Genomic DNA, 57,671 nt, shown 5'->3' on the forward strand with positions numbered 1-57,671 from the left:
ATGAAACAGTGTTTAACAAATAACATAACACGTCTGTAACTTAAATGTCATATCCGTAAAGTTGCAAAAATCAAATTGTAAAATAAAAATAATTCTACTATAATGACATCACGTCTTCTTGTTTTTTTAATCTATAACAAAAAAATAAATAAATATATTTGTTTCTGTTCCATCGATGAAAAAAACGTTTGGTACAGAAGGTGGAAGGAGCAATTATTGTTGGATACCTATGATTTATTAAAAACAGCTATGAACGTTTCTGCACAACGCGCAGAATTGATTTCGTCTAATATCGCCAATGTCAACACGGATGGGTACAAAGCAAAACGCATCGTGTTTGAAAGCGAATTAAAGCAGGCACTCGCTTCGTCAGGGACCGACGCTGTAACAGAAGCGTCAGTTTCTCAAGTAAAACCGAAAATCACTGAAAATGCAACTACCAGTATCAAAGACAACGGCAATAACGTGGATCTTGAGGTAGAGATGTTGGATCAAGCAGCCAATGGGTTGTATTACAGTGCATTGACCGCACAAGTCAACGGACGCTTGCAAATGATGAACCTTGTCTTGAGTAATTGATAGAAAGCGCAGGAAAAACAAATGGGTATATTTAACGGACTAACGATCAACGCGAGCGGTCTAGCATTGGAACGGTTAAAACTAGATACGATCTCCAGCAATATCGCAAATGTAAATACAAATCAAACACAAACAACCGCGGCTTATCAAAAAAAGAGTATTCTTTTTTCAGAAAATTTAAAAAATAGTCGTGAAGGAACACCGGCTACATACGGTGTCAAAGTGACGGGGATCGCTGCCGATGAGACGGAAAAACTGACCTATGATCCTACCAATCCCGCTGCCAACGCTGAGGGATATGTCGGTCAATCAAATGTGGATATTGCCGATGAAATGGTGGCAATGTTGCAAGCGGTTCGAACGTACGAAGCCAATGTTTCTGCTTCAGAAATGAATAAAACAATCTTGAAAAAAGCATTAGAAATATCAAAGGGGTAACGAGAAAATGGATGGACTTTTAACGACAGGATTAACAGACTACCAAAACGTTTTGCGGACACTAGGCACGGGGGCTACTTCAAAAGAGACTAGTGTTGTGGGCACCAAGGAAAACCAGTTTTCTTCCTACTTGATCAATGCGGTCGATCAGTTGAATCAAAAAACGGCGGTCATGGATCAAGATACTGTCAATTTGATCACCGGCGATGAAAGCGATCTAGGCAATGTGATGATTCGCATGACGGAGGCGCAATTGGCGCTACAAACAGCCGTTCAAGTACGAAACAAGTGTTTAGAAGCTTACAATGACGTGAAAAATATGCAGTTTTAGCAGTGGGTGAGGGAATAAGAATAAATGATGGATAAAGTGAAAGAATGGACAGAACAACTCAAAGACCGTTGGCAAATGCAAAGCTCTTTAAAGAAAATGATCGTTGTTCTTTCCGTTATCAGCGTTCTCGGAATCACAGCAGCTGTTTATTATTTAAATACGCGAATTGAATACGGTATCTTGTTTACGGATCTAAGCGATGCCGATGCGGGAACGATCAGCAAGGATTTGGATGAACAGCAGATCGCCTACAAATTAGCCGACAATGGGACGACTATTTTGATCGATAAGGACCAAGTCGATGAATACCGCATCAATCTTGCCGTGGACAATAAGTTACCAAATACCAGTACAGGCTTTGAATTATTTGATGATGCCAACATGATGACAACGGATGAAGACCGCAAAATCATGTATCAGCGGGCAGTAACGGGCGAACTACAGCGAGCAATCGAGTCGATCGATGCGGTCAAATCCGCCAAAGTTTTACTCGTGATGCCAGAAGAAAGTGTCTTTTCTTCGGAGGAAAGTGCGCCGACGGCCTCTATCGTGTTGTCCTTGAAAAATCAGCAAATCTCAGACGAGTCCGTGCAAGGGATCGTTACCTTGACTTCCGGCGCAGTGGAAAAGCTGAAGCCTGAAAATGTAAAAGTCGTTGATAGCGCGGGCAATACGTTGACTAGAACCGAAGATGAAGCCAGTCAATTAAGTGGCTTAAACAATAAATACATTGCCATCAAAGATTCCTATGAAAAAACGCTAGAAGAAAAAGTAGCGAAGTTGCTGACACCGATCTATGGTGCAGACAAATTCCAAGTGTCGATCAATTTAGACTTGAATTTTGATTCGATCGAGCGGAAGAAAGTCACTTATGATGACCCAGAGATCAAGAGTGAAACAGTGCAGGCTGCTGGTTCGCAAGGGACCGTCCAAGAAGCCCAAACAGGGACTGTGGATGACAATGTCTCCAATGTGACGGGCACGGACGGAGAGGGGAACAATTCCTACAGTCGCTCCGTTGAAAATGAATTGGATACCGAGACCACTACGACCATTACGGCTCCTGGCATGATCGAACGAATGACCAGCTCAATCGTGATCAATGCGAACCTTTCGCAAGCGGATCAAGCAGAATTGCAGCAGTTGATTGCTAGCGCCGTCGGCTATGACAATGATCGTGGCGATCAAATTGCGATCCAAGGGTTTGACTTTGCCCAAGCAGAGGTTGATCCAGCCGCTGATCCTCAAGGGAATGAACAGATTGCAGCTGCCAAAGGTTATGTCAAGTATGCCATCATCGGCGGTATCGTGTTGACCTTGTTCTTGGTGATCTTAATGATCGTTGGCGTGATCCGACGCCGACGCAAAGAAGACGAGTTGGAAGTGGATGTGACGGATGAAATGGTCACTTTTGCACAACCATCCGCTGCTAGCATCGGAGCGAGTAACCCGGTTGCACAAGAAGTCGTTTTTGGCGGTGTCGGTAACCGGTCTGCTGAAACGAAACCAGCGGTGCCAGAAGCATCCACACAAGAAGCCACAGCAGAACATACAGGAGAACCAACATTGGATCAAACGGCTAGAAATTATGCCGAAAGCAATCCTGAAGTAGCGGCGGAATTGATCAAAGCTTGGATGAAAGAAAAATAAGGGGGCAGCCATGGATACAATAGACGGGGTAAAAAAAGCAGCGATTCTTCTGATTTCTCTAGGATCAGATACCTCTGCAAAGATCATGAAGCTGCTGCCAGAATCATTTATACAAAAAGTGAGCTATGAGATCGCCAACATCGACTTTGTCAGTCCCGAAGAGCGGGATCAAGTGTTGGAGGAATTTTCTCATACCGCAACGGCCCGCAAATATGTCTTAGACGGCGGGATCGATTATGCCAAAAATTTGCTGAACCAAGCATTAGGCCCTCAAAAAGCCAAAGAAGTCATTGACGTATTGACTCAGATTCAGCTGCGGGAACGGCCCTTTAATATCGCTCGCAAAGCCGATGTTCAACAGTTGACCAATCTGTTGATCGGCGAACATCCACAAACGGTAGCGTTGATTTTGTGCTACATGCAGCCGGACAAAGCGGCCAGCGTCTTGTCACAGTTTCCCGATCATTTGCAAGTGGAGATCGCTGAACGGATCGGGACGATCTCCAGTACGTCGCCTTTGGTGATCGAACGGATTGAAAAAGTGATCGAGAACAAATTCTCGAATTACATTGAGAACGATACGGAAAATGTCGGTGGTGTGCATACACTGGTAGAAATCTTGAACTCAGTCAGCCGCAGTACTGAAAAGAACATTTTGAACGACTTGGAAAAGCGGCAACCGGAACTATCCAACGAAGTGAAATCAAGCTTGTTTACTTTCGAGGATATCGTGACCCTCGATCGCTTGGATGTTCAAAAAGTCTTGCGAGATGTTCAAAACGATGTCTTAGTCTTAGCGCTTAAAGGCACGACCGACGACATCAAGAACTTTATTTTCTCCAACCTCTCATCACGGGCGGTGGAAAATCTGCAAGAAGAAATTCAATTTATGGGTCCTACCCGCTTGTCTGCTGTAGAAGAAGCCCAACAAAGTGTGGTGGCTGTGATTCGACGGCTAGATGAAACCGGTGAGATCTACATCGGAAGGGGCGACCAAGATGCAGTGGTCAAATAGCAGTTTATTGAAGCAGCAGGCGGTCAAAACGACTGAAGCTGCTCGCAGTATTTTGACGGATACGACCATCAAAGCGCCGATTGAGAAACCGAGCTTAGACCCAGAACTGCAAGCGGCTAGACGTGCACGCCAGTTGGAGCAGGAACGGCATCTGCAGCAAATGGAAGCCTTGAAACAGCAAATCTTGACCGATGCACAAGCGCAAGCGACGCAAATTCTAGCAGAAGCGAGAACGGAAGGCTTTCAAGCAGGACAAGCAGACGGCTTTCAACAAGGCTATCAAGAAGGACTCAATGCCAGCAAAGAAGCCGCGCAAGCATTGATGACACAAGCCCAAGCCAATGTCGCTGAAGCCGTTTCTGAAATCAACACCTTTCGCTCAGAGAAAAAGCAAGAAATGATCGCTTACGGCACGGCAATCGCCGAAGCCTTGATCAATCAACGTTTTACAGACGAGCAAGCAGGCTTCCTGCCTTTTGTGGAGTCTGTGCTATGGCAATTTGAACAACCCGATCAATTTGTGACTATTCGCAGCCAAGAGCAGCATCTTGCAGGGTTGCGAGAATTGTTGGAAACCAAAAAACAGACGATCAGCGGGTTTCGCTATTTACTCATGGCAGATGACGGCTTGGCGGAACACGATTTTTGTATCGAATCTGAAAATGCCTTGGTGGTTTTTGAACTGAGGGAAGAAATCGCTCGCTTTTTGAGCCAATTTTTAGAAAGCAGTGTGAAGGAATGACGTTTGAATTACCGATCACAGCGCTGCGCAAAACAGCGCAAGCACAGCCGTTCTTTACCACTTACGGCAAAGTCAGCGAAGTCGTAGGTCTGCTGATCAAAGTCGAAGGGTTGTCGGTTTTCATAGGAGAAATCTGTGAAGTCGCACTGCAAAACAAGACACATACAGCTTTAGCCGAAGTCGTGGGCTTTGTGAAAAAAACCGTGCTCCTGATGCCCCTTGATCAGCTAGAAGGCATCGGACCGGGCTGTTTAGTGCGGCCAACTGGCAAATCGTTGACGGTAAAAATCGATGATACGCTGCTAGGGCACACCTTAGATGGACTAGGGCGACCGTTAGATATGGCGCTGGATCTGGAAACTGCGTCAGAATATCCAGTTAGTCAAGATTCTCCTGACCCCTTTCGTCGTCAAAAAATCGCTGAGATCATGCCGACAGGTGTCCGGGCGATCGATGGTCTCTTGACCGTCGGCCTTGGCCAACGGATCGGCATTTTTGCTGGCAGCGGGGTCGGTAAGAGTACCTTATTGGGGATGCTGGCTCGTTATTGCGAAGCAGATGTCATCGTGATCGGCTTGATCGGCGAGCGAGGACGAGAAGTCAAAGAATTTATTGAAAATGATCTAGGCCCAGAAGGCTACCGCAAGTCGGTCGTTGTCTGTGCTACCTCCGATATGCCACCCCTTGTACGACTAAAAGGGGCTCATGTGGCAACGGCGATCGCTGAGTATTACCGCGATCAAGGCAAGAAAGTCGTATTGATGATGGATTCGGTGACCCGTTTTGCGATGGCGCAGCGGGAGATCGGTTTATCAACAGGTGAACCACCGACGACCAAAGGCTATACCCCTTCTGTGTTTACAGCTTTACCGAAGTTGTTAGAGCGCAGTGGGATGTCTGACAAAGGCTCGATCACTGCCTTTTATACCGTCTTGGTAGAAGGTGATGACATGAATGAACCGATCGCTGATGCGGTGCGGGGGATTCTTGACGGTCATATTCTGTTGTCACGGAAAATCGCCGCTCAAAATCATTATCCTGCCATCGATATTCAAAACAGCCTCAGCCGTTTGATGAAGACCCTCGTTTCTGAGGAACAGCATGAACATGCGGGGGAACTAAAAGAAAACATGGCCGTTTATGCAGAGGCCAAGGATTTGATCGATATCGGTGCTTACAAAAGCGGCAGTAATGCGTTGACCGACCAAGCGATCGCGTTGCATCACCCCATCCTACGGTTTTTACAGCAAAAAGTGGATGAGCGGATCCCATTTGAACAAACGATTTTTGAATTGGCGCATTTGTTCAGTGAAGAAGCGCTGATCGAGCGCCAGCGTTCGACCATGTAAAACAGATCATAAAGGAGCAACCATGCAAGCATTTCACTTTTCCTTAGAAAAAGTATTGGATCACCGAAAAACCATTGAGCAAGAAGCCAAACGAGCGTACGCCCAAAAACAGCAATTGTTGATTCAGCAAGAACAGCACCTGAACACGCTGGCACAGGAAAAAGCCCAGCTTTTTGATGTCAATGAAATGACCATTGGGCGGATGCAAGTGCAGCAACGCTATTTGCTTGCTTTGAATGCCACCATCGATGAGGTTCAGAACAAAATGTTTCACGTGAAGCAAGAATTGGCAGAGTCTTTATCGGTAGTGGTAGAAGCGCAGCAGGAACGCAAGATCGTGGAAAAACTGCGAGAAAAACAATTTGCTGAATACACCTATGAACAGCAATTGGAAGAGCAAAAACAATTGGATGAGTTCGGCAATCGCGCCTTATTTTCTTAAAGAACTAATGTTTTAGTGATGAGATGACCTTGGTTTTAAAGCATCAGCTGAGAGGAGGTGAACAATGAAAGAGATCACAACAAGTGCCGCAACCGCTGTACCTGTCGGTAGCAAATCAAAAAAGATGGAGGCGTCACCAGAGGTCTTCAGTTTGATGATGCGACAGCTGACAGTTCAAGCAGGCAGCAACCTGCCAGCCCCTATCGAAACATCAGGGATGACGGAGCAAATCGCCGCCGCACCAGAAATGGGTACGGCCAGCAGTATGGAACATCTGCCGCAGGAGTCAGAAATCACTTCAGCAGCTGAACAATCTGCAACGACGCAAGCGCCAGAAATGAGCCAGATCAGCCAGACACCTTTTGCAGGCTTGGTTCAGGAAGCGGCACAGGCATCAATGGTAACGACGGAGCAGAACCAAACAAGCGCCACAGCAGCTTTAGCACCAATAGACGTAGCCACCACAGTCATCGACCCCTCCGAGTCTACGCTTGAAGGTCTGGATTTGATGACAAATGACAGAAGTGAAGCCGCAGCACCAACGCTTGAAACGCCTTTGCCAGAAGACTTAGTAGGCGAAGAGCAGTCCACGGCAAAAGGGATCGCGACTTTCAAGGAAATCGATTCAGTAACAAAAGCCGCGATTGCGCAGACGACAGAAGCACAGCTGAAACAGTCCACCGAAGGGACCGCTCAATTGGGCCAAACGGGACCATTGGATCAAGTGTCGCCAGTGACCCACCAAGCGACGGATACGACTAGCACCTTGCAAAGCACGAAGGAAACAGTCGCCAAAAATACGGAAGCTGTTTCTGCACAAGCCATTGCTTTTTCGGCAGTAACCGACAATGAAATGGCGACACCAGCACTGCAACTGCTTGATGTTTCTCCCCTTTTGAGCAAGCAAGGACTAGCGCCAACAAAAGCGAGTATGGAGCAAGCGGCTCTGCCCTTAGCAAAAGCGACTGCCCAACTCGTCCAAACGAGCAGCACGTCAAGCGAGAAAAAAATCACGTTGCAATTCGTTCCCGAGAAATTAGGCACGATCCAGCTTTCTCTAGAAACGAATGCCCAAGGCAGCCGCTTAGAACTGACCGTTCAGCAGCCGCAAGCCAAAGAATTATTGCTGTCCATCAAGCATGAGCTAGAGCAAGTTTTGCAAAAGCAAGAGCAGCCGATCCTAGCAATCAAAGAACCTACGTTAGCTTCTGTCCAGCAGGCTGGTCCGCTGTCAAATCAATCCTTTGCCGGCAGTATGATGGCAAGTGACAGTCAGTTAAACCAACAGCGTTTTTTACAGGCTCAAAAAGGACAAAGCAAAAAGCCATTTCATCAAAGCAATACGGTTGAAGAAGAGCAGCAATTAGCACCGATCGATCATGCGATCAGTATTTTAGTGTAAAGGAGGAGACCTATGGCAGATGAAATTACAGCAGCTGCGGCCGGTATTGCCAATACATCGGCATTAACGCAAACAAAAAAATCTTCAGATATCTCCATGGATGATTTTTTGAAGATCTTAGCAGCATCTATGAGCAACCCATCGATGGGAGGCAGCGATTCTTCTGGTGGTGGTAGCACCGACTATATCTCGCAACTGGTTCAATTTACGACCTTAGAGAGCTTGAATGAATTGAGCGAAACGTTGACGACCTCGGTGATTTTACAGCAACAGCAGCAAGCTTTTAGCTTGATCAATAAACAAGTCACTCTGATGGACGGCACAGAAACATTGTCAGGAACCATCGAAAAGGTCCGCTTTGCCAATGGCTACGCCACGATCGTCGTAAATGGCAAAGAATACAGTATGAGTGCGATCCAAGAGATTGGCGGCGAAGCAAAATGAGTTTGACGATTCAACAGGGGCTGCAAAAAGTTGCCGGGGAGCCTTATCAAAATCCCCGCAAAGCCGTGGACAAACAAGCCTTCTCTTCAATGCTTGAACAAAAACAAAACGACATCAAAGTCTCGCACCATGCGCAAAAGCGTTTGACCGCAAGGGAATTGACCTTACAAGACGATGATTACCAATCCCTTTCAACGGCGCTTAGCGAGCTAGCGGAAAAAGGCAGCAAAGAATCACTGCTTGTTTACAAAGATATGGGCTTGATCGCCGATGTCCATTCACGAACCATCATTACGGCGATGGGGATGAATGAGCTTCACACCGTCACCAATATTGACAGCGCCACATTTATCAAATAGCAGCTGGACTGAAAAGGGGCTGCAAGTATTTTCTGAATGACAGAGGAAAATACGTCAACCATAAGGAGGAAAATAAGCATGTTACGATCATTATATTCAGGTGTCAGTGGAATGAAAAATCTTCAAACGAAAATGGACGTGGTTTCAAATAATATCGCCAACGTCAATACGGTTGGGTTCAAATCAAGTCGAGTCCTTTTCCAAGACATGATGAGCCAAACGATGTCTAACGCAACTGCACCAGGCAACGGCTTAGGCGGGATCAATGCAACGCAGATCGGTTTAGGGGTTCAGACGGGCTCCATCGATACCATCAATACAGTCGGTGCCCCGCAATCGACTGGCCGCAGCATGGATTTTTATATCAGCGGACAAGGCTACTTTATGGTACAAGGACCAGGAGCAAATGGCGAAACCTATTACACACGAGATGGCGCATTTGTTCGCGACAGCAACGGAACCTTGACCAATAGTGATGGGATGCAAGTCTTAGGTCGTTCAGTCAATGGCGGTCAACCAGTTGTCTATGATGACAACTTTGATGAAAACACGGCATTGAGCGGACAAGGTGCGGTATCTCCCTTGTCGATCCCAAGCACACTGACCGTCAATGGGGAAACCTTGACCTATAACTCCATGGCAATCGATGCCAATGGCTTAGTGTTGGCAAAATACGGCAATCAAACCTTTGTGATGGGAAAAGTCGGTGTCGCAACCTTCAATAACCCAGAAGGCTTAGAAAAAGTCGGCGGCAACAACTATATCCAAACCAGCAACTCAGGAAATGCGATCGTTGCAGGCCCCGGCAATAATGGAGCGGGAACGCTGCAAGCAGGTGCCTTGGAAATGTCGAATGTCGATCTTTCGACAGAATTTACCGAAATGATCATTGCGAGCCGTGCCTATCAAGCAAATTCAAGAAGTATTACGACTTCTGATGAAATGCTGCAAGAATTATTGAATCTAAAACGTTAAGAACGTGACGCTTCATCATTGAGAGGAGTTTGACCATGATTCTAGTGACCGCATTGAATGGCAAGCCATTCTATTTAAATCCAACATTGATTTATCGGATCGAAGAAATGCCGGATACATTGATCACACTGACAGACGGCAAAACCTTAGTGGTGACGGAAGCTGCGCAAGAAGTTGCGCAGCGGGTGATCGAGTATCATACGGTGATCCATTCGAACCAAGTGAAAACGTAAGGGTGGGAAAGATGGCAAAAGAAGAAAAAGTACCAAAAGCAGAAAAAGAGAAAAAAGGCTTGAACATGGTTGTTTTACTGCCGATCCTCTTGATCGTGGTAGTCGGCGGCAGTATAGGCGGAACCTTAGTGACGAATCACTTTTTGACGGGGGAAAAAACAGCAGCTGCTGAAACAGCAAAAGACAGCAGCAAAATCTCCTCAGACGAAGCGATCGTGGCATTGGATGAATTTTTAGTCAATCTGGCAAAAGAAGACAACCAAGAGCAGCAATACATGAAGGTCAATTTATCGATTTTAGTGGCGGATGAGGAAAAAAGCGCGGAAGCCACGAAAAATGTGGCTGTCATTCGTGACAGCGTCGTAAACTTATTGCGCCAACAAAAGGCCAGCGGTATTTTGAGCTCCGCCGAAAGTGTACCGAATTTAAAAAAAGCATTGAAAGAAACAATTAATCAGGAATACGGATCAGAAATCGCCAAGGATGTTTATGTGACGGATTTAGTGATCCAATAGAAAGAGGCATGTTGATGGAAACATTTTTATCGCTGGTCAAAATGATTGGGTTTTTGCTGCTTATTCTTTATTTGATCAACATTAGTTTGAAATATTTGAATCGTTACACGAACCAGCACAATCACCAGTTGCGTATTTTGCAAAAAATCGCCGTCAGCAAGTCGTCTTCGATCGGGATCGTCCAAATCATGGACAAATGTTACGTCATGAGCTTTTCTGAACAGCAAAATCAGATCATCAAAGAGTTGACGCAAGAAGAAACGGCCGCTTTTTTACAGCAAAGCCTAGAAAGCACCCAAGTGCAAGCTGGCAAAGATTTTTCTGAATGGCTAAACAAAGCCAAGGCGGAAATTGCTGGAAAACGAGGCAAGCAAAAATGAAGATCAAAGGCAGAGATATCAAGATCATGGCTGCGGTCCTTTTCAGCAGTCTGATGCTTCCGCAGACGGCATTTGCGCTAGACACGGAAGACGTCAGTTCCACCATCAACAATTTATTGTCGAATGGGAATGGCTCAAGTGATACGATCAATACTTTCTTGTTGCTGACGCTGCTTTCCCTTTTACCAGTCTTGCTGATCATGATGACTTCTTTTACTCGTATCATCATGGTTTTGTCCTTTGTGCGCAGTTCGTTAGGTACACAGCAAAACCCGCCCAATCAAGTGTTGATCGGGTTGGCCTTATTCTTGACATTTTTTATTATGAAACCTGTGTATACCGACGTCTACCAGCAAGCGATCGAACCGTTTGATCGACAAGAGATCAGCCAAGCCGAAGCCTTTGACCGTTCAGAAAAACGGATCAAGGCCTTTATGATGGTACAGACACGGGAAAAAGACATTGCCTTGTTTGCGGAAGCTGATGGGGAGACCGAAAAGTATCATTCTTCTGACGATGTTCCTCTGACCGTTATGGTACCGGCGTTTATTATCAGTGAATTACGAACGGCTTTCAGTATCGGCTTTTTGATTTTTATTCCCTTTTTGATCATTGATCTGGTCGTCTCTAGTATCTTGATGTCGATGGGGATGATGATGCTGTCGCCGATCATGATCTCACTGCCCTTCAAGATCTTACTTTTTGTTTTAGTGGATGGCTGGTATCTGATCGTGGAGTCGCTGATCAAGAGCTTTCAATAGCCGCTAAGAAAGGAGCCAAGAGGAAATGACAGTAGAAATGGTACTTGATGTGCTAAGGGAAGCCTTTCTTCGAATTCTAGCGATATCTGGCCCCGCCTTATTGGTCGGCATGCTCGTTGGATTGGTGATCAGTATTTTTCAAGCCACTACCCAAATCCAAGAACAAACGTTGAGCTTTGTGCCGAAACTATTAGCGATTTTTTTGACTTTGATCTTAGCGGGAAATTTTATGCTGAATCTCTTGTTGAATTTTACCGAAATGATCTTCAAAATGATTGCGGCAATGTAAGGAGGAAACCTGATGGCGCCGATTCAAGCGACGGTGTTGATTTTTTGTCGAATATTGGCGTTTGTTGTCCTTTGTCCGATCTTCTCACAGCAAAATTTTCCGTCACTGGCAAAAATCGTGATCGGCATGGCGTTGACGGTCCTATGTCTGCCGACGGCACCTGCAATTCCCGAGCTTTCCCTCTTTATGCTGACGGTTTTCGTCATCAAAGAAGTACTGTTTGGGATGGCGATGGGCTATTTGAGCCAGCTGGTCTTTACCGGTGTGGAAATTGCGGGCCAATTGATCGACTTTCAAGTAGGCTTTTCGATGGCGCAAGCCTATGATCCGACGTTGCAAATCGCCTCTTCCCAGTATGGCAAAACGTACTATTGGCTGACGATCGCTGTGTTTTTTGGTCTTGATCTGCATCATCGACTGATCACAGCACTGCTGTTGTCTTTTCGGATCGTGCCCTTAGGCTCTGTGGTGATCCAAGGCACGACGGTTGAAGGCATCGTCAAACTTTTCAGCCAAATGATGGTGATGGCAGTCAATCTTGCGGCACCAATGATCATTGCACTACTGTTGGTGGACCTCGTGCTAGGTGTGATCTCTCGTTCGATCCCCCAGATCAATATTTTGATGATGAGTCTCTCGATGAAAACTGCCATCAGTTTTGTGGTGTTTCTCTTGCTATTACCCAATGTCCTTTCGTACTTAGGCAAACACTTGCCAGATACGGTCCGCTACTTGCAGGAGTTTATCGAGTCCTTTCAATAAAGTAACAGGCAACCAGCAGGAGGTGAGAAGATGGCAGAAAAAGATGGCAAAACCGAGCTACCCAGTGCCAAGCGGCTGCGGGATGCCCGCAAACGCGGGGAGGTACCTAAGACCCAGGAATTAGCAGCTGCTGTTTCGCTGCTGGTCTTCTCATTTTTGATCCTGTCTTTATGGCAGTTTTTCGCCGCTTCTTTTTTGCCTTATTTTTCCCAAAGTTTGGCGCAGCTGGCTGATTATCAAACCAGTTTGGCGGATCTGCCAAAACTGGGGGTGCAGAGTATCTTGCTGCTGCTTTTGTTGTGTGCGCCCGTCTTTCTGGTTGCGCTCGGAGTCGGGCTTATCACGAATTATGCCCAAGTCGGTCTGTTGTTTTCCGGCAAGGCCATTAAACCAGATTTTAAAAAGCTGAACCCCATCAGCGGGATCAAGCAGCAATTCAGTTTGCGCTCGTTGATGAATTTAGGCAAAACATTGGCGAAATTCGGCGTGATCGTCTACTTGTGCTATCAACAATTTTTAGCCGCCGTCCCTGTTTTACTGGGTTTGAGTGAAGTGGGGTTGGAAAAAACGATCCTGTTCATGCTGCTGCGGGCCAAAGAATTGTTTTTACAGATCTCGATTTTCTTGATCATTTTAGCCGTAGTCGACTACGGCTACCAGCGCTATAGCCATCGTAAGAACTTGATGATGAGCAAGCAGGAAGTCAAAGAAGAGTTCAAGCAAATGGAAGGTGATCCGCAAGTCAAAGCACAGCGCAAAGCGAAGTACCGTGCGATGACCCAAAATGCCATCGCCAACGTCAAAGAAGCGACGGTTTTGATCACCAATCCGACCCACTTCGCCATTGCGATTCGTTACGATGCCAGCAGTGAAGGGGTGCCTCGGGTCTTGGCCAAAGGGGCAGATCAGCTGGCGCAGCGGATGAAAGCAGAAGCCCTGAAAGAAAATATCCCACAGATCGAAAACCGTGAAGTGGCACGGGCCCTTTATCGTCAAGTAGAACCCGGGGATCTGATCCCTGTTGAAATGTATGAAGCCATTGCCGAAATCATCGCTTTGGTCTATCAGTTAGAAGAAAGCCAACGCGGCAAGATTTAAGGAAACAGGAGGAACAAAAATGAATGAGGCTGCCTCAAAACCGAAAAAAGGCATTGGTCTGGCGGATATCTTAATCTCGGTGATCGTCCTAGCTATTATTGGTTTGATTATTATTCCATTACCGAGTGCATTATTAGATATTTTGATCATTATCAATTTGACGATTGCGATCAACATTTTACTGATCACCCTGTTTACCAAATCAGTGTTGGAATTCACTACGTTTCCAACCTTGCTGCTGATCACAACGATGTTTCGTTTAGGTTTGAACCTATCTTCCACTCGTTTGATCTTGACCCAAGGAAATGGCGGACACGTGATCGATGCCTTTGCCAATGTCGTTGCCGGCAGCAATTATATCGTGGGGATCATTTTGTTCGTGATCATCATGGTCGTTCAGCTAGTCGTCGTGACCAATGGTGCAGGGCGTGTCTCAGAGGTGACTGCTCGATTCACATTGGATGCGATGCCCGGCAAGCAAATGGCGATCGATTCCGACCTAAATGCCGGTTTGATCACGGAAGCGGATGCCCGCAAACGACGAAAAGATCTGCAGCGAGAAGCTGATTTCTTTGGTTCGATGGATGGTGCCAGCAAGTTTGTCAAAGGGGATGCGATCGCAGGGATCTTGATCACTGTCATCAATTTAGTCGGCGGGGCGATCATTTTCTCCATGGGGGGACAAATGACCGTCATGGAAGCCTTCGCCCAATTCGGGAAACTGGCGATCGGGGATGGCTTGGTCAGCTCGATTCCCTCTTTATTGATTTCGATTGCTTCTGGGGTGATCGTGACTCGTTCTGATAACGATAGTTCCTTTGGTTTGGATATTGCGGCAGATGTGATGCGTAATCCCCAACTGTTTCGGATCGTGGGGGCGATTCTCTTCGTCTTAGCCTTAGTTCCTGGGTTTCCTTTTGTGCCTTTTGTGTTGATTGGCTTAGGCCTTTTCGCAGCCAGCTTTCTGGTGACGCAAAAAGAAGAAAAGCAGCGAGTGGAACAAAAACAATGGGAACAAAAATTGGCACTGGAACGCAAAAAAGAAGCACAGGAAGAAGACGATTCCGTGGCTTCCTTCCAAGTGGAACCAATCTCAGTGGAAATCGGTTATGGTCTGATCCCTATCGTGGATAGTTCGATCGACAACAGCTTGATGAACCGCATCGTGGCGATCCGTAAACAGAGTGCTAGAGAATTAGGGATCTTAGTCAGTCCCGTTCGTATTCGCGACAATCTCTATTTGGATGCCAACGATTACGTGATCAAGATCCGCGGCAACGAAGTCGGCCGCGGCGATATTTACCCGAATAAAGTCATGGTGATCAGTCCGAATGAAGAGCCGTTTCCTTTTCAAGGAATCGCAACAAAAGAACCAGCCTTTCATCTGGATGCTATGTGGATCGATGAATCCGATAAGGAGATGGCGGATCTGCAAGGGTTTACGATTATCGAGCCGTTGACCGTGATCGCAACACACTTAAAAGAAATCATCTATGCCCATGCACCAGAGCTGTTAGGTCGCCAAGAAGTCAAGAAATTATTGGAGGGCATCAAAGAGCAGTACAATGTCGTGATCGATGAATTGATCCCCGATATTTTACGGCTCGGCGAGGTCCAAAAAGTTTTACAAAATTTATTGGATGAGCAAATTCCCATCAATGACTTAGCAACGATCTTAGAAACTTTAGCCGATTACGGCGTTGTCACGAAAGACGTAGAAGTTTTGACAGAATATGTCCGCCAAGCATTGAAACGGACGATCGCTGCCAAGTATGCCAATGAGAACCACGAGCTGCAAGTGGCGGTGATCCAGCCGAAACTAGAAGAAATCATCGCTCAAAGTATCCAAAAAACCGCAACTGGCTCGTACCCGGTCTTAAAACCAGATACCGTGACCAAGCTGTTGGATTCCATCAGTGGGATCCAACATGCAGCGATCGCTCAAAATATCAATTTCGTGATTCTGGCATCGCCTAAGATCCGGTTAGCATTCAAAAAAATGATCGTTTTTAATTTCCCAGATATCGCCGTTCTTTCTCTGAATGAGATTCCCAATGAAATTGCGATCGAAACGGTGGGCAGTATTGACATTTAAGCAGAATTTTCTTAGGAAGGGGCATCGCCGATGTATGAAGTCGATCGAGAAGCGGAGATCATCAAGTATCTGCCGCTAGTGGAACGGGTGGTTCAGCGCCTGTCTATCAAAACCGCCGATTATGAATCAGGCGATCTCTACAATATTGGGGTGATTGGGCTGATGGATGCCTTGCGGAAATTCGATCCCTCAAAAAAAGTTCCTTTTGAAAGCTATGCAGCGATTCGCATCAAAGGGGCTATCATTGATGAAGTACGCAAGCACGCCAAAATCTCCCGTTACAAAATGGCGGCAGTCAATCAGTTTTATCAAGCGCGGCAAGAGTTGGAGCAAAGCCTCAAAAGAGAAGCGACCGACATCGAGATCTGCAAACAGTTGGGAATCAACCAAAGTCAACTAGCGGATATTTATGAGAGTCTGCACTACTTAGCCAGCGTCTCTTTGGAAGATACCTTGTTTGCTTACCAAGAAGAAGGCATGACCTTAAAAGATATGGTTCGAGATCCTGCCGAAAATGTCGAAGAGACCTTGGTCGCTGAAGAAAAACGCACCGCCTTGGTGGCGTGCATCAAAAAATTAGGGGAACGGGAACAATTGATTTTAAGTTTGTACTATACCGAGGAACTGACGTTAAAAGAAATCGCTGAAATCTTAGAAGTCTCGATTCCACGAGTTTCACAAATTCACGGCAAAACGATTGCCAAATTGCGCACATTGATTGAGGAGGAACTGGCATGATTCGAGGATTGGATGTCTTATCACGGAACATTTCATTATTACAAAAGCGACAAGAGACGACGAGCGGCAATATTGCCAATGTCAATACAACAGGGTATCAAGCAAAAATCTTGTTCCAGTCGGCGCTAGATGAAGTGGCGCTGCATAATTACCAAAGCGGGCCCAATGCGGATACTCGTCGCGATATCGGTGGGTTGTCTTTAGGGACCCAATTGGCAGGCAGTACCATCAGTCAAGACCAAGGCGCTGTCAAACAGACGGGACAAGCCAGTGATTTTGCACTGCTTTCCGAAGGCTACTTTGTCGTTCAAAACAATGCGGGGCAGCGGTTGTATACGAGAAATGGCGACTTTACCGTCAATCAGCAGAATCAATACGTAACACAAGAAGGCTATCTTGTCTTAGGTGCCAATGGACAAGCAGTCAGCGCCTTGGGACCAGCGAACTTTCAGATCCAAACATTTCCCCCAGAAGCATTGACTACAGCTGGTCAAAACTATGTGACTAGCAACGCAGCAGGAACCACGGTGAATGCACCCGTGATCCAGCAAGGTGCCTTAGAACAAGCCAATGTAGCGGTTGCCGATGAAATGGTGGCGATGATCCAGACTTCTCGGGAATTTGAAGCCAATCAGAAAGTCTTGAGTTCAACGAATCAGACATTGCAAAAAGCGGTCAACGAATTAGGAAAGATTTGAGGATGAGTCAATGAATATCAGTGGATTATTAGGAATCAGCCGTTCTGGGATGAATCATTTGCAGACAAACTTAGACACGACAGCCAACAATATTGCCAACGTCAATACCAATGGCTACCAAGCACAAACGACGCACTTTCAAGCATTGATGGAAAATGCCATCGGTGCAGAAGAAACGCTGTTTAATGGCAACGCCGCCCAATATGGTGCGTCAATGGGGGCGAAGGCAACCACGACCACCAGTTTTGCCCAAGGCAATCTGGCGGGCACTGCTCAGCCATTAGATCTCGCGATCCAAGGCAATGGCTTTTTCGGGGTTCGGGACCAAACCGGTCAATTGCTGCTAAGTCGAGCAGGCAATTTTCATTTAAGTGAGAACAAGCAATTAGTCAATAGTGAAGGGTACCCTGTGGCAATGACCACAAACGTACCGACCGCGCAGTGGCCAGATGCGCAGCAAATCGCAATAGATGCCAGCGGTCAGTTGACGACGGAAGAAAATGGTCAGACTCGCGTGTTGGGACAGCTGACCCTTTATCAGCCGACGAATACAGAAAACATCACGTCAGTGGGCAACCAACTGTACAGTGCCGGTGATCAAGCGTTGCTTACTTCGCAAACCAATCCGGCAGCCTTTGGCAGCGTGTTGCAAGGACAGTTAGAACAGTCGACGGTGGATCTAGCGACTTCCATGACAGATTTGTTAACGACCCAGCGTGCGTATGGATTGAATACGAAAGCCATGCAGACAGCTGATGAGATGTGGTCCGTGATCAATCGTTTTACAGATTAGAGGAGAAAGAACATGATTCGCTTAACCAAGGTCAGTAAAAAATTCAGCAATGGTACGTTGGCATTGGCCGATATTTCTGTTGCGATCCCTCAAGGAGAATTTATCTATGTGGTGGGTCCCAGTGGTGCCGGCAAATCGACATTATTCAAATTGCTCTTGAAAGAAGAAGAGCTTTCGGCCGGTTCTATCCAAGTCGGCAATGTCTTGTTGGAACAACTCAAAGACCGTCATCTCTATATGATTCGACGACAAGTCGGTATCGTCGGACAAGAAGACCTTTTGCTTCCTTATCTGACGGTTGCCAAAAACGTTGACTATGCGCTGCAAGTACTAGGCACTCCCCGTAAGCTGCGTCAGGAAAAAACCGCCAAAGCACTGCAACTGGTGGGTATGTTTCCTCAAAAGGATCACTATCCTGAAGAGCTTTCCGTGGGACAGCGCAAAAAAGTAGCGATCGCGCGGGCGATCGTCACAGAGCCAGCAGTCTTGATCGCCGATGAGCCCACCGCCAATCTGGATGCGAAATCAGCCGTTGAAGTCATGAAACTACTCTTGCGGATCAATCAAGTCGGTGCCACGATCCTCTTGGCGACCCACGACAGTACGATGGTCAATACGGTCCGTAATCGGGTGGTCGAGCTGCAAAACGGTCGCTTGGTTCGTGATGAATACCAAGGCGGCTATACGCGCTTTGCTGATCCAAAAGATACATATGTCTGGTGAAGATGCTTAACTTTTCTAGCAAAAGATCCGATTAAAGAACTAGAAGATTGTTTTCATAATCGGATAAAGAAGGAGTGACCCAACGATTATCAAGTGAAGAGCGAATCTTGATAAACAGCACGACTGATCATTTTGCATAGGAAAGGATACTGTTATGAAGAAGAAGGTACAAGCTATCATCAAAAAAATCCGCTTGGCGGCGTTGATTCCGCTAGGGTTTACCCTGATCGTATTATTAGGATGCTATTTCTTCGTGATCCGCACCCACGGAGACGGACAAGCAGCAAAAAGTTTCTTTATTTTTTCAGTGATCGTATTGCTGCTAGAAATCGCAGTGTTAGTAGGAATGACCTATTTGGTAAAAAAAGAGACCCACTCGGGCATGGATACGTTGTTGACAGAACTAGAAGCAGTTGGTTCTGGTGATCTGTCGCATATCGATGAGATCGGCAGCAGCGACCAAAATTCCCTTTTTGGGCAAGTTCAAAATCGTTTTCAAGGGGTTTTAAACACCTTCAAAGCGGTGATCGTTGGCATGCACGAAGAAAGCAGCCGAATGGAAAAAATGGTAGGCGGCCTAACGACAACCTCAAAAAATGCCAAAAATTCAATTGAAAATGTGCGTCAGACGATGAATGCCATCGCAGATGCCACTAGTTCACAAGCCTCCGAAGCGGAACAAACCTCCTTTGATATGGACGAGCTAGCCTTAAGTATCGAAGAGATCCACAAAGAGATCGAATTGATGAACGGCTATGTGGGTCAATCCCAAAGCAGCAATGTCCACAATTCAGAAATGATGTTCCATGTATTTGAAAGCTGGGAGATCGAACGGCAAAACCAAGCGGAATTAGTGGAAAGCATGAACGACATGAACGAAGATGTCCAAAGCATCGGTAAGATCGTTCAGCTGATCAATGACATTTCTGATCAGACCAACTTACTGGCATTGAATGCATCCATCGAAGCAGCTCGAGCTGGAGAAGCGGGCCGAGGGTTTGCCATCGTTGCGGAGGAAGTCCGCAGCTTGGCGGAACAAAGCAGTCAATCAACGAAAAGCATTCGTTCGATCATTGAAACGATCCGCAAAAAATCGGAAAAAGTGGTCTCTGCAGTGACGGATTCCTTTGAAAGCGGCGAAAAACAAACCAACAATATCAACAAAGCGATCGAGTCAGCCAATGAGATCTCTGATATTGTCGAAAAATTGGTTTCAAGTATTCAAGCCGTGGAAGCCCATATTACCGGGATCGTTGAGAAAAAAGACATGGTTCAAGTTTCCGTCAGCAACATTTCGGCTGCTGTTTCGGAAACCTCTGCCGGCACCCAAGAAGTAACGGCAAACTTAGAGGACTTCTACTTAGTCATCGAAGACTTTGAGCGGAATGTGCAAGAGATCGAAACGATCGCCACTATCCTTAAATTCCAAGTGGATAGTTTCAAATTCTAAAAAGGAGCAGTGACGCCAATGGAACAATACGTTGTATTTAAAAGTCATCAACAACTCTTTGCCTTGCGTATCGACTATGTGGTACGGGTCATTGAGGCTGCTTCTTTTACACAGCTGCCGGAAGTGGCGGATTTCGTGTTGGGGATCCAGCCTTTTGAAGAGGCAATGGTTCCGATCATTGACATCCGCAAAAAGCTGTTTGATGAATTTACGCCGGAAACTGGGCAAAATGTGGTCTTGTTGTGTCACTGGCAAGAGCAAGCGATCGGCCTTTACGTGGAAGAGATCGTCGGCATTTTACCGCTAGTTGAAAGTCCCAGCAATGCGGAATTAAATACGTCAGGACTCAAGCAAAACTATATCGAAGCCTTTTTGGAAAAAGACGATGAACTTGTGCTGGCATTGGAACTGCCATTTCTCTTCAGCTATGAACAAGCCGCTGAGATGACGGCTGAGTTAGACGCCTATCAGACAGAGGAATTGGCAGCCGCCAATGACGATGACAATGATGACCGTGAATGAGGAACTGCATGTGGGGATCTCGGAGTATAAGATCGCCCAAGCGCCAACGCGTTTGATCACGGTGGGTTTAGGTTCTTGCATCGGCACGATCATTTACGATGAAGCCAGTCATATCGGCGGCTTGAGTCATATTATGCTGCCAGATAGTCAGCCTTTTTTGCACAAGCGGGAAATCAAGCCCGAGAAGTTTGCGGATTTGGCATTGCCGGCGATGGTGACTGAGCTGGAACAAAAGATCCGTCGGCCTCGCTTTCAAGCGAAAATCGTTGGCGGCGCCAATATGTTTCAGTTCCAGACGCTTAACGCTGCCAGCAATATTGGTCAGCGCAATATTGAAGCCGTCGAGGAAGTCTTGGCTCGGCTAAACATTCCGATCGTGGCCAAACATGTTGGCGGCAGTGCTGGTCGAACGATGATCGTGGATCTTCAGGATTTCAAGACCATGGTTCGGCAAGTCAAACAAGAAATCGTTTATTTGTAAAAGGAGTACAGGGATATGAAAAAAGTAATGATCGTCGATGATTCGGCATTCATGCGGAAAGTAGTGACAGATTTATTGAATCAGCTGCCTGATATCGAAGTGACCGTCGCTGCCCGCAATGGCAAACAAGCATTGGACTATCTGACCAAAGAAGCGATCGATTTGGTAGTAATGGATGTGGAGATGCCTGTGATGAACGGATTAGAGACCTTGCGGAGGATGAAACAGCAATCAGCCATTCCCGTCATCATGCTTAGTTCATTAACCAATCAAGAAACCACGATTGAGGCATTGGCGCTAGGCGCCCGAGATTTTGTCGAAAAACCGGTCAGTCTATCGATGATTGAAAAAGAATGGATCGCTGAATTTCATCAAAAAATTTTGGCGATGGATCATGAAGCCGGCACGGTTCAAACCCTGATGCCAGCGATTGCCCAGCCCACTAAGCTGACGCAAAACAGCTTGCCGGTATCACTTGATGCGCTAGTCATTGGTGCTTCAACAGGCGGACCCCGTGCCTTGCTGGGGATAATCCGCCGTTTGCCTGCGCGTTTGCGTTGTCCCATTTTGATTGTTCAGCATATGCCTGCGGGATTTACGGCTTCCTTTGCAAAGCGCTTAGACACAGAGACAACCGTCCGAGTACAAGAAGCAGTCGATGGCATGCGGATCGAAAATCAAGTGTATCTTTGTCCAGGGGATTACCACATGACGGTCAAACAAGGGCACTTGCAACTGGACCAGCGAGAAAAACGACATGGGACGCGGCCAACCGTCGATTATCTTTTTTCCTCAGCAGCTGACTACTATGGCCCGCAACTAGCGGCGGTGGTTTTGACGGGGATGGGAAAAGACGGCACCGCTGGCTTACGACAGATCCAAGCGGCTGGGGGCTATACGATCGTTCAAGACAAAGAAACGTGTACAGTCTTTGGGATGCCGCGGTATGCCATTGAACAAGGAGTCGTGGATGAAGTCCTGCCGTTGCAGGGCATTGAAGCAAAAATTGCACAGATGGTCAGGTGAAGAAGATGGAAGAAGAATTTGCCTTATTTAATGCGTGGGTGGATCGCCGATTAGGGATTCCATTAGCCGCATACAAAGAAAATCAAATGCAGCGCCGCATCCTTACGATCATGGAAAACAGCGGGGCAAAAACGTTGAGGGAATACCAGCAATTGATCGAAGGAGATGACGGGGTGCGGGCGGCTTTTTTAGCCCATATCACCATTAACGTAACGGAATTTTATCGCAACAAAGAACTGTTTGACGCCTTTGAACGCGTCTTGAAAACCATTGTTCTCCCGAAAACCACGCTGCCAAAAATTTGGAGTGCCGCATGTTCGATTGGGGCAGAACCCTATACGATCGCCATGCTGCTAGAAAAAAACCAAATTGCCGCAGCCAATGTCTTGGCCACCGATATCGATACGCAAATTTTGGCAAAAGCCAAGCAAGGACTCTATCGAGACCACGAATTGCGGAATGTCTCAGCGGCAGAACGTACCCGTTTTTTTGATGCAAAAGAAAAGAACCAGTTTCAAATCAAACCAGAAATCAAACGGCGAGTTCATTTTAAGCAACACGATCTTTTGAAAGACCCGTACAATGGGCCTTTTGATGTGATCGTTTGCCGCAATGTGACGATTTATTTCAAAAGTGATGCTCGGGATGCCGTCTATCAAAAATTCAGCGATGCATTGGTCCCAGGGGGCATTTTGTTTACGGGAGCGACAGAAACGATCAATTTTGCGGAACAATTCGGTCTCAAGAAAATCGATTCGTTTATCTATCAAAAAGTATAATTTTGTAAAGGAGGGACCCATTTGGATGACAATAGTGTCTATCGTACCCTTTTCTTTGAAGAAACAGACGATCATTTAGCGCAGTTGAATGATCATGTCTTGCAATTGGAAAACGATCCAAAAGATAGCGCCTTGCTGAATGATATTTTCCGTTCTGCCCATACCCTTAAAGGGATGGCGGCAACGATGGGCTATGACGTCATGACGCAGCTGACCCATAAAATGGAAAATATTTTTGAGTTATTTAAAACAGGGACCTTGCAAGTGACCCAGCAATCGATCTCATTGATTTTCAAATGTCTAGATCGTCTGTCAGAACTTGTGGAGGATCTGCGGGAAGAACGTGACCTGCAGCCAGCTCAAATTGCCGATTTATTGGCCGAACTTGACCAAACAGAACATTCTGGCGGCCTACCAACCGAGACAGAGGCAAGTCAAAAACCCACCGCAGTGGGCGCATTAATCCCACAGTTTCAACAGATCGATCCTTCTGATCTGTATGTGATCGAGCAAGCGGCTGGAGATGGTTATCAAGCCATTCAAATTGCTGTTCGCTTAGATGCCCAATCCATGTTAAAAGGTGCTCGTGCCTTCTTGATCATGGAAAAGCTGGGTCAAGCAGGGGATGTTCTCTATACAGAACCAGATGCCCAAACACTCGAAGAAGGCACCTTTGAATCAGATTTTTCACTGCTGTATTTGACGCAGCAAACACTGGCTGATGTCGAGCAAAACATCGCCAGCAATAGTGAGATCGAAGCCTTCGTGGTGGCACCTTTTGATCCATCAGCCGCTGTGTTGGAGGAGGCAGAAGAGTTACTTCAACCAGCGCCGACCCAAGAGTCAGAGACTCCTGCCCTTCAGCAAGCGACAACAGAAACGAAAGAAAAATCGTCGGCGCCAGCGCATCATGCGTCCGCCCAAAACCAATCGATCCGAGTCGACTTGAATCGCTTAGATTCATTCTTGGATCTCGTGTCCGAATTAGTGGTCTATCGCAATCAATTAGAAGATGTCAGTGAGCGGGAAAACATCGAAGCAGTCAAAGACCCCTTAGAGCAAGTTTCACGATTGACCTCTGAGCTGCAAGATTTGGTCTTACGGATCCGCATGCAGCAAGTCAATGTCGTCTTTAGTCGCTTTCCGCGAATGGTTCGGGACTTATCCAATGAACTGCAAAAGGAGATGGAACTTGTCATTTTTGGGGAAGAAACGGAATTGGATAAAACAGTGGTTTCTGAGTTGAGTGAACCTCTGGTCCATCTATTGCGTAATTCTGTCGATCACGGCATCGAAGCACCCGATGTTCGGGAAAAACTGGGCAAACCGCGCAAGGGCACGATTCGCTTGGCGGCCTACCAAGAAGGCAATCGCGTGATCATTACTTTAGAGGATGATGGCAAAGGCCTTGATCCGCAAGTAATCAAAGCAAGTGCTGAAAAGAAAGGCTTAGCAACGGAAGGTCTTTCCGATGAAGCGTTGCAGCAGCTGATTTTCCATCCTGGTTTTTCAACGGCGCAAGAAGTGACTAACATTTCTGGGCGCGGTGTCGGGATGGATGCCGTGCAATCGAAGATCACCCAACTAGGGGGCACGATCGAAATGAAGAGCCAGCCAAATAAAGGCACGCAGTTTGTGATCAAATTGCCATTGACTCTGTCGATCATTCAAGCGTTGATGGTTCGCGTCGGAGCAGAAACCTTTGCGATTCCACTAAATCTCGTCGAACGCGTGGTGATGGTCAAAGAAGAAGAGATCATCCAGACGGTCTCGGATGAGGTCTATCGTTTTCAAGAGGAGTTGATTCCCTTGGTTCGGACCGATCAACTCTTAGCGATCGAAGGCGATCCATCTGAGAAAAAATTCGCCATCATCGTCAACAATGACCAGCAATTTCACGGCATTTTGGCAGATGAGCTGATCGGCCAGCAAGAAATCGTCATCAAGAAAATCGATCCATTGCTGCAAAAGCTGAATCGCTATCAAGGGGCAACGATTATGGGCAACGGCTCGATCGCATTGATCCTAGACATTCATGCCATCTGTCAGGAAAAAAAGGATGACCGCCTATGAGTTATACAGCGCTGCAAATCGATGGCCTAAAAGAACTGATCAATATCGGCGGTGGTCACGCTGCGACTAGTTTATCAAAGCTCGTCCAACAACCGATCGATATGCGGGTACCGGAAGTCGAGATTCTAGCGTATGAGGACCTGTATCAGCAGATCATGGCGGAAGACAAAGAAGTTCATGTGGTGATGAGCCAGATCGAAGGGGCGTTTCGAGGGATCTTCTTGTTTGTCTTAACGGATGAATCCGCCGCAAAATTGCGTCAGTTGATGATCCAAGAAATCGATCCGTCTGAAGAATTGAAGCAATCGGTCATCAACGAGTTGACTAACATTCTTACCAATTCTTTTTTGATCGCGATCGGCCAACTATTGGAAACTCAGCTGAGTGCGTCTTTACCAAGCGCCAGCTATGATTTCTTTGGCGCAGCGATCAGCTCCATCTATCTGGCGATGGCCCAGTATGATGAGCAGGTGATGGTGATTCGTAATGAGTTCGTCTACGCCAAAGAAACATTAGAGGCATCGTTATTTTTGATTCCAGAAATCGGTGTACTAGAAAACATATTTGATTCATTAGGAATTTGAAAGGGGCAAATACAATGTCAAAAAAAGTATTGATCGTGGATGATGCGGTATTTATGCGCATGAAATTAAAGGATATTTTAGAAAAAAACGGCTATGAAGTCGTGGGGGAAGCCCAAAATGGCCAAGAGGCTTTTGAAAAATACCAAGCAACGACACCAGACTTAGTGACTATGGATATCACGATGCCAGAAGTGGATGGCTTAGAGGCATTAAAAATGATCCGCACGTTTGATGCGCAGGCCAAAGTCGTAATGTGCAGTGCCATGGGACAACAAGGAATGGTGATGGATGCGATTCGCGCCGGTGCGGTGGACTTTATCGTGAAGCCCTTTGACACGGACCGCGTAATCACTGCCATCGACAAAGCCTTTGCCTAATGCCTAGGAGGATAGCGACATGCAGATGATTCTTTTCAAAATGGCTCAGCAGTACTATTTGATCTCGGCGGACTCGGTGGACGAGGTCATTGATGCCCCTTCTTTTACGAAGGTGCCCTTAGCACCAGAGTGGGTGGAAGGGTTGATCAATCTGCGGGGGTCTGTCGTAACGGTGATTCGTTTGGCAAAATTGATTCCCATCATGGAACCAGCCTACGAAAAAAACATATTGATCATGAAGAAGCAAGAGGAGACCAAAGGGGTCCTCGTAGAAGAAGTAATTGAAGTTCTTGATATCACCGAAGACGATATCCAACTAAGCAATCAAGAGACAGAACATGCCGTTGGGGTCGTGACGATCGGTGAAAAAGTAGCCAGTGTGATTCAAATCGATCACATGATTTTTTAAAAAAATGGGGGATTAGTGTGGATCAGGTATTGACGCAGCAAGAGATTGATTTATTGTTGAATGCGATGAGCAGCGGAGAGATCGATCAAGAAATTATTGAGATAGAAGACAAACAAGCCAAAGTGAAAGCCTACGATTTTCGCCGACCAACAAAGCTGTCGAAAGAATACGTCAATACCCTGCACATGATCTTCGAGGATTTCTCGAAGATGAGCAGCAGCATGCTTTCTACCCAACTGCGGACCAATGTTTCTTTGCAGTTGGCAGCTATCGAACAAGTCAGTTATGACGAATTTATCCATTCGATACCAAAATTTACTTTGTTGGGGCTCTTTCATTCTCAGCCTTTGAGCGGGATCCAGATGATCGAGATGAATCCACAACTGTGTATGATGTTGGTGGAGTTGTTGTGCGGCGGCTTGGATGTTTATCAAAACAAGCCGATTGAAATGGATTTTAGCGAGAAAAAAAGTTTTACTGATATTGAAACAGCGATCTTGGAAGAAGTGGTGGCACAATTTGTACGGGTCTACCAAAATGTTTGGAAGGACATCGTTGCCTTGGATTCGGTTTTGGATGGAATCGATACGAATCCGCAATTGATGCAAAACATGTCGCCCAACGAACCCGTCGTATTAGTGACCTTTACTATCAAAATTTTTGAAGTGAAACATTTCATCAATCTATGTATCCCGTATGTCTTCTTTGAAGGGATCATTGATAAATTAAGTTTCCGCAATTGGTTTGATAGCAATCAGCCAGTCAACCAAGACGATAGCCGCGAGTTGCAAAAAAGTTTGAATGGGGTCGGATTGAATCTAGAAGTTCTGTTGGGCCATGCTCAAATGAGTCTTTCTGAGTTTCTCCACTTAGAAGAAGGCGATGTCATCAAACTAGACAAAAAAATTACTGAACCATTAGAGACCTTCATCGATGGAAAACCTTACTTCCGAGCAAAACCTGGGAAGCAAGAGGACCATTTAGCCATTGAATTATTAGACAAGTTAGAAGAGGAGCAAGAACTATGAGTGAACGTTTATCCCAAGCAGAAATCGATGCATTGTTGAATCAAAGTGCCCCAACCCAGCCGCAAGGATTAGAAGAGCAAGTCAAAGTCGACATTATCGGCGAAGTTGGCAATATCTCCATGTCGCAAGCGGCGACGACGTTGTCTTCCATTCTTGATCGTCGGGTCAGCATCACGACTCCCCGGGTGTCTAAAATCAAATTTGGTGAGATCTTAAACGACCTCGTTGCACCAAAAGTAGCAACGACAGTTGAATTTAAAGAAGGCCTTTTAGGCAGTAATTTGATGCTGTTAGAAGTCAAAGATGCCATCGTGATCGCTGATTTGATGATGGGGGGAACCGGTGAAACCAGCAACACCCAATTCACGGAATTAGAGCTAAGTGCTGTGGCAGAAGCCATGAACCAAATGATTGGGACTGCCTCGACTTCGATGGCGACGATGATCAGCCGTAAAGTGGATATCTTACCGCCGATCGTCAAACTATGGGAGACACCAGAAAACATTGAGTATAGCGGGATCGAGGCAGAGGAAGAGATTTATTGTATCTCATTTTCTTTGCGCGTCGAAGGTCTGATCGAAAGCAAAATCATGCAGATCTTTACGGATCCGGTGGTTAACGATATCGCCAGTGCGATGCTGTCCGATGAAGCGACTGTCGTTACTCGAGAAACACCAACACCGCAGCCAACGGCACCCGTTGCTGCGCCTACCCCTGAACCGGCGGCTACATCAAAACCCGTTGAAGTCAGCAAACCGGCGTTTCAAACATTGGCCTCTAGCGGGGTGAGCGATGGGGATAATTTGGACTTGATTCTTGATGTGCCACTGGATCTAAGTGTCGTGTTAGGCCGCAGCAAAAAAACCATTAAGGACATTTTATCTTTCAATACGGGGTCCGTCATCGAGCTGGAAAAACTGACGGATGAACCGCTAGAGATTTTGTTGAACGGCAAACTGATCGCCACTGGGGAAGTCGTGGTCATCAATGAAAACTTCGGCGTACGGATCACCAACATTCTTTCGCAAAAACAACGCATCCACAATTTGCATTAATTTGAAGAAATCGCAAAAAGTTAAACATATGGGTTTAACTTTTTTGTGATTTGACCGATAGTAGAGGGTAGAAGAATGAGAACGGAGGAGAACCTATGAAAATCGAAAGAGGTTACGCAGAATACAGCGACAAGGCCATCAAACGTGAAGCGGTCAAACAAGAAAAGCCAACTGCTGCTCAGACAGAAAAAACCGTCGATGTTCAATTGTCCGAAACAGCTCAAGCCATTCAAAAGAGTGCCAATCAAACAGCCAGTCGCAGTGAACGAGTGGCAGAATTGAAACGAGCGATCAAAGAAGGCACCTACCAAGTATCTGCCGAAACGATCGCCGATAAAATGCTGCAACAAGATGAAAAGCAGGTCGACTAGATGACAGAACGGGAATTTGAGCGTCAGCTACAGCAGTTCTTGCGGTTGCTGCAAAAAGAAAAGACCTGCTTGATCAAAAATCAAGCAGAAAAATTACCAGAACTCGTCGAGAAAAAAACCGCCTTCGTACCCGTTTTTTCCACGTATGAAGGAACTCTTTCAGGGGCGATCAAAGAACTCATCCGCCAGATCCAAGTGCAGCAAGCCGAGAATCTCCTGCTGACGGAACAAGCCATTAGTTTCCAAACCGTTTTGATGGATGCAGTCAAAGAAAATATCAAGACACCGGCAAATACGTATTCGAAATACCAAGAAAAACAAGCAGTCTCAACAGCGATCATCGATCAAAAAATGTAAGGAGTACTACTATGACAGGACTATTCGGTTCATTAGGCACCGCAACCCGGGGCATGACCGCCAATCAAGCAGCGTTGCAAACCAGCAGCCACAACATTGCAAATACCAATACAGACGGCTACTCAAGACAACGAGTCAACTTGCAAGCCGAAGCGTCTTACCATCTAGCGGGTGTCGGCAGCATCGGTATGGGTGTGAAAGTCGGCAGTGTCGAACGGATCGTCGATGATTTTGTCATTGGACAAGTACGCAATGCCAATTCTACCTATACATATTATGAACAAAAAGCAGACATATTAGGACAGCTGGAAAGTTTAATGAATGAGCCTTCTGACAACGGACTGTCCAAACAGCTGGCAACGATGTTTGATTCTTGGACCGCATTAGCCAACAATCCTGAACTGGATACGTCTAAGACCCTTGTGCTGGAAAACAGCAGTACATTTGCCGATACCATCAACCAAATGGGCAAACAAATGACGCAGCTGCAAAGCGACACGCTGGATACCATCGAAAAATCCGCGCTGGACTTCAATGAGAAGGTCAAGCAGCTGCAATCCTTGAATGAACAGATCTATGGGTTGACGACGAGTGGTGAGACACCCAATGATCTTTTAGATCGTCGAGACAGTCTGTTGAAAGATCTCTCGGGTCTAGCAGGGATCGAAACCAAGACCGATCAGTATGGTCGTGGGTTTGTATCCATGAGCGGACAGACGATCTTAAGTGCGGAGGAACGCAATACCCTTAGTGTGGTGGTGGGACAAAGCGAGACAGGCGCCTTGGTTTCCAAAGACGGCAACGCCTTGAATCCTGCCGAAACCATCACAGGGTCTTATCCAGCTGGAACCGTCTTGTTGACGAAAACCACCGACAATGGCGACACCGCCTATACAGAATTGCCGATCAAAGAAGGGGCGATCGGTGGCCTGCAAGCATCATCTAGTGAAATCGGCAGCCGCTTGACGGAATTGAACAACTTTACGACGACGATCGCGCAAGCCATGAACATGGTCTTTACCGGCGGCGCTTCTCGTACAAGCGGACTATTTGAGATCGGCCAAGATGATACCGGCACAGCGACGACGATTCGGGTCAGCCAAGCACTGTTAGATAACCCAAGTCTGGTGACCGGCGGAACGAGCAATGCAGCAGGAGATGGTTCAAGAGCTGCTGCAATGGCCAAACTCAGCAGTGCCAAATTGGATTTCCCGTTGTCAGAAAAGACGATCGCTTCTTTTGATTCTGAGACATTGACGTTTGCTAATGCAGCATCCGGCATGAGTGTCAGCAGTTATTTTAACAGCATCGTCACCAAAAACGGGATCTCAAAACAGCAAGCCGACAATACGGTCAGTGCCCAATTGTCGCTGCTGAATCAACTAGAATACAAAAATCAATCGGTGTCCGGTGTTTCATTAAATGAAGAAATGTCAGATGTGATTCGTTTCCAACAAGGATTTCAGGCCAATGCCCGCATATTATCGGTCGTTTCTGAAATGTTAGACACATTGATCAATCGAACAGGAGTGTAGAACATGCGTATTTCCAATTCAATCACCTACAATGATTTTTTACGAAATCTAGGAACCAACGCCTCCAAAGTCCAATCCACGTTGAATCAGCTATCGAGCTTGAAAGAAGTCAGCAAGTCCTCGGATAATCCACTGCTGGTTTCAAAAATCATGGATCTCAATGTGTCGTTAAATCAAAACAAAACCTACAATAATACGATCAAAGACAGTATTTCTTGGACAAAAGCCCAAGATTCTGCTTTAGAAAGCGTCAGTACCTCGATGCTGCGGATTCGCTCATTGGTTCAATCTTCTGCCAATGCGACAGCCGGCAGTGAGGAATTAGGCGCAAATCGTTCAGAGATCGAGCAAGAGATCGCAGGTATCGTTGAATCATTAAATACCAACTTTGATGGCCGCTATTTATTTAGCGGAACGAATACGACGACGGCGCCTTTTGAGATCGTCAAAGAAAATGACGCCATCGTCGGTATCAAATACAATGGCACCAGTGAAGACTTGCCCCGAGAAATCGCAAACGGGGTCTCGGTGGATCTGTTAGCCAGCGGTGATCGACTGATGAACGAGACGGGCACCGCTACGGATCCCCAAAATTTAAGCACCTACTTCAATGATTTATTGTCTGCGTTGCGCAGTGATGATAAAGATGCCTTAGGGGGCGAGCTTTTAACCGCTCATGACCAGCATGCCACCAATGTAGTGAATGTACGGGCGCAGATCGGCACCCTCTACAATCGCTTGGAGGCGGCTGCTGATCGAAATGAGACGGAAAAGCTGAACTTGACCGAAACACTGTCCAACAAACAAGACGTCGATATTGCGGAAAAGTATATGGAATATCAAAATCAAATGACTGCCTACCGCTCAACATTAGCAATGGGAACAAAGATCATGCAGATGTCCATTCTAGATTATTTAAATTAACCCAAAAAACTTTTGTTCTTTGACGGGAGCAAAAGTTTTTTATTTTTTTTAGAAAAAAGGCTTAACCCTGAACGGTTTCTTCCGATAAATAGTAGCAGAGGGAAACCTTAGCGAATAAAAATTAGGAGGAACTACACATGAGAATCAATACAAACGTTTCAGCATTGAATACTTACTCACGCCTAACGGCAGCAAATGCTTCTAAAAGCAATTCTTTGTCTAAATTATCTTCAGGCTTACGCATCAACAAAGCTGGGGACGACGCAGCTGGCTTAGCAATTTCTGAAAAAATGAAAGGCCAAATCGGCGGTTTGTCACAAGCAAAAAGCAATGCACAAGATGGTATCTCATTGATCCAAACAGCAGAAGGTGCATTAAATGAAACCCACAGCATCTTAGGCCGTATGCGTGACCTTGCGGTTCAAAGTTCAAACGGTACGTTAAGTGATGACGACCGCAGTGCGATCAACAAAGAATACACTGCATTGTCTGATGAAATCGACCGTATCAGCAATACCACTGAATTCAATACAAAAAGCTTGTTAACTGGTGAAGGCGATGATGCGAAATCATTCACTTTCCAAATCGGTGCCAACGCAAACCAAACAATGGGCGTTTCAATCAACAACATGAGCTCATCTGCCTTGAAAGTAAAAGGCTTAGATTTAACACAAGCCATTGACACAAGCGATGCCAAAGCTGTTGCTGCAGCAAAAGATAAAGCAGTAGCGACTGCCTTCAAAGCAGATGCTACAACAAAATATGCAGCGGACGGCACAGTTGATGCGGCAGCTGGTAAAACAGTTGCTGAATTACAAACAGCCATCGACACAGCTGCGGATGATACAGCAAAAGCAACAGCTCAAAAAACATACGATGATGCTTTAGCAACATTTACCGCTTCTGATGAAGGCAAAGCAGCAGCGGCAACTGTCAGCGTTGAAAACAACCCAATCACGAAAATCGATGAAGCGATCAAAGCAGTTTCTGCACAACGTGCGGATCTTGGTGCGGCGCAAAACCGTCTAGAACACACAATCAACAACTTAGGTACAACACAAGAAAACCTATCTGAAGCAAACTCACGTATCCGTGACGTTGATATGGCCCAAGAAATGATGAGCTTTACGAAGAGCAACATCCTTTCTCAAGCAGCAACTTCAATGTTGGCACAAGCAAACTCAATGCCTAACAGCGTATTGAGCTTGTTACAAGGATAATTTTTGATCAAGTGAACCACTGACACAAGGACTGCCTAGGGGAAGCGCAGTTCTTGTGTTTTACATAGCAGCACAAAAACGCTTAGAAATGAGGAAGCTCTGATGGATATTCAGCCAATGTCAGGAATACACCCGATCGAAGCCGTTGCGTCGGTCGCTAAAGCACGTCCGATCGAATCCCTAGATCCAGAGACCGCCAACCTTCAGCCGCAACACCAAGAGGGGAAACTGGCGGAGAAAAAGGAACGGACAGTGGTCACTGAACCGCCGATCCACTATTTTTCAGTAGCCGATCAGCACAAGATCGCAGCCTCCGTGGAGGAAGTGAATCAGCGACTACTTGGCAAAGATATGAAATTGGCTTATGAAGTACATGAGCGCACAGGGCGTACGATGGTGCGTTTAGTGGATATGCAGACCAACGAAGTGATCAAAGAGATCCCACCAGCCAACATGCTAGATGTGATTGGAAAAATATGGGATGACATGGGCATTGCGGTCGATCGAAAGGGATGAAACTATGGCAAGTGTAACCAGCAGTTCAGGAATCAGTACAACGCTAGGGAGTTATTCTGGCGTGACTTCAGAAGATATTGAAAAATTATTGGCGGCAGATGCGATCAATAAGACCCGTGCTGAGAATAAAATCACGTCGCTTAAAGCACAAAAAACGGCATGGAGTGATATCAGCACTCGCTTGACTAACTTTTTGTCAAAAGTCGATGCGTTACAAAAAGATGATGCTTATCAGACAAAAAAAGCGACGACCACCAATAGTAGTATCGCTTCAATTGCAGGAACAACGGAAGCCCCAGAAGGCACCTATGATCTAAAAGTCAACCAACTAGCAACCGCCACGAAGGTGACGGGGAGTCAAGTAGCTCAAAGCAGCAAAACGGCCCTAAATGTCAGTGGTCAGCTGTCATTGACCAGTTCGGAAGTCGATGAAGATGGCAAACCGATCACCGCTTCGATCGAGATCACTGCCGAAGACAGCTTAAAAGATGTGGCAGCTAAGATCAATGGCCAAAGCAAGACGACCTTCGTTGCAGCGAGCATCGTGGATAACCGTTTGATTTTAACGAATACGAAAATGGGCGACAAAAACTTCTTGATCGACGGCAATGCCGCCGAAGGATTAGGGATCGGTTCAACTGCGGCTACGACGCAAGGCCAACCGGCTATTTTTGAACTAGACGGCATGGAGATCACCCGCGACAGCAATAGTGTGACGGATGTTATCGATGGTGTCACTCTGACGTTAGCGAAAAAAAGCGAGGAGCATGTGACGCTTTCTTTAGCCAATGATACTTCGAAAGTCGTTGATGCAGTACAAGGATTAGTGGATCAATACAATAGCTTGATGAGTTTTATCGGCGATAATTTGACCGTGGGAGATCCTAGTAGTGAAAACAACAAGACGGGGACCTTGGTGGGAGACAGTGCGTTGACCCGTCTACAGACTCAATTGCGAAATTTGATCACCATTCCCGCCGTCAGCGGCTCAAAGCTGACTGCTAATAAGCTAGGCATCTCCACCGTCGATAATGATGGTACATTGGGACTGGATACGACCAAGTTAAAAGAAGCCCTAGCGGAAGATCCCGCTGCTGTGAAGTCCTTCTTTTATGCAAGTACGAAAACCAAAGAAGCCGATGGCACTGCGAGTACGAAAGAGACCGGCTATACATTAGCGCTAAAAGAATTAGCCAACAGCTATGTCGTCAATACTTCAGCCAATAAAGGGATCATTGCCACCAAATCTGCGACCTATGACAGTACCATCAAGGATTTGAACAAACAGATTACACGGTTTGATGATATTTTAGCAATGAAAAAAGAGCGTTACATCACAATGTTTACCAAATTAGACTCCGTGATGATGGAGGCTGAAAATCAGCTGAGTTACCTAAGCAATCAGTTTGCCAATACGTCAAACTAGGCAGGATAGCCGATTAAAGCAGTCATTTTTTCATTCGCATAAGAAACCCTCGTCAACAAGAAAGGAAACAACCTATGGAGCCACACGTATCATTAGATGAACGTTTGAATCAGATTTTAACTGGGTTTGCAAAATGGCGCGGCGACAGCGAAGAAGCCGGTCGTTTGATGGCAGCCAATGCAGCGGTCATAGCAGCCATGCAAGCAGAAGAACAGAGCCATAGTCCACAAACCAGTGCATTGGCGCAACAAGTGATCCAAGCGTATCAAGCGTTCCTAGACCAGGTCAAAGCCCAGCAGCAAGAGATCAAACAAGAATTGGGGCGTTTGAACCGCAAAAACAATCTTGTCAAAACGTATTTGCAGCAAGAAGACAGTGCCGCCTTCGTCGAATTTGATTTATAGTGAGGAAAAAAAGATGAATTATCAAAAAATGCAAAACAACTACCTGCAGAACCAAGTAATGAGTGCCTCCCCCAACAAACTGATTGAAATGCTGTTGCAAGCAGCCATCAAAAACATCAAATTAGCAGTGATCGCATTGGAAAAAGAAGAGTTGAGCCAAGCCCATCAGCAATTTGTCAAGGCGCAGAATATTTTATTGGAATTACGGGTCTCTTTAGACCGTGAGCAAGGCGGCGCTATTGCTGAAGATCTCGATCAGCTGTATGGCTATATGTACGATCAGCTAGTCAGTGCCAATGTCCAAAAAGAGGCAGCCCCTGCAGAAACGGTCGTCCCGCTTTTAAGCGAACTACTGGAAAGCTGGCAAACGATCACCCAATAAATTTGAGAAAAAGCAAAGAAACGACCACCTAAAACCTAGAAAAGTTTAGTAATTGGTTAAATTTTTACCATGTATCCCTTTTCACTAAGCTTTCTTTTTCCCCTCCTCGTCCCTATCTGGTACTCTTTTTATGAGCGTACCGAAAAGGTGCAAGGAGGTTTTTTTTTGAAACAAAAAATAGTACAAAAGCCGCTTTTCTGGCAAGTGGTGATTCTGATTGCAATGAGTGGTGTTTTTTTATTACCGCAGATCTTAGGCCAAGGCATGATTTTGGGCTCTGATGTGGTCTTTCACTTCAATCGTTTTTATGAGACCAGCCAGCAGATCAAAGAGGGCAATTTTCAATATTTTCTTTCTATCTACGGGTTTCAGCAATCTGCTCGTATCGTCAATGCATTATACGGTCCCTTTTTTGCCTATTTCCAAGGTCTGCTGGTCTTGCTGAGTCCTTCGTGGTTTTCCTACCAACTGCTCGCCAATGGGCTGCTCTATCTGCTAGCAGGGTTTTCGATGTTTGGCTTATTAAAGAAACTACGAGTCAATGGCTGGCTGTCAGTGGGGATGAGCATCCTGTTTATGGCGACCTATTCTGTCCAGTATTGGATAGAGCGGCAGGGCTTTTCTGCTTGGGGAGCAGCCGTGTTACCGCTGTGTCTGATTCCACTGATTGCACTAGGGGAACATAAACGGTTGCGGCCTTTTGCGGTAGGGGTTTCCGTGGCAGTCTTATTTCAAATCCATGTGTTTTCAAGCATCTTGTTAGTGCTCTTATATGTGCCCTTTTTCTTACGCGCCTTTTTTGTTGGAACTTCCGGCGAAGAAAAACGACAATTGGTGCTGCGCTTAGCAGGAGCGATCGGGATTTTCTTGCTGCTGACCGCCAATATTTGGTTAGGGATGTTGGATCTCTATACGAGTAACACGTTGATCGCGCCTTTTGTGAATCGCAACATGCAGAACAATACCATTACTGGAACCAGCAGCTATTGGTGGACGACTCCGTACCTGCTGCCAATCTTATGTGCCTTGTTCTTTTGCGGTGCGATTCGTGTATGGCCTCGTCTATCCGGCGGCTTCAAATTAATGACAGCAGCTGCAGCGGTCTTTTTCGTTTTATCATCGAACGCTATTCCTTGGCAATGGCTAGGCAGTCTGGACAATGGTGTGATCAATTTACTACAATTCCCTTTTCGGTTCTTTGTTCCTGCCACGATTTTGATCTTAGTCGGTTTGTGCCTGCTGGTTCCTTATTATCGGGGCAAGCCATTGGCAAATCCGCGTTGGTTCGTCCTCGTTTTAGTTTTGAGTGTTGGTCAAATCCTGATCCAAAACACGGTCAAAATGCAGGACTGGCACTCCGATGAAGCGGCAGTTTCACTGCGAAACCACACCTATCTCTCGGCGGAATCTGAAGCGCAATTGAAGGAAGCCTATTTTAGTAAAGACAAGTCCTTAGCATTAGCGCTGTATCAACGTTCTACCCCAGATTATCTGCCCCTCTATCAAGAGACCAAGAAGAACAAGTACAATTTGTACGGGGAAGAAATTATTGAAAAAAATGATACCGTGGCAAAAACCGTAGAAAACGGGAAACTTACTTTACGTTGGCAAGGTGATCAAGAGGCGTGGAAGGCGTTACCGATCATCAATTACCGCTATACTGAATTGACCCTCAATCAGCAGCCACTAACTGAGAAAGATGTCTCTTTGAGTGCCATTGGTGCCGTTTCTGTCCAACAGCAAGCAGGGGAGAATGTCTTAGTCGTTGACTATGACGCACCTTGGTTTTTCGACGGAGCTTTATGGCTGACGATCATTTCTTGGATCGCTTTACTCATCGGCTTTATCAGCTGGAAAACAAGACAGCTGTATCGTCGTCGTAAGGTCGTACAAGCTTTATTGAAAGAATCTGAATAAAATGAATCAGAAAAGAACTTCAGCGAGAGGGCTGAAGTTCTTTTTTTGTTGATCAGCAACAGTGTACCTATTTTTTTCCGAGAGAAACAATAATCGTTGCGTGCGCAACAATTATTCCTTATAATAGATAAGACACTTTGAAGAACCAAGAAAGGCAGGAGTGCTCATGGAAGCCATTATCCGCTCAATCAATCATATTGCCCGTCTCGCCACCCTTTATCGGGAAAAAGAACTGAAAAAATTTGGTTTAGGTGGGATGCATCATACCTATATCTTAAACATTTGCCGTCAACCGGGGATCAGTCAAGAAGCCTTAGCCAAGAAGATTTTTGTTAATAAAAGCAATGTTGCCCGTCAACTAGCGATCTTAGAAGAACGAGGATTTGTCACTAGAGCCAGCAGTCCCACCGACAAACGACAATTACTGGTTTATCCAACCGAAAAAGCACTTGTCGTCCAACCAAAGATCCAACAGCTGCTTCAAAGCTGGAATGAACAAGTCGTAGCAGGTTTTTCTGCTGCCCAACAGCAGCAGTTGATCGCCGATCTGGAAATCGTCAAAGAAAATTCCCAACGGCTTTTAGCGAAAGCTGAGGCGATGGAATGAATCTTTTGGCTCAATATTTAAAACCCTATATCGGGCGCATCTCCCTTGGCGTCAGCATCAAATTCTTCGGGTCATTGATGGACTTGCTATTGCCTTGGATTTTGGCGTATATCATCGATTCTGTGATTCCCACGAAGCAAGTATCAGCGATTTTTGCTTGGGGCGGGGCGATGGTGGTCTGCTCCATCATCGCAGTTGTCACCAATATCATCGCCAATCGGATGGCCTCTAGTGTTGCTCGCGATACCACCGGTAGTATTCGCCATGATTTATTTGAAAAAGTTTCCTATCTGTCGATTCCGCAAGTCGAAGAAGTCGGGATTCCTTCCTTGGTGTCTCGCTTGACGACAGACACTTACAACATCCATCAAACGGTAGGGATGATCCAGCGGATGGGGATTCGTGCCCCGATTCTGTTATTAGGGGGAATCATGATCACTGCTACATTAGATCCCGTTTTGACACTGGTCTTAGTAGGCGTCTTGCCCTTCACTTTAGTGGCGGCAGTCACGATCTCAAAACGGGGGATCCCCTTGTTTGCCTCATTGCAAAAGCAAGTGGATGTGTTGGTGCGGACTGTCCGAGAAAATGTAACTGGGGCTCGGGTGATCAAGGCCTTGTCTAAAGCAGATTACGAGAAAAAGCGCTTTGATCACGTCAATCAAGACGTAGTAGCTGCGGAAACCACTGCTAATCGAACCATGGCTGCGACACCACCTCTGATGGACCTCTTTTTGAATATCGGGTTGACATTGGTGATCGTCGTCAGTGCCTTTCGCGTCAATCAAGGGTTGACCCAACCAGGGGTCATCATTGCCTTTTTGACCTATTTTACGATCATTTTGAATGCCATGCTCAGCATCACGCGCATCTTTGTAATCGTGTCTAAGGGGCTGGCTTCTGCCGATCGGATCCAATCCGTCTTGCGCCTCCCGCAAAATATGCAAGTCATTGAGGCACCTGCCAAAGAAGAGTCGGCGCATATCGTTTTTGAAAAAGTTTCCTTCACTTATCCTAACGGTACCCGGGTGCTGAAAGACATCGATTTCTCCTTGCAGCCGGGAGAAACCTTAGGGATCATCGGTGCGACTGGTAGCGGAAAATCAACGATCGTCAAATTACTGCTGCGGCTCTATGACCCAACGAAGGGTATGATCCGCATCGCTGGTCGCGACATTCGCTCCATTGATCCGACGGAGTTGCATCAGTTATTCGGTGTCGTCTTACAAAAAGACGTGCTTTTTGCGGAAACGATTGAAGAAAATATCGCCTTTGGCCGGCGGTTTTCCAAAGAGCAGATCGAAGAAGCGGCGGCTCGCGCCCAAGCCAAGGAGTTTATCAATCAACTGCCCAAGCGCTTAGCTCATCCACTGCATGCCAAAGGCAGCAATTTAAGCGGCGGTCAAAAGCAGCGGGTCTTGTTATCGCGGGCATTGGCGGGGGATCCAGAGATTTTGATTTTGGATGATTCTGCCAGTGCGCTGGATTATCGAACCGACGCTCAGTTGCGCAAGGTCCTGAAACAGCAGTTTCAACAGACGACGACGATCTTGATCGCGCAGCGGATCAGCTCGATCCAACATGCCGACAAAATTTTGGTACTGGAAAACGGGCAAATGAACGGCTTTGGCAGTCACCAAGAATTACTAGCAGATAATGCGATCTACCAAGCCATTTATCAAGGGCAGACAGGAGGTGCCGACGATGCCGAAGAAAAAAACGGAAAAACCGCAGGATAGCAAGAAAACACTCCGCCGTTTGTGGAGCTATCTCTACGAGTACAAAGGACTCCTGTTGGCAGCCGCTATTTTAATGATGGTCAGCAACATCTTCGCCTTGGTGGGCCCGTTGCTTTCCGGGTACGCTATTGATGCTATTCAACCGGGTCCCGGAAAGGTCATTTTTGAGCGGGTCTTCTTTTATTGCGGGCTGATGCTCCTGTTTTATCTTGCTTCTTCCCTTCTTAGTTATCTGATTTCTCTGATGATGATCCGCTTGAGTCAGCGGGTGGTGGCAGCGATGCGCAAGGCGATTTTTGATAAAATCACCGAACTGCCAGTGGGGTATTTTGACCGGGTCGCCACTGGGGATATCATCAGCCGCATCAGTTATGACGTCGATACCATCAATACGTCATTGGCCAGCGATGCCATTCAAGTTCTCAGCAGTCTTGTGACGATCATTGGTTCGTTTGTAATGATGGTTTTGATTTCGCCATTGCTAGTGCTGATTTTTGTCGTAACGGTCCCTGCTTCGATCTTTTTGACTCGCTTTTTGATGAGCAAATTTCAACCATTGTTTCGCCATCGGTCCCGCAAATTAGGCGAGCTGAACGGCTTTGTGGAAGAGATTATTTCTGGTCAGCAAACGATTAAGCTTTACAACCAAGAAGAAGCGATCATCAGCCGTTTTGATGAAAAAAACCAGGAAGCGGTGGATGCCTATTACAATGCCGAATACTACGGCAGTATGACCGGTCCTTCCATCAACTTTATCAACAATCTGTCGTTGTCCTTGATCAGTATGTTTGGCGCCTTGCTGTTTTTGTTCGGTCATCTGACACTCGGAAACGTTTCTTCCTTTGTTCTTTACTCCAGAAAATTCTCAGGACCAATCAATGAGTTAGCCAACATCTTCAGTGATTTGCAATCGGCATTGGCGGCGGCAGAACGGATCTTCCGTTTGCTGGATGAAGAACCGGAAGTTTCTGATGTTCCTGGAGCCTACGAATACCACGAGGTGTCTGGTGAGGTCGCCTTTGACCATGTGACCTTCGGCTACCAAGCACAGCAGCCGATCATCAAAGACCTTTCGCTGCAAGTACCAGCTGGCAGCTTGGTCGCGATCGTCGGACCGACCGGAGCCGGGAAAACCACCATTGTGAACCTCTTGATGCGGTTTTATGACCCTGACCAAGGAGCGATTCGTTTAGACGGCAAAAATATCCGCCAAACGACACGCCGCAGCTTACGGCAAAGCTATGCAATGGTGCTGCAAGACACGTGGCTGTTCACGGGAACGATTTTTGAAAATTTGGCCTACGGCAAGGCGAATGCGACGATGGCAGAAGTCCAAGCTGCTGCACAAGCCGCCCATATCCATGACTTTATTATGAGCCTGCCAAAAGGCTATGATACTTTGATTTCTGAAGACGGGACCGGTATTTCACAAGGGCAAAAACAACTATTGACGATTGCGCGAGCAATGCTGTTAGATGCCGATCTGCTGATTCTTGATGAAGCCACATCAAATGTCGACACGCAAACGGAGCTGCTGATCCAAGCAGCGATGACCAAATTGATGAAAGGCAAAACCTCCTTTGTGATCGCCCATCGCTTGTCCACGATTCGACATGCCGACACGATCCTCGTGGTGGAACAGGGCAATATCGTAGAGCAAGGGACCCACGAAGAGTTAGTAGCCAAAAAGGGGCGTTATGCCTCACTCTATCAGGCACAATTTGACGCATGATCCATAGCTAGTCCGCATCCGTACAAGGAGTAACCCACTGCTTGCACGGATGTTTTTTGCGTGCCATCGGCTTTCTTGGCACAGGTAAAAAATCTTCTTATGACAAATCAGGCAATTATCGGTATACTTAAGAAAGGGGTATCATCAAACAGAAAGAAGGGAAACAATTGGATCATAAACAACTAAAAGAATTCCCCAACGATTTCTTATGGGGTTCAGCATCAGCAGCCTATCAAGTAGAGGGCGCATGGCAAGAAGACGGCAAAGGCGCTTCAGTTTGGGACGATTTTGTCCGCATTCCAGGCAAAACCTTTAAAGCAACGAACGGAGATGTCGCGGTCGACCATTACCACCGCTTCAAAGAAGATGTTGCCTTGATGAAAGAACAAGGATTGAAAACCTATCGTTTTTCCATTGCATGGACACGGATTTTTCCAGAAGGACGAGGAGAAGTCAATCAAGCAGGGTTAGACTTTTATTTAGCATTGATCGATGAGCTGATTAAAGCAGGGATCGAACCAATGGTGACCTTGTACCATTGGGATCTGCCACGTACGTTGCAAGAAGAATATGGCGGCTGGGAATCTCGCAAAATCATTGAAGATTTCACCAACTATGCGGCCGTATTATTTGAAGCCTTTCGCGGCAAAGTTCACTATTGGGTCAGCTTGAATGAACAAAATATCTTTACTTCTTTAGGCTATCTTTTAGCTGCCCATCCACCAGGAGTGACCGATCCTAAACGGATGTATGAAGTCAATCATATCGCTAACTTGGCGAATGCTTCGGTGATCAACAAGTTCCATGAGATGAAAATCCCAGGGAAAATCGGACCAAGTTTCGCCTACTCACCAAACTACCCAATCAACAGCGACCCGAAAAATATTTTGGCAGCTGAAAACGCGGAAGACTTGATGGCGCATTATTGGTTAGACGTCTATCTATGGGGCGAATACCCGATTGCTGCAATGAATTACTTGAAAGAGCAAGGGATCGCACCAACGATCGAACCAGGAGACATGGACTTGCTGCGTTCAGCAAAACCAGATTTCTTAGGGATCAACTATTACCAAACAGCAACAAATGCCTACAATCCATTAGATGGTGTCGGTGCGGGTAAAATGAACACCACTGGGAAAAAAGGCAGCTCCGAAGAAACCGGGACACCAGGAATGTTCAAAAAAGCTGAAAATCCATTTGTGGAACGGACGAATTGGGATTGGGAGATCGATCCTCAAGGGCTACGGATCGCTTTACGCCGAATCACTAGCCGTTATCGGGTGCCTGTGATCATTACAGAAAACGGACTTGGTGAATACGATAAACTAACAGACGATCACCAAATCCATGACCAATACCGCATCGATTATTTAGCAGGGCATGTCCATGCCATCAAAGAAGCGATCAGCGACGGCGCGGAAGTTCTTGGCTATTGCACCTGGTCCTTCACTGATTTGCTAAGCTGGTTGAACGGCTACCAAAAACGCTATGGCTTTGTCTATGTCGACCAAGATGAAACCCAAGAAGGGTCACTGGCACGCTACAAGAAAGACAGCTTCTACTGGTATCAAGAGCTGATCAAAACCAACGGGCAAGAGTGCTAGCCTCCTAAAGCCAATACCTGAATAAGCGAAACGACCCCTGCAACGGCAGTGATCGTTTCTTAGAAAAAAGTACGTTCCACCTGTAGCGACCGCCCAAAGGTAGACCAAAAGTCTCGCTTTTTGGGCCGCTTCAAAGGAGAACGTCCTTTTTTTGAGTATTATCGTTGACAAGTGTAAACGATAATTGTAAAGTAGAAGAAGATTACAACTGTAAACACAAAAGGTGAATGGGTTTGCATAGCAAGCAAGGAGGAAGGAAACAATGATCGAAAAGAATTATGGGGTAAAAGGGATGACCTGTGCGTCTTGTTCCCAGACAGTCGAAAAAACAGTCAGCAAGCTGGCGGGGGTCGACCAAGCAGCTGTCAATTTGGCTACTGAAAAATTACATATTCGTTATGATGAGCAGCAGCTCACCGAAGAAACACTCGCTGAGGCCATCAAAGCAGCGGGCTATCAACTGATCGGCTCTCAAAGACAAGAGACCTTTGCCATCTCGGGCATGACCTGTGCGTCTTGTGCCCAAACAGTAGAAAAAGCTGTCCAAAAATTAGCGGGTGTGGAGCAAGCCTCCGTCAATCTGGCGACAGAAAAACTGACGGTCAGCTATCAACAAGACCAAGTGTCCGCCGCGAAGATCGCAGCTGCCGTGAAAGAGGCGGGCTATGACGCACAGCTGCCGACCGCTTCTGCCGACAAGGCGGATTCAAAACAGGCAGAGATTCGTGCTTTATGGCAACGGTTTTGGCTTTCGGCGCTCTTTACGATCCCCTTGTTCTATTTGACGATGGGGGAAATGATCGGTTTGCCGATCCCTGGCTTTTTAGATCCAATGGCCTATCCAGTCAATTTCGTTACCACTCAATTGATTTTAGTCTTACCGGTGATGGTCCTCGGTCGCGCCTTTTACATTGCTGGTTTCAAAGCGCTTTGGAAAGGCCATCCTAACATGGATTCCCTCGTCGCATTGGGAACCAGTGCTGCCTTCTTTTATAGTATTTATGGGACCGTGATGGTCTACCTGGGCACGACCCACTATGCGATGCACTTGTACTATGAAACGGCCGCCGTTATTTTGGCATTAGTGACCTTAGGAAAATACCTTGAGTCGGTCTCAAAGGGCAAAACCTCCGAAGCCATCAAGAAGTTGTTGGATCTCGCACCGAAAAAAGCCCGCGTGCTTCGCGGCAGCGGGAATCAAGCCGAAGAAGTCCAAGTGGGTATTGAAGAAGTCGCAGCCGGCGATATCTTAGTCGTACGACCTGGTGAAAAGATTCCTGTGGATGGGATCGTTACCCAAGGACGCTCTGCCATCGATGAATCAATGATCACCGGAGAAAGCTTACCTATCGAAAAACAAGTCGGTGATCGGGTGATCGGCGCTAGTATCAACAAAAATGGCTCGTTTCAATACGAAGCCACCAATGTGGGAGAAGATTCAACGTTAGCGCAAATCATTCAGTTAGTAGAAAATGCCCAAGGCTCCAAAGCGCCGATTGCCCGCATGGCAGATAAAGTTTCGGGTGTGTTTGTCCCGATTGTCATGGTCTTGGCGGTTTTTGCAGGACTTGCCTGGTTTTTCTTAGGACAAGAAACCTGGATCTTCTCATTGACCATTACGATCTCTGTATTAGTGATTGCTTGTCCGTGTGCCTTAGGATTAGCGACACCGACCGCCATCATGGTGGGTGCGGGCAAAGGGGCAGAAAATGGCGTCTTGATCAAAAGCGGCGATGCGTTAGAAACAGCTAGAAACGTGACGACGATCGTCTTTGATAAAACCGGCACGATCACAGAAGGCAAACCAGTCGTAACCGATCTCCTGCCTGCCGGCAACCACACGCCGACGGAATTGCTGCAACTGGCGGCTTCTGTTGAAAAAGGCTCAGAACATCCATTAGGCGAAGCCATTGTGATCGAAGCCCTCACGCAAGCCCTCGCCCTGCAAGAAGTTGACGGGTTTGAAGCGATTCCGGGGCATGGGATTCAAGGCACGATTGCTGGCAGTCCAGTCCTATTAGGCAACCAGAAATGGCTGGAAAAACAAAACGTTGCCATCGATGGCCTGATCGAGCAAGCCCAACAATTGGCTCACGAAGGGAAAACACCGATGTATGTTGCCAAAGACGGCGAAGCGATCGGGATCATCGCTGTGGCAGATACTATCAAAGAAAGCAGTCGAAAAGCCATTGAACGTCTGCATCAAATGGGCTTGTACGTAGCAATGATCACTGGCGACAATGCTCGGACAGCCCAAGCCATCGCCAAACAAGTCGGTATCGATGAAGTAATCAGTGACGTCTTGCCAGAAGATAAAGCCGCCAAAGTAGCCGGCCTGCAAGCCAAAGGCCAAAAGGTTGCGATGGTAGGTGACGGGATCAATGATGCGCCGGCGTTAGCCCAAGCCGATGTAGGGATCGCGATTGGCTCTGGTACCGATGTCGCCATCGAATCGGCAGACATCGTACTGATGCGCAGCGATCTGATGGACGTCCCATCAGCGATCGAGTTAAGTCGGGCAACCATCAAAAACATCAAAGAAAATCTTTTCTGGGCTTTTGCTTATAACGTCTTAGGCATTCCTGTCGCAATGGGTGTGTTGCATCTTTTCGGCGGCCCCTTGCTCAATCCAATGATCGCCGGGGCGGCCATGAGCTTCAGCTCGGTATCCGTTTTATTAAATGCCTTGCGGCTGAAACGATTCCAACCCTCAGCAAAAAAATAAACGAAGCAACGAATGCAACAACAAAAAGACCTGCCCACGGTTTCTGATGGAAGAAAACCGTGGATAGGTCTTTTTAGTGCTGGACATCTAAATAAGAGTAGGCCCGCACGTCATAACGGTTGCGACTACGGGAAAATTCGATAGGTGAGCCATTTTTCTGATAGACGATCTGTTCGATCTCTAAAACCGGATCATCGGCTTTACAGTCCAAATACCGTTGATCGTACGCGGTGCTTTTATCAGCGGCAATGGTGCGGTAAGCGCCGGCAAACTGGACCCCTAGTTCCTCTTTGACATAGCGGTAGATAGAACTTTCTAAATGGCCACGAGTTAAATTGGGCACCAAATGGACCGGCATATAGGTATATTCTAAAATAAACGGCTGGTCTTCAAGAATCCGCAAGCGGACAATACTATAGATTGGCTGTTCTTCCGTCAACATCAACTTTTCTTGGATCGTTTGGTCAGGAAATTCGACTTGAAAATCGATGACCTGACTGACTAGCTTGCGGCCAGCTTTGCCCATTTCTGTTGACAAGCCTTCATAGACCGTTAAAGCAGTGGTGTCTTTTTTTAAGAATGGGTGGTTCAATATTTTTGTTCCAGCGCCCCGCTGAGAATAAACCAGTCCTTCCATGGCTAAAATACCGATGGCTTTTTTGACGGTCATCCGGCTGACTCCGAATTCTTCGACTAAATCAGTTTGATTCGGCAGTAAGCTGTCAGGCGGATACGTTTTGTTTTTGATACGTGTGCGTAAAATATTGGCAATTTCTTGGTATTTTGGCATCTGATCACCTCGCAAGAAGTATAGCTGAAAAAAGCGGTTTCGACAATCAAACCTTGGTTTTTTTATAAAAAGAACGGCTGACTGAAAAAATTCAGCCAGCCGTTGCGCTTAATCGATCGATGGTTCTGCTTGACGATCTAAAACACGTAAGAATGGATACCAGATTAAGCCGACGATCACCACGTCAATGACTTGCAGCAAACCACCTAACCAAGAGTTGGTTGCTAAGACACCACTGAAGACCACTGGAACGGTCCAAGGAACAGAAACACCAGTTGGTGCAGGAACAAGTCCAGCCGCCATCACTAAGTAGTTGAAGGTCGTTACCACAAGAGGTGCCACGACCCAAGGAATCAGGATCGTCGCATTCAAGACGATCGGCATACCGAAGATTGCTGGTTCGTTAACGTTAAAGATCCCTGGTGCTAAAGCCAAACGACCCACATCGCGGTATTGTTTTTTCTTCAATACAAAAGCCATCAAGATAACAACGGCTAACGTCATACCAGAACCGCCTAATCCAACGGTGAATGTTTCCATAAATGGTTTTGTGACGATATGCGGCAGTGCATCCCCATTTTGATACGCTTCTAAGTTGTCTAACATTAATGTATTCCAAATCGGGTCCATCACAGAGTTGACGATGATTTGACCATGTAGACCGAAGAACCAAAGGAATTGGACAAAGAACAAAGCCAATAGAGTTGCTGGCAAGCTGCTGCCTAGTCCAGTCAATGGTTTTTGGATCAATTCATAAACCAAGTCATGCAAGTTGGCATTGAAGACACCCGTCATGATGGCATTGATCACTAAAAATACCGTTAAGGTGATAATTGCTGGAATCAAAGCGGCAAAAGATTTAGAAACTGCTGGTGGCACCCCATCAGGCATTTTGATCTGCCAGCCGCGTTTTGTGATGCGGCAATAGATTTCAGCTGCTAAAAATGCTGCGATCATCCCGATAAACATCCCTTTTGCGCCAAGACGATCAAGAGACAGCACGCCGGAGATCGTTTCGCCAGATTCAGTAGTCATAAAGAAAGGAGTTAAGATCAAAAAGCTGGCAAAAGAAACGGCGCCGCCAAAAATCCCTTCCACATCATATGATTTTGATAAATAATAGCCGATACCGAAAGTAACGAAAACAGTCATGATACTCATTGTTGCATTTTGCCCATTGCCAAACAGCGTTCCTAATGTTCCTTTAGTGGCATCACTGAAGAAGGGCAGGTTGTTTAAAACGACCACGATCGATCCAAACATAGTGATTGGGAACGAAAGCATAAACGCGTCCCGCAAGACGGTCAGGTAGCGATTTTGTCCTAAGGCATTCGCCAAGGGCAAAATCTTTTCAGATAACTTATCCATAAAACCATTCATTATTAGTTCACTCCTTAAATTTCTTTTTGCAATCGATTACATTGATAATGTATCATGTTTTATTTTAAATGTCTATACATTTATTTTAAAAAAGATTGATTTTTGTAACTGCTTCCTTTATGATTAGGGCAGCAAAGAAAAAATGAGGAGTGAATGAAGATGGATTATCAATTTCCAGCAGGCTTTTGGTGGGGGTCAGCCGCTAGTGGCCCACAAACAGAAGGTGTATTTGAAGGTGATGGCAAAGGGGCAAGCATCTGGGATTACTGGTATCAGCAAGAACCAGAGAAATTTTTCAATAGGGTAGGTCCTGAAAAAACCTCGCAAGTCTACACACGCTATCAAGAAGATATTCAACTCATGAAAGAAACCGGCCATACGACGTTTCGGACGTCGATCCAATGGAGTCGTCTTTTCCCGCAGGGCAAAGGAGAAGTCAATCAAAAAGCCGTTGATTTTTACAATGCCTACATTGATGAGTTGATCGCCAACGGGATCGAACCTTTCATGAATTTATACCACTTCGATATGCCAATGGCGCTGCAAGAAAAAGGCGGCTGGTTGAACCGAGAGACCGTGGATGCCTATGTCGCGTTTGCGCAAACCTGCTTTACGTTATTTGGTGATCGTGTCAAGAAATGGTTCACTCATAATGAACCGATCGTCCCTGTTGAAGGCGGCTATCTTTACCAATTCCATTATCCGAATGAGATCAACATGAAACATGCAGTCCAAGTTGGGTTCCACGAAACGTTGGCGAGTGCTAAAGCCATCAAAGTCTACCATGAGATGAACCTTGGTGGGGAGATCGGCATCATCTTGAACTTGACGCCAAGCTATCCAAGAGATGAGAACGATCCAGAGGATGTCAAAGCAGCGCAAATCGCAGATGCCTTCTTTAATCGCTCTTTCTTAGACCCTGCGGTCAAAGGCACGTTCCCAGAAGAATTAGTGACCATCGTCAAGGAATTAGATATGGTACCAGCGATGGAAGCTGATGATTTACAAACAATTCGCGAAAATACGATCGACTTGTTGGGGATCAATTATTACCAACCTCGTCGTATCATGAAGAAAGAATCACCGATCGATCAAGCGAAAAGTCCAATGCCAGATGATTACTTTGATAACTATGATATGCCGAACAAGAAAATGAACCCGTATCGTGGATGGGAAATCTATGAAAAAGGGATCTATGATATTTTGACAAACACGCGAGAAAACTATGGCAATATCAAGTGCTACATTTCTGAAAATGGCATGGGTGTCGAAGGAGAAGAACGTTTCGTCAATGCTAATGGCGTGATCGAAGATGATTACCGCATCGAGTTTGTCTCTGACCACTTGAAGTATGTCCACCAAGCGATCCAAGAAGGAACCAATTGTGTTGGCTACCATATGTGGACCTGCATGGACAACTGGTCATGGACCAATGCTTACAAGAACCGTTACGGATTTATCTCCGTTGACTTAGCAAATGATGCTAAACGAACAGTGAAAAAATCAGGTCGTTGGTTTAAAGAAGTTTCAGATAATAACGGCTTTTAATAACAATGAAAAAAGCAATGCTGTAGGGGCCAGCATTGCTTTTTTTGTGTAAAATCGCGGATTTTTCTGTCTTGTTCCGAAGGGAATTCTCTATTAAAAAACCACCTGTTTTTGCAAATGATAAGCTGGGTTAAACAAAAGCGCAGTTTTGATAAAGAAAAGACTAGACATGGAAACGTTCTCGTGGTATTCTTTAGTAGAAATCGGTTTCATTATTTTGTTTAGGGTTTGAAAGGAGAAAAAACAATGGATAAATTTATTGGATTTATGGAGAAGCACTTTATTCCGATCGCTTCTAAAATAGGCTCTCAAAGACATCTAGTGGCCATTCGTGACGGATTTATCGTAACGATGCCGTTGATGATCTTAGGCTCTTTTGGGGTATTGATCAACAACTTACCAATTCCTGCCTATATTGATTTTATGAATGGCATTTTTGGTGAAGGGACATGGCAAGCCTTTGGGAACAACTTGTCAGCAGGTACTTTTTCAATACTTGGTCTGTTAATCGCTTTCACAGTCGCGTATAATTTAGCTAAAAGCTACAATCAAGACGCATTAGGTGCTGGGGCGATCTCAGTTGCAAGTTTCTTCGCATTAGGTGCAATGGCGACAGGCCCAGATGGTTTGTTAACAGCTGCCGGACTTGGTTCTCAAGGATTATTTTTAGCATTAATCGTATCGATCATTTCTACTGAGATCTTCCGTCGTCTAGCTGGCAACCCACGCTTAGTCATCAACATGCCTGATGGCGTACCACCAGCAGTCTCACGTTCATTTGCTGCGTTATTCCCAGCAATGATCACCGTATCGATCTTTGCTTTGTTTACAGCAATTTTCCAAGCATTTGGTGTGACAAGTATCGTATTGTCCTTCTATGAATTGGTGCAACAACCATTCATGGGCTTGGCAAACTCTTACCCAGCTGCTTTGCTATTAGGTTTTATCTCTGCATTCTTATGGTTCTTTGGTTTGCATGGTGCCAACATCATCGACCCGTTCATGCAAACGATCAATGTGCCAGCGATCGAAGCAAACGCACGAGCATTAGAAGCAGGAACAGATTTGCCTTATATCGTCAACAAACCATTCTTTGATTCTTTCGTGAACATCGGCGGAACAGGCGCGACACTAGGTCTTCTGATTGCGATCTTTTTAGTTGCTCGTCATCATAAAGCGTATATGACTGTCGCAAAACTATCCGTTGCACCAGGTGTGTTCATGATCAATGAACCAGTGATGTTTGGGTTACCCGTTGTCTTGAACCCAATCTTGTTCATCCCATATGTGTTGACACCACTTGTTTTAGTCACGACTGCTTATTTTGCAACTGCAACTGGCTTAGTTCCTGCAAGTACCGTCATCGCACCATGGACGACGCCACCAATCATCGGCGGTATTTTGTCGACACAAAGTATTGCTGGCGGAATCTTGGCAGCTGTTAACTTGATCTTGTCGATCGTTATTTACTTGCCGTTCGTGAAAATGGCGCAAATTCAAGAAACACGCCGTTTAAAAAATGCGTAATGTCTGATCGAGTCGATTAGAAACAAGCGCCAAACGTAATAGACCTTATCCGGCCGCGATCAGAGTGCAATACCCCTTATCACACTGCTTCATTGGAAGGTGCAGTGGTGTGATGACACTCTTTTCGTTTGGCCGGTTCTTTTCTCGTTTTTCAATCAATACAACACACGTTTTGGAGGTGGCAAAATGCCCAAATATATGGAGATCGCAGATGTTCTGCGTAAAAGAATCAAGGACGGAACTTATCCGAAAGACAGTCTTTTACCTTATCAAACAGAGTTAGTGGAAGAGTTTGGCGTCAGCCGAATGACGATTAAAAATGCGGTGAATATCCTGATTATGGAAGGCTTGCTGCTGACAAAGCGCGGCTTAGGGACCAAAGTTTTGAATCATTCCTTTTGGGGCAAAGATACCTCATCGGTGACAGAATACAAAGGCCTGAGCTATCAGATGAAACAAGAAAAACGGACGTTGACTAGCCAAGTCATCACCTTTGAAGTCTGTTTTCCTACAACAAGAATTCAAGAGATGCTTCAGATCACTGCCGAACAACCAATCTACCATGTGATCCGTTTGCGGATCTTAGAAGGCAATCCATACATACTCGAGCATTCCTATATGCCGTTGGATCTGGTCAGCGGTTTGACGAAAGAGATCTTGGAAGAATCCGTCTATGACTATCTGTTGCAAGATTTAGGCTACAAATTTGCTGGTGCTTATCGGACTTTTCAGGCTGCCAAAAGTGATGAATACGATCAAACCTATTTAGCGTGCCAAGCAGATGATCCAGTATTGGAATTAGAACAGATCATCTATTTAGAATCGGGACGTCCAGTGGACTATTCCTGCAGCCGCAATCGGTATGATGTTCGTGGCTATTCCATGTTAGACATGAAGCCTGATCTGTTACAGCACCGCAAAAAGTAACGGCTTACAAAATGGTTCTTCAACGAAAAAACGCTTCATAGCTACTGTTGGCTATGGAGCGTTTTTGTTTTGACTTAAGAAGTGGGTTGGTTTTGATCGCCTAGTTTGGCTAAGATAGTTTCCGCAACGGCTTTGGGAATACCAGCTTGCTGGATCTCTTCCACGGAAGCTGCTTGGATGTTTTTTAACGACTTGAAGGTTTTCATGAGCTGTTGCTTGCGTTTTGGTCCTAAGCCAGGAATTTCATCTAGCTTGGAAGAAAAGCTGTTTTTACTGCGCAGTTGGCGATGGAAGGTGATCGCAAAACGATGGACCTCATCTTGGATCCGTTGCAGCAAAAAGAATTCGACAGAATTGCGTTCCAGCTGGATCGGATCTAAAAATTCTCCGAAAATCAACTCGCTGGTTTTGTGTTTGTTGTTCTTCACTAATCCGGCAACGGGAATATCTAAACCTAGCTGGTTATGCAGCACTTCTTGGGCGGCACCGACTTGGGCTTTCCCACCATCGATGATGATCAGATCAGGAAAAGGCAGGTTTTCTTTTAGGACACGAGAGTATCGGCGGTAGATGACTTCTTGCATAGAGCCATAATCATCGCCGCCTTGTGCGGTACGAATCTTATATTTCCGATAATCATCTTTAAACGGCTTCCCGTCGACAAAAACCACCATTGCAGAAACCGGATCGGTTCCCATGATGTGGGAGTTATCGAAGGCTTCAATCCGATAAGGTGTCGGGATCCCCATGGCATCGCCTAGACGATCCACAGCACCGATCGTCCGTTCTTCAGTACGCTCGATCAACGCAAATTTTTGGGCCAAGGCAATGCGGGCATTTTTATTGGCCAAATCGACCAATTTCTTTTTGTCGCCTCGTTGGGGCTGCAGGACTTTGGTTTCCAACAGCGCTTCTAATGGGGCAGCATCGACATTTTGCGGAACAAAGACTTCTTTGGGAATGAAGTGTTCATTCTTTTGGTAAAACTGGCCGACGAAGGTCAAGAAATCTTCATCCGCTTCATTGTAGAAAGGAAACAAAGAGACTTCTCGTTCGATCAGCTTTCCTTGACGGATAAAGAATACTTGGACACACATCCAGCCTTTGTCGACACTGTAGCCAAAGACATCACGGTCCATCAGGTCGGTCAAGGTCATTTTTTGTCGCGTCATGACGGTATCGATCGCTTGGATCTGATCCCGCAGCTCAGCCGCTCGCTCAAACTCTAATGTTTCAATGGCTTCGCCCATCTTCTCTTTCAGATCTTTCAAAATATCGACGTGACCGCCGTGGAAAAAGTGTTTGACTTGATCCACGATCTTTTGATAATCCTTGGGGTCTACATTATTGACATAAGGACAGACGCATTGACCCAAATGATAATAAAGACAAGGCCGCTTTTGAGAAGGACCGCATTTTCGTAAAGGAAAGAGGCGATCTAGCACCCGTTTGGTTTCATTGGCTGCTCGTGCATCAGGATAAGGGCCGAAGTATAAAGCCCCGTCTTTTAAAACTTTACGAGTGATGATCAAACGCGGATAGCGCTCTTTGGTCACTTTAATAAAAGGATACGACTTGTCGTCCTTTAACATGATATTGTATTTTGGTTTGTTTTTTTGAATCAAATTGATTTCCAGCAATAAAGCTTCCGTATTTGATTCGGTAACGACGTACTCAAAATCATTGATTTCTTGAACGAGCCGTTCGGTTTTCGTATCGTGGCTGCCGGTAAAATACGAACGGACACGATTTTTTAAAATTTTGGCTTTCCCAACATAGATGATTTTGTTATTTTTATCTTTCATTAAATAACAACCAGGTTGATCAGGAAGCAGCGCTAATTTGTTCTTGATTTGTTCGTTCATTTCAAGATCCTTTCTTACTGGTTTGCTTCACGAACTGCATAAGTAGTCAAAGGGCGGTCTAAGTTTCCCTCAAAAAGGGGAACGTTAGAGCCCATAGCCAGTACTCCTCATTTTAGCACAAATTTCTTAAGAAACAATCAATCGGACCAGATCAGCAGCGAGGAAGCGTAATCGTAAGAAAAGGTTAAGAAATCCCACGAGGCGGTGGTTCCCCAAAAAAATCAGTTTGTTATTATACGCTTGCCACCTGTGAGGGATCGTTTTGCGACCACTCCTGAATGAAGGTCCGCAATCCCTCGATGGCTGGTTCTGTGACTACTTTGCGCTGGATTAAGTAAAATTGGCGCTCAAAGTTTTTATCCAGCAGTTGATAGCCAATGCCGTGGGAGGCTCGCTTGGAAAGGATCGAACAGCCGAAGCCTTGTTTCAGCAAAGCGACAATCAATTCATTGCTGGCGATCTCGATGATCGGTCCTTGAATGTTCTGTTCCTCCAGATAGCGCTTAGTGTAATAGTAGACACCAGAACTCGCTTCTCGGACGAGCCAAGGACCGGTTTGGGGATCGCCAGCTAAGACGAGCTGATCTTTCAAAATCGGAAAACGCAAAATACTCGGTGCGGATAAGGGTTTTTCAATGATCCCTAAATCCAGTTGATGTTGTTCAAGCGCTGTTAAGACTTCAGCGGAGTTCATCATCGATACCCGAAAACGTACCGTGGGAAAGGCGTTGTATAAAGCAATCATCAAGTTAGGCATCAAGGCCATCGCATAGGTATGAGAGATGCCTAGGGCACAGTGGCTTTGGTGCTGCGTGTTGGTATGGATCTCGCTGGTGATCGTCGACCACTCATCCAATAAATTCAGTGCCTTTTCGTAAAGGTACTCTGCTTGGGGTGTGGCGATCACGTTTTTGCGACCATTGCGTAAAAAGAGCGGTGTATCCAGGTCTTGTTCCAACTGCTTGATTTGAGCAGAAACCGTGGGCTGCGAAATAAATAGCAATTCGGCAGCTTTCGAAAAATTTTTCGTTTCATAGACCATCTTAAAAGTCTCCAATAATTTTAACATTGCAATCCCTTCCATTAGAAAATTCAATCATAACTATTATACCAATAAATCCTACTGATCGGTCAATCTGTGTATAATGGATGTTATATGAAAGGATGAAAGCAATGAAGCAACGACAAACAGCTTTGATACTTCCCGGTTTGTTCCTGTCCTTTTCGGTAGCCGTCATCGCCCGAATCATGGCTTTGGCTGTGCCAAAATTAGGGGGAGCAACCCTTGCTATTTTATTAGGAATCATTTTAGGAAATACACTGTTCAAGCAAGAACGCTATCAAGTCGGGACGAAGGTTGCGGAAAGTCGTCTCCTAGAATATTCGGTGGTTTTGCTGGGCTTTACCGTCACTTTCCAGACTATCAGTGAAATGGGTCTTCGGGGCTTTCTCTTTATTTTGCTGATGATGAGCTTGGTCATTACCGCTGCTTATTTGATAGGGAAAAAAATGGGCTTTAATCAAAAGATGAGCCTGATGATGGCAGGCGGCAATGCTGTCTGTGGGTCCTCTGCGATTGCGGCGATCGCACCAGCCATTGATGCCGATGATGAAGAAAAAGGGCAGATCATCACCTTGGTCAATCTTTTAGGAACGGTGATGATGCTGACGCTGCCGTTTTTAGGCTTGGCCTTATACGGCGATGATCTATTGCAAAAAAGCGCCTTACTTGGCGGCACACTGCAATCCGTCGGGCAAGTCGTGGCGGGGGCTAGTTTGATTGATGCCGACACCGTCAAATACGCGATGCTCTTTAAAATCGCGCGCATCATCATGTTGGCAGTCGTCGTCATTGTTTTTGAACGAATGACGACAAAGACCCCCACCAAAACCAAAGGCAAAGGTAAGCTACGGCTGCCAATCCCTTGGTATGTGTTGGGCTTCTTGACCATCTGTATCTTGAACAGCTTCTTGCCGCTGCCTAGCTGGTTGAATGAGGGTGCTCATTTTATCAGTACGTGGTTTGAAACAACGGCGTTGGCAGCCATCGGTTTGCGCCTGGATTTCCGCAAGTTTTTAAAAGAAGGACCGCGCTTTTTATTCTATGGTCTTTCCGTTGGAGCCGTCCAAACCGTGGGTGCTGTTGCGTTGATTTGGTTGCTGCGGCTCTAATTCACACGAGGCACATCCCATAAAGCACGTTTGAAGCGTACGATTGTTTAACGAAAAAAGCCACGACGGTTGATCGAAGGGCACGCTTTGCTGTTTCTGTTGGAAGAGGCAGCAAGGCGTGGCTTTTCAGATCAACTGTCGGGCTTTTTTTAGCGACAAAGATGGTTAGACGGGAACTTGGATGACTTGAACACCTTGTTGCTCAATCAAGTCGATGACTTTGGGATCAGAATAATGGTCGGTGATCAGCAGATCGATAGCCGCAATTGCGCCAATCGTAAAATTGGATTGCTTACCGATTTTTCGATAATCCGCGATAACGATCAACTTGCCAGAATTTTCGATGATTTTCGCATTGACTTTGGCTTCGTGGATCACTGAAGTGGAAATGCCGGTCTGTAAATCTAACCCACTACAACCAATGATCGTAACATCAGAACGAACATGAGAAAACGACTCCACGGCGATATCCCCTGACAAGGCCGCTTTAGGATAGCGTATTTCGCCGCCACTTAAAACGATCGTTGATTTTGGATGGTGTTCCATTTGGATCACACTTGTATTGTTCGTCAACAAACTGATTCGTTTGTCTGTGAGATGGCGCAACGTTTGAGCGGCGCTAGTACTCGTATTGACGAAAAGGGTATCGCCATCTTTTACTTGGCGAGCCGCTTCTTTGGCTAGTCGATCTTTGATGTACTCGATCGAGTCGGTGGGATGCGCTTCATCTTCATAAGCTTCACAGTATTCGATTTTTCCGTGGGTTTGTTTGATCTGACCCATCTCACTCAGTACGGTACAGTCTCTGCGGATCGTCATCTCTGATACTCCCAACTGATGACTGAGGGTCTTCACATCAGAAAAACCAGATGTTTTTATCAGAACGATCAATTGTTTTCTCCTTTGCCTCACTTCTTCATTGGAACGTTTCACGATACTTCCTCCTTACATGCGCTTTATTCTATTCTTGTCTTTCATCGTTTATCCAGATTGCGATTGCCTTTGCATAGCAAAAACCTTCTCGCCTCCTTCTCGCAAGTTCAAGTGATGATCCCACACCACTTGTTGAGAAGCAACGATGTGTTTGTTGTTTCTTCTTTCGAACTCATTTTAACATATCTCCTATACATTACCATATATATTAAATAATCACATTTATTTATGGGTTAATTAACATATAATAAGCTAAATTAACATAAAACTAGATTGAAAGCGTTTTTCTATATGTTAGAATCAAAGTGTAAATAAGCAAGGGAGGAATAAGAATGGCACATGTAAATGATGTTTCGAAAGAGAGTTGGCTTTTAAATACGTTTCCAGAATGGGGGACCTATTTGAACGAAGAGATCGAAAATGAGCTTGTGAAAGAAGGCACAGTTTCCATGTGGTGGCTAGGCTGTACGGGTAT

The 57,671-nt window shown here is 45.9% G+C and carries 60 protein-coding genes (1 of these 60 only partly in view); 55 read left to right on the forward strand and 5 right to left on the reverse strand.

The window, feature by feature from the left end:
* Positions 1 to 219 precede the first annotated feature (219 nt).
* The 50 genes from flgB (at position 220) to IGK85_RS00755 (ending at position 46,054) form a co-directional block, all read left to right on the forward strand.
* The gene (gene flgB, locus IGK85_RS00510) at positions 220 to 579 is read left to right on the forward strand and encodes a flagellar basal body rod protein FlgB (protein WP_034872092.1); all 360 of its coding nucleotides are present in this window, start codon (positions 220 to 222) and stop codon (positions 577 to 579) included.
* 21 nt (positions 580 to 600) lie between these two features.
* On the forward strand, positions 601 to 1,017 hold the full coding sequence (flgC, locus tag IGK85_RS00515; protein ID WP_005232807.1) for a flagellar basal body rod protein FlgC: 417 nt from the start codon (positions 601 to 603) through the stop codon (positions 1,015 to 1,017).
* Between the two features lie 7 nt (positions 1,018 to 1,024).
* Entirely contained in the window at positions 1,025 to 1,348 is a 324-nt protein-coding gene (fliE, locus tag IGK85_RS00520; protein ID WP_008376627.1) for a flagellar hook-basal body complex protein FliE, read from the forward strand.
* Positions 1,349 to 1,375: 27 nt separating this feature from the next.
* Positions 1,376 to 2,998, forward strand: a complete 1,623-nt coding sequence (gene fliF, locus IGK85_RS00525; protein ID WP_050790974.1) for a flagellar basal-body MS-ring/collar protein FliF — start codon at positions 1,376 to 1,378, stop codon at positions 2,996 to 2,998.
* 10 nt (positions 2,999 to 3,008) lie between these two features.
* Positions 3,009 to 4,013 (forward strand): flagellar motor switch protein FliG, encoded by a 1,005-nt coding sequence (gene fliG, locus IGK85_RS00530; protein WP_005226586.1) that lies wholly within the window; start codon positions 3,009 to 3,011, stop codon positions 4,011 to 4,013.
* The gene (locus IGK85_RS00535) at positions 3,997 to 4,755 is read left to right on the forward strand and encodes a hypothetical protein (protein ID WP_008376626.1); all 759 of its coding nucleotides are present in this window, start codon (positions 3,997 to 3,999) and stop codon (positions 4,753 to 4,755) included. The genes fliG and IGK85_RS00535 overlap by 17 nt, the downstream gene beginning before the upstream one ends.
* Positions 4,752 to 6,104 carry a flagellar protein export ATPase FliI gene (gene fliI, locus IGK85_RS00540; protein WP_008376625.1) on the forward strand — a complete coding sequence of 451 codons (1,353 nt, stop codon included), beginning with the start codon at positions 4,752 to 4,754 and terminating at the stop codon, positions 6,102 to 6,104. The genes IGK85_RS00535 and fliI overlap by 4 nt, the downstream gene beginning before the upstream one ends.
* Before the next feature lie 22 nt (positions 6,105 to 6,126).
* Positions 6,127 to 6,546: a flagellar export protein FliJ gene (fliJ, locus tag IGK85_RS00545; protein WP_005232789.1), complete on the forward strand. Its 420-nt coding sequence runs from the start codon at positions 6,127 to 6,129 to the stop codon at positions 6,544 to 6,546.
* Positions 6,547 to 6,610: 64 nt separating this feature from the next.
* Positions 6,611 to 7,948: a flagellar hook-length control protein FliK gene (locus tag IGK85_RS00550; RefSeq protein ID WP_005232788.1), complete on the forward strand. Its 1,338-nt coding sequence runs from the start codon at positions 6,611 to 6,613 to the stop codon at positions 7,946 to 7,948.
* Positions 7,949 to 7,960: 12 nt separating this feature from the next.
* Positions 7,961 to 8,392, forward strand: coding sequence for a flagellar hook capping FlgD N-terminal domain-containing protein (locus IGK85_RS00555; RefSeq protein WP_003129052.1), 432 nt, complete (start codon positions 7,961 to 7,963; stop codon positions 8,390 to 8,392).
* Entirely contained in the window at positions 8,389 to 8,751 is a 363-nt protein-coding gene (locus IGK85_RS00560; RefSeq protein WP_005232787.1) for a hypothetical protein, read from the forward strand. The genes IGK85_RS00555 and IGK85_RS00560 overlap by 4 nt, the downstream gene beginning before the upstream one ends.
* A 78-nt stretch (positions 8,752 to 8,829) precedes the next feature.
* Positions 8,830 to 9,726 (forward strand): flagellar hook-basal body complex protein, encoded by an 897-nt coding sequence (locus tag IGK85_RS00565; protein WP_005232786.1) that lies wholly within the window; start codon positions 8,830 to 8,832, stop codon positions 9,724 to 9,726.
* Positions 9,727 to 9,761: 35 nt separating this feature from the next.
* Entirely contained in the window at positions 9,762 to 9,959 is a 198-nt protein-coding gene (locus IGK85_RS00570; RefSeq protein WP_005226609.1) for a flagellar FlbD family protein, read from the forward strand.
* Between the two features lie 11 nt (positions 9,960 to 9,970).
* Positions 9,971 to 10,474 carry a flagellar basal body-associated FliL family protein gene (locus IGK85_RS00575; protein ID WP_008376623.1) on the forward strand — a complete coding sequence of 168 codons (504 nt, stop codon included), beginning with the start codon at positions 9,971 to 9,973 and terminating at the stop codon, positions 10,472 to 10,474.
* A gap of 14 nt (positions 10,475 to 10,488) precedes the next feature.
* Positions 10,489 to 10,854 carry a flagellar biosynthetic protein FliO gene (locus tag IGK85_RS00580; protein ID WP_008376622.1) on the forward strand — a complete coding sequence of 122 codons (366 nt, stop codon included), beginning with the start codon at positions 10,489 to 10,491 and terminating at the stop codon, positions 10,852 to 10,854.
* The gene (gene fliP, locus IGK85_RS00585; RefSeq protein WP_005232783.1) at positions 10,851 to 11,615 is read left to right on the forward strand and encodes a flagellar type III secretion system pore protein FliP; all 765 of its coding nucleotides are present in this window, start codon (positions 10,851 to 10,853) and stop codon (positions 11,613 to 11,615) included. Before IGK85_RS00580 ends, fliP begins: the two co-directional genes overlap by 4 nt.
* A gap of 25 nt (positions 11,616 to 11,640) precedes the next feature.
* Positions 11,641 to 11,904 carry a flagellar biosynthesis protein FliQ gene (fliQ, locus tag IGK85_RS00590; protein ID WP_005232782.1) on the forward strand — a complete coding sequence of 88 codons (264 nt, stop codon included), beginning with the start codon at positions 11,641 to 11,643 and terminating at the stop codon, positions 11,902 to 11,904.
* A 12-nt stretch (positions 11,905 to 11,916) separates the two neighbouring features.
* Positions 11,917 to 12,666 (forward strand): flagellar biosynthetic protein FliR, encoded by a 750-nt coding sequence (fliR, locus tag IGK85_RS00595; protein WP_005232781.1) that lies wholly within the window; start codon positions 11,917 to 11,919, stop codon positions 12,664 to 12,666.
* Positions 12,667 to 12,696: 30 nt separating this feature from the next.
* Positions 12,697 to 13,764 carry an EscU/YscU/HrcU family type III secretion system export apparatus switch protein gene (locus tag IGK85_RS00600; protein WP_005232780.1) on the forward strand — a complete coding sequence of 356 codons (1,068 nt, stop codon included), beginning with the start codon at positions 12,697 to 12,699 and terminating at the stop codon, positions 13,762 to 13,764.
* A 19-nt stretch (positions 13,765 to 13,783) separates the two neighbouring features.
* Positions 13,784 to 15,859, forward strand: coding sequence for a flagellar biosynthesis protein FlhA (gene flhA, locus IGK85_RS00605; protein ID WP_005232779.1), 2,076 nt, complete (start codon positions 13,784 to 13,786; stop codon positions 15,857 to 15,859).
* A 30-nt stretch (positions 15,860 to 15,889) separates the two neighbouring features.
* Entirely contained in the window at positions 15,890 to 16,597 is a 708-nt protein-coding gene (locus IGK85_RS00610) for a sigma-70 family RNA polymerase sigma factor (RefSeq protein ID WP_008376618.1), read from the forward strand.
* The gene (locus tag IGK85_RS00615) at positions 16,594 to 17,295 is read left to right on the forward strand and encodes a flagellar hook-basal body protein (protein WP_008376616.1); all 702 of its coding nucleotides are present in this window, start codon (positions 16,594 to 16,596) and stop codon (positions 17,293 to 17,295) included. The genes IGK85_RS00610 and IGK85_RS00615 overlap by 4 nt, the downstream gene beginning before the upstream one ends.
* A gap of 10 nt (positions 17,296 to 17,305) precedes the next feature.
* A complete protein-coding gene (locus IGK85_RS00620; protein ID WP_008376613.1) occupies positions 17,306 to 18,088 on the forward strand; it encodes a flagellar hook-basal body protein in 783 nt (260 codons plus the stop codon).
* A gap of 12 nt (positions 18,089 to 18,100) precedes the next feature.
* The gene (locus IGK85_RS00625; RefSeq protein WP_005232774.1) at positions 18,101 to 18,811 is read left to right on the forward strand and encodes a cell division ATP-binding protein FtsE; all 711 of its coding nucleotides are present in this window, start codon (positions 18,101 to 18,103) and stop codon (positions 18,809 to 18,811) included.
* A gap of 154 nt (positions 18,812 to 18,965) precedes the next feature.
* The gene (locus IGK85_RS00630; RefSeq protein ID WP_008376610.1) at positions 18,966 to 20,261 is read left to right on the forward strand and encodes a methyl-accepting chemotaxis protein; all 1,296 of its coding nucleotides are present in this window, start codon (positions 18,966 to 18,968) and stop codon (positions 20,259 to 20,261) included.
* Positions 20,262 to 20,279: 18 nt separating this feature from the next.
* Positions 20,280 to 20,783, forward strand: coding sequence for a chemotaxis protein CheW (locus IGK85_RS00635; RefSeq protein ID WP_005232772.1), 504 nt, complete (start codon positions 20,280 to 20,282; stop codon positions 20,781 to 20,783).
* Positions 20,755 to 21,264 carry a chemotaxis protein CheD gene (locus IGK85_RS00640; RefSeq protein ID WP_008376607.1) on the forward strand — a complete coding sequence of 170 codons (510 nt, stop codon included), beginning with the start codon at positions 20,755 to 20,757 and terminating at the stop codon, positions 21,262 to 21,264. The genes IGK85_RS00635 and IGK85_RS00640 overlap by 29 nt, the downstream gene beginning before the upstream one ends.
* Positions 21,265 to 21,279: 15 nt before the next feature.
* Positions 21,280 to 22,290 carry a chemotaxis-specific protein-glutamate methyltransferase CheB gene (gene cheB, locus IGK85_RS00645; RefSeq protein ID WP_008376604.1) on the forward strand — a complete coding sequence of 337 codons (1,011 nt, stop codon included), beginning with the start codon at positions 21,280 to 21,282 and terminating at the stop codon, positions 22,288 to 22,290.
* A gap of 5 nt (positions 22,291 to 22,295) precedes the next feature.
* Entirely contained in the window at positions 22,296 to 23,069 is a 774-nt protein-coding gene (locus tag IGK85_RS00650; RefSeq protein WP_005226631.1) for a CheR family methyltransferase, read from the forward strand.
* 21 nt (positions 23,070 to 23,090) lie between these two features.
* Entirely contained in the window at positions 23,091 to 25,142 is a 2,052-nt protein-coding gene (locus IGK85_RS00655; RefSeq protein ID WP_008376601.1) for a chemotaxis protein CheA, read from the forward strand.
* Positions 25,139 to 25,726: a chemotaxis protein CheC gene (locus tag IGK85_RS00660; RefSeq protein WP_008376598.1), complete on the forward strand. Its 588-nt coding sequence runs from the start codon at positions 25,139 to 25,141 to the stop codon at positions 25,724 to 25,726. The genes IGK85_RS00655 and IGK85_RS00660 overlap by 4 nt, the downstream gene beginning before the upstream one ends.
* A gap of 14 nt (positions 25,727 to 25,740) precedes the next feature.
* A complete protein-coding gene (locus IGK85_RS00665) occupies positions 25,741 to 26,103 on the forward strand; it encodes a response regulator (RefSeq protein ID WP_003129084.1) in 363 nt (120 codons plus the stop codon).
* A 19-nt stretch (positions 26,104 to 26,122) separates the two neighbouring features.
* The gene (locus IGK85_RS00670; RefSeq protein ID WP_005226635.1) at positions 26,123 to 26,512 is read left to right on the forward strand and encodes a chemotaxis protein CheW; all 390 of its coding nucleotides are present in this window, start codon (positions 26,123 to 26,125) and stop codon (positions 26,510 to 26,512) included.
* Between the two features lie 17 nt (positions 26,513 to 26,529).
* Positions 26,530 to 27,540, forward strand: coding sequence for a flagellar motor switch protein FliM (gene fliM / locus IGK85_RS00675; protein ID WP_008376586.1), 1,011 nt, complete (start codon positions 26,530 to 26,532; stop codon positions 27,538 to 27,540).
* The gene (fliY, locus tag IGK85_RS00680) at positions 27,537 to 28,595 is read left to right on the forward strand and encodes a flagellar motor switch phosphatase FliY (protein WP_008376584.1); all 1,059 of its coding nucleotides are present in this window, start codon (positions 27,537 to 27,539) and stop codon (positions 28,593 to 28,595) included. The genes fliM and fliY overlap by 4 nt, the downstream gene beginning before the upstream one ends.
* Positions 28,596 to 28,690: 95 nt before the next feature.
* Complete coding sequence (gene flgM / locus IGK85_RS00685) at positions 28,691 to 28,966, forward strand: flagellar biosynthesis anti-sigma factor FlgM (protein WP_005232754.1); 276 nt, start codon at positions 28,691 to 28,693, stop codon at positions 28,964 to 28,966.
* Positions 28,967 to 29,323 (forward strand): hypothetical protein, encoded by a 357-nt coding sequence (locus tag IGK85_RS00690; RefSeq protein ID WP_008376582.1) that lies wholly within the window; start codon positions 28,967 to 28,969, stop codon positions 29,321 to 29,323.
* 11 nt (positions 29,324 to 29,334) lie between these two features.
* A complete protein-coding gene (gene flgK, locus IGK85_RS00695) occupies positions 29,335 to 30,858 on the forward strand; it encodes a flagellar hook-associated protein FlgK (protein WP_008376579.1) in 1,524 nt (507 codons plus the stop codon).
* Positions 30,859 to 30,861: 3 nt separating this feature from the next.
* A complete protein-coding gene (flgL, locus tag IGK85_RS00700; protein ID WP_008376577.1) occupies positions 30,862 to 31,782 on the forward strand; it encodes a flagellar hook-associated protein FlgL in 921 nt (306 codons plus the stop codon).
* Between the two features lie 137 nt (positions 31,783 to 31,919).
* Positions 31,920 to 33,002 carry a flagellin gene (locus IGK85_RS00705; RefSeq protein WP_008376575.1) on the forward strand — a complete coding sequence of 361 codons (1,083 nt, stop codon included), beginning with the start codon at positions 31,920 to 31,922 and terminating at the stop codon, positions 33,000 to 33,002.
* A 102-nt stretch (positions 33,003 to 33,104) separates the two neighbouring features.
* Positions 33,105 to 33,518: a flagellar protein FlaG gene (locus IGK85_RS00710; protein WP_008376573.1), complete on the forward strand. Its 414-nt coding sequence runs from the start codon at positions 33,105 to 33,107 to the stop codon at positions 33,516 to 33,518.
* Positions 33,519 to 33,522: 4 nt separating this feature from the next.
* Complete coding sequence (gene fliD / locus IGK85_RS00715; RefSeq protein ID WP_016611598.1) at positions 33,523 to 34,944, forward strand: flagellar filament capping protein FliD; 1,422 nt, start codon at positions 33,523 to 33,525, stop codon at positions 34,942 to 34,944.
* Positions 34,945 to 35,018: 74 nt separating this feature from the next.
* Positions 35,019 to 35,348, forward strand: a complete 330-nt coding sequence (locus IGK85_RS00720) for a hypothetical protein (protein ID WP_008376569.1) — start codon at positions 35,019 to 35,021, stop codon at positions 35,346 to 35,348.
* 13 nt (positions 35,349 to 35,361) lie between these two features.
* Positions 35,362 to 35,730 carry a flagellar export chaperone FliS gene (gene fliS / locus IGK85_RS00725; protein WP_008376567.1) on the forward strand — a complete coding sequence of 123 codons (369 nt, stop codon included), beginning with the start codon at positions 35,362 to 35,364 and terminating at the stop codon, positions 35,728 to 35,730.
* A 165-nt stretch (positions 35,731 to 35,895) separates the two neighbouring features.
* Positions 35,896 to 37,647: a hypothetical protein gene (locus IGK85_RS00730; RefSeq protein ID WP_008376564.1), complete on the forward strand. Its 1,752-nt coding sequence runs from the start codon at positions 35,896 to 35,898 to the stop codon at positions 37,645 to 37,647.
* 166 nt (positions 37,648 to 37,813) lie between these two features.
* A complete protein-coding gene (locus IGK85_RS00735; RefSeq protein ID WP_008376562.1) occupies positions 37,814 to 38,254 on the forward strand; it encodes a MarR family winged helix-turn-helix transcriptional regulator in 441 nt (146 codons plus the stop codon).
* Entirely contained in the window at positions 38,251 to 39,993 is a 1,743-nt protein-coding gene (locus IGK85_RS00740) for an ABC transporter ATP-binding protein (protein ID WP_008376560.1), read from the forward strand. The genes IGK85_RS00735 and IGK85_RS00740 overlap by 4 nt, the downstream gene beginning before the upstream one ends.
* Positions 39,959 to 41,725 carry an ABC transporter ATP-binding protein gene (locus tag IGK85_RS00745; RefSeq protein ID WP_008376558.1) on the forward strand — a complete coding sequence of 589 codons (1,767 nt, stop codon included), beginning with the start codon at positions 39,959 to 39,961 and terminating at the stop codon, positions 41,723 to 41,725. Before IGK85_RS00740 ends, IGK85_RS00745 begins: the two co-directional genes overlap by 35 nt.
* A 167-nt stretch (positions 41,726 to 41,892) precedes the next feature.
* Positions 41,893 to 43,329 (forward strand): glycoside hydrolase family 1 protein, encoded by a 1,437-nt coding sequence (locus IGK85_RS00750; RefSeq protein WP_008376556.1) that lies wholly within the window; start codon positions 41,893 to 41,895, stop codon positions 43,327 to 43,329.
* Between the two features lie 262 nt (positions 43,330 to 43,591).
* Complete coding sequence (locus tag IGK85_RS00755; protein WP_008376554.1) at positions 43,592 to 46,054, forward strand: heavy metal translocating P-type ATPase; 2,463 nt, start codon at positions 43,592 to 43,594, stop codon at positions 46,052 to 46,054.
* Between the two features lie 73 nt (positions 46,055 to 46,127).
* Here IGK85_RS00755 and IGK85_RS00760 read toward each other — a convergent pair whose 3' ends face one another.
* Together IGK85_RS00760 and celB are read right to left on the reverse strand one after the other, a co-directional pair.
* On the reverse strand, positions 46,128 to 46,844 hold the full coding sequence (locus tag IGK85_RS00760) for a GntR family transcriptional regulator (protein ID WP_005232731.1): 717 nt from the start codon (positions 46,842 to 46,844) through the stop codon (positions 46,128 to 46,130).
* Between the two features lie 108 nt (positions 46,845 to 46,952).
* The gene (gene celB, locus IGK85_RS00765) at positions 46,953 to 48,224 is read right to left on the reverse strand and encodes a PTS cellobiose transporter subunit IIC (protein WP_005226670.1); all 1,272 of its coding nucleotides are present in this window, start codon (positions 48,222 to 48,224) and stop codon (positions 46,953 to 46,955) included.
* A 159-nt stretch (positions 48,225 to 48,383) separates the two neighbouring features.
* Here celB and IGK85_RS00770 point away from each other — a divergent pair, with 159 nt between their 5' ends.
* The 3 genes from IGK85_RS00770 (at position 48,384) to IGK85_RS00780 (ending at position 52,226) form a co-directional block, all read left to right on the forward strand.
* Positions 48,384 to 49,772, forward strand: coding sequence for a glycoside hydrolase family 1 protein (locus tag IGK85_RS00770; RefSeq protein ID WP_008376549.1), 1,389 nt, complete (start codon positions 48,384 to 48,386; stop codon positions 49,770 to 49,772).
* 246 nt (positions 49,773 to 50,018) lie between these two features.
* Positions 50,019 to 51,299, forward strand: a complete 1,281-nt coding sequence (locus IGK85_RS00775) for a PTS sugar transporter subunit IIC (protein WP_005232725.1) — start codon at positions 50,019 to 50,021, stop codon at positions 51,297 to 51,299.
* Positions 51,300 to 51,485: 186 nt separating this feature from the next.
* Positions 51,486 to 52,226: a GntR family transcriptional regulator gene (locus IGK85_RS00780; protein ID WP_008376546.1), complete on the forward strand. Its 741-nt coding sequence runs from the start codon at positions 51,486 to 51,488 to the stop codon at positions 52,224 to 52,226.
* Positions 52,227 to 52,300: 74 nt separating this feature from the next.
* On the opposite strand, the gene uvrC is transcribed toward IGK85_RS00780, so the two are convergent.
* Together uvrC and IGK85_RS00790 are read right to left on the reverse strand one after the other, a co-directional pair.
* Entirely contained in the window at positions 52,301 to 54,091 is a 1,791-nt protein-coding gene (uvrC, locus tag IGK85_RS00785; protein WP_005232721.1) for an excinuclease ABC subunit UvrC, read from the reverse strand.
* A gap of 232 nt (positions 54,092 to 54,323) precedes the next feature.
* On the reverse strand, positions 54,324 to 55,175 hold the full coding sequence (locus IGK85_RS00790) for a LysR family transcriptional regulator (RefSeq protein ID WP_016611586.1): 852 nt from the start codon (positions 55,173 to 55,175) through the stop codon (positions 54,324 to 54,326).
* A 65-nt stretch (positions 55,176 to 55,240) separates the two neighbouring features.
* Here IGK85_RS00790 and IGK85_RS00795 point away from each other — a divergent pair, with 65 nt between their 5' ends.
* Positions 55,241 to 56,263 carry a YeiH family protein gene (locus IGK85_RS00795; RefSeq protein WP_016619553.1) on the forward strand — a complete coding sequence of 341 codons (1,023 nt, stop codon included), beginning with the start codon at positions 55,241 to 55,243 and terminating at the stop codon, positions 56,261 to 56,263.
* 165 nt (positions 56,264 to 56,428) lie between these two features.
* Here the strand turns inward: IGK85_RS00795 and IGK85_RS00800 are convergent, their stop codons facing one another.
* Entirely contained in the window at positions 56,429 to 57,196 is a 768-nt protein-coding gene (locus IGK85_RS00800; protein ID WP_008376538.1) for a DeoR/GlpR family DNA-binding transcription regulator, read from the reverse strand.
* A gap of 332 nt (positions 57,197 to 57,528) precedes the next feature.
* Between IGK85_RS00800 and ulaG the strand changes: the two genes are divergently transcribed.
* Positions 57,529 to 57,671: the start of an L-ascorbate 6-phosphate lactonase gene (ulaG, locus tag IGK85_RS00805; RefSeq protein WP_005232716.1), read on the forward strand. It continues 922 nt past the right edge of the window; only the first 143 of its 1,065 coding nucleotides appear in the window; it begins with the start codon at positions 57,529 to 57,531; its stop codon lies off the right edge, out of view.

This window comes from Enterococcus sp. AZ015, assembly GCF_050499225.1.
In the GTDB taxonomy this organism is placed as follows: domain Bacteria; phylum Bacillota; class Bacilli; order Lactobacillales; family Enterococcaceae; genus Enterococcus_D; species Enterococcus_D entomosocium.

Coding starts and splice junctions, on each gene's coding strand:
- flgC (WP_005232807.1), top strand. CDS start 601: ATGGGTATATTTAACGGACTAACGATCAACGCGAGCGGTCTAGCATTG.
- fliE (WP_008376627.1), top strand. CDS start 1,025: ATGGATGGACTTTTAACGACAGGATTAACAGACTACCAAAACGTTTTG.
- fliF (WP_050790974.1), top strand. CDS start 1,376: ATGGATAAAGTGAAAGAATGGACAGAACAACTCAAAGACCGTTGGCAA.
- fliG (WP_005226586.1), top strand. CDS start 3,009: ATGGATACAATAGACGGGGTAAAAAAAGCAGCGATTCTTCTGATTTCT.
- IGK85_RS00535 (WP_008376626.1), top strand. CDS start 3,997: ATGCAGTGGTCAAATAGCAGTTTATTGAAGCAGCAGGCGGTCAAAACG.
- fliI (WP_008376625.1), top strand. CDS start 4,752: ATGACGTTTGAATTACCGATCACAGCGCTGCGCAAAACAGCGCAAGCA.
- fliJ (WP_005232789.1), top strand. CDS start 6,127: ATGCAAGCATTTCACTTTTCCTTAGAAAAAGTATTGGATCACCGAAAA.
- IGK85_RS00550 (WP_005232788.1), top strand. CDS start 6,611: ATGAAAGAGATCACAACAAGTGCCGCAACCGCTGTACCTGTCGGTAGC.
- IGK85_RS00555 (WP_003129052.1), top strand. CDS start 7,961: ATGGCAGATGAAATTACAGCAGCTGCGGCCGGTATTGCCAATACATCG.
- IGK85_RS00560 (WP_005232787.1), top strand. CDS start 8,389: ATGAGTTTGACGATTCAACAGGGGCTGCAAAAAGTTGCCGGGGAGCCT.
- IGK85_RS00565 (WP_005232786.1), top strand. CDS start 8,830: ATGTTACGATCATTATATTCAGGTGTCAGTGGAATGAAAAATCTTCAA.
- IGK85_RS00570 (WP_005226609.1), top strand. CDS start 9,762: ATGATTCTAGTGACCGCATTGAATGGCAAGCCATTCTATTTAAATCCA.
- IGK85_RS00575 (WP_008376623.1), top strand. CDS start 9,971: ATGGCAAAAGAAGAAAAAGTACCAAAAGCAGAAAAAGAGAAAAAAGGC.
- IGK85_RS00580 (WP_008376622.1), top strand. CDS start 10,489: ATGGAAACATTTTTATCGCTGGTCAAAATGATTGGGTTTTTGCTGCTT.
- fliP (WP_005232783.1), top strand. CDS start 10,851: ATGAAGATCAAAGGCAGAGATATCAAGATCATGGCTGCGGTCCTTTTC.
- fliQ (WP_005232782.1), top strand. CDS start 11,641: ATGACAGTAGAAATGGTACTTGATGTGCTAAGGGAAGCCTTTCTTCGA.
- fliR (WP_005232781.1), top strand. CDS start 11,917: ATGGCGCCGATTCAAGCGACGGTGTTGATTTTTTGTCGAATATTGGCG.
- IGK85_RS00600 (WP_005232780.1), top strand. CDS start 12,697: ATGGCAGAAAAAGATGGCAAAACCGAGCTACCCAGTGCCAAGCGGCTG.
- flhA (WP_005232779.1), top strand. CDS start 13,784: ATGAATGAGGCTGCCTCAAAACCGAAAAAAGGCATTGGTCTGGCGGAT.
- IGK85_RS00610 (WP_008376618.1), top strand. CDS start 15,890: ATGTATGAAGTCGATCGAGAAGCGGAGATCATCAAGTATCTGCCGCTA.
- IGK85_RS00615 (WP_008376616.1), top strand. CDS start 16,594: ATGATTCGAGGATTGGATGTCTTATCACGGAACATTTCATTATTACAA.
- IGK85_RS00620 (WP_008376613.1), top strand. CDS start 17,306: ATGAATATCAGTGGATTATTAGGAATCAGCCGTTCTGGGATGAATCAT.
- IGK85_RS00625 (WP_005232774.1), top strand. CDS start 18,101: ATGATTCGCTTAACCAAGGTCAGTAAAAAATTCAGCAATGGTACGTTG.
- IGK85_RS00630 (WP_008376610.1), top strand. CDS start 18,966: ATGAAGAAGAAGGTACAAGCTATCATCAAAAAAATCCGCTTGGCGGCG.
- IGK85_RS00635 (WP_005232772.1), top strand. CDS start 20,280: ATGGAACAATACGTTGTATTTAAAAGTCATCAACAACTCTTTGCCTTG.
- IGK85_RS00640 (WP_008376607.1), top strand. CDS start 20,755: ATGACGATGACAATGATGACCGTGAATGAGGAACTGCATGTGGGGATC.
- cheB (WP_008376604.1), top strand. CDS start 21,280: ATGAAAAAAGTAATGATCGTCGATGATTCGGCATTCATGCGGAAAGTA.
- IGK85_RS00650 (WP_005226631.1), top strand. CDS start 22,296: ATGGAAGAAGAATTTGCCTTATTTAATGCGTGGGTGGATCGCCGATTA.
- IGK85_RS00660 (WP_008376598.1), top strand. CDS start 25,139: ATGAGTTATACAGCGCTGCAAATCGATGGCCTAAAAGAACTGATCAAT.
- IGK85_RS00665 (WP_003129084.1), top strand. CDS start 25,741: ATGTCAAAAAAAGTATTGATCGTGGATGATGCGGTATTTATGCGCATG.
- IGK85_RS00670 (WP_005226635.1), top strand. CDS start 26,123: ATGCAGATGATTCTTTTCAAAATGGCTCAGCAGTACTATTTGATCTCG.
- fliY (WP_008376584.1), top strand. CDS start 27,537: ATGAGTGAACGTTTATCCCAAGCAGAAATCGATGCATTGTTGAATCAA.
- flgM (WP_005232754.1), top strand. CDS start 28,691: ATGAAAATCGAAAGAGGTTACGCAGAATACAGCGACAAGGCCATCAAA.
- IGK85_RS00690 (WP_008376582.1), top strand. CDS start 28,967: ATGACAGAACGGGAATTTGAGCGTCAGCTACAGCAGTTCTTGCGGTTG.
- flgK (WP_008376579.1), top strand. CDS start 29,335: ATGACAGGACTATTCGGTTCATTAGGCACCGCAACCCGGGGCATGACC.
- flgL (WP_008376577.1), top strand. CDS start 30,862: ATGCGTATTTCCAATTCAATCACCTACAATGATTTTTTACGAAATCTA.
- IGK85_RS00705 (WP_008376575.1), top strand. CDS start 31,920: ATGAGAATCAATACAAACGTTTCAGCATTGAATACTTACTCACGCCTA.
- IGK85_RS00710 (WP_008376573.1), top strand. CDS start 33,105: ATGGATATTCAGCCAATGTCAGGAATACACCCGATCGAAGCCGTTGCG.
- fliD (WP_016611598.1), top strand. CDS start 33,523: ATGGCAAGTGTAACCAGCAGTTCAGGAATCAGTACAACGCTAGGGAGT.
- IGK85_RS00720 (WP_008376569.1), top strand. CDS start 35,019: ATGGAGCCACACGTATCATTAGATGAACGTTTGAATCAGATTTTAACT.
- fliS (WP_008376567.1), top strand. CDS start 35,362: ATGAATTATCAAAAAATGCAAAACAACTACCTGCAGAACCAAGTAATG.
- IGK85_RS00735 (WP_008376562.1), top strand. CDS start 37,814: ATGGAAGCCATTATCCGCTCAATCAATCATATTGCCCGTCTCGCCACC.
- IGK85_RS00740 (WP_008376560.1), top strand. CDS start 38,251: ATGAATCTTTTGGCTCAATATTTAAAACCCTATATCGGGCGCATCTCC.
- IGK85_RS00745 (WP_008376558.1), top strand. CDS start 39,959: ATGCCGAAGAAAAAAACGGAAAAACCGCAGGATAGCAAGAAAACACTC.
- IGK85_RS00755 (WP_008376554.1), top strand. CDS start 43,592: ATGATCGAAAAGAATTATGGGGTAAAAGGGATGACCTGTGCGTCTTGT.
- IGK85_RS00760 (WP_005232731.1), bottom strand. CDS start 46,844: ATGCCAAAATACCAAGAAATTGCCAATATTTTACGCACACGTATCAAA.
- celB (WP_005226670.1), bottom strand. CDS start 48,224: ATGAATGGTTTTATGGATAAGTTATCTGAAAAGATTTTGCCCTTGGCG.
- IGK85_RS00770 (WP_008376549.1), top strand. CDS start 48,384: ATGGATTATCAATTTCCAGCAGGCTTTTGGTGGGGGTCAGCCGCTAGT.
- IGK85_RS00775 (WP_005232725.1), top strand. CDS start 50,019: ATGGATAAATTTATTGGATTTATGGAGAAGCACTTTATTCCGATCGCT.
- IGK85_RS00780 (WP_008376546.1), top strand. CDS start 51,486: ATGCCCAAATATATGGAGATCGCAGATGTTCTGCGTAAAAGAATCAAG.
- uvrC (WP_005232721.1), bottom strand. CDS start 54,091: ATGAACGAACAAATCAAGAACAAATTAGCGCTGCTTCCTGATCAACCT.
- IGK85_RS00790 (WP_016611586.1), bottom strand. CDS start 55,175: ATGGAAGGGATTGCAATGTTAAAATTATTGGAGACTTTTAAGATGGTC.
- IGK85_RS00795 (WP_016619553.1), top strand. CDS start 55,241: ATGTTATATGAAAGGATGAAAGCAATGAAGCAACGACAAACAGCTTTG.